At 42.0% G+C, this 52837-nt stretch carries 53 protein-coding genes; 25 read left to right on the forward strand and 28 right to left on the reverse strand.

Annotated elements, in window-relative coordinates:
* Positions 1 to 34 precede the first annotated feature (34 nt).
* Positions 35 to 1069 (forward strand): hypothetical protein, encoded by a 1035-nt coding sequence (locus VHE99_06390; protein ID HVV68642.1) that lies wholly within the window; start codon positions 35 to 37, stop codon positions 1067 to 1069.
* Positions 1070 to 1231: 162 nt separating this feature from the next.
* The gene (locus tag VHE99_06395) at positions 1232 to 4423 is read left to right on the forward strand and encodes a Pls/PosA family non-ribosomal peptide synthetase (protein ID HVV68643.1); all 3192 of its coding nucleotides are present in this window, start codon (positions 1232 to 1234) and stop codon (positions 4421 to 4423) included.
* Between the two features lie 206 nt (positions 4424 to 4629).
* On the opposite strand, the gene VHE99_06400 is transcribed toward VHE99_06395, so the two are convergent.
* Positions 4630 to 4926: a GIY-YIG nuclease family protein gene (locus VHE99_06400; protein ID HVV68644.1), complete on the reverse strand. Its 297-nt coding sequence runs from the start codon at positions 4924 to 4926 to the stop codon at positions 4630 to 4632.
* A 159-nt stretch (positions 4927 to 5085) separates the two neighbouring features.
* Positions 5086 to 6549 (reverse strand): PLP-dependent aminotransferase family protein, encoded by a 1464-nt coding sequence (locus VHE99_06405; GenBank protein HVV68645.1) that lies wholly within the window; start codon positions 6547 to 6549, stop codon positions 5086 to 5088.
* Positions 6550 to 6656: 107 nt separating this feature from the next.
* Here VHE99_06405 and VHE99_06410 point away from each other — a divergent pair, with 107 nt between their 5' ends.
* Positions 6657 to 7304 carry a pyridoxamine 5'-phosphate oxidase family protein gene (locus VHE99_06410; GenBank protein HVV68646.1) on the forward strand — a complete coding sequence of 216 codons (648 nt, stop codon included), beginning with the start codon at positions 6657 to 6659 and terminating at the stop codon, positions 7302 to 7304.
* Positions 7305 to 8068: 764 nt separating this feature from the next.
* Here the strand turns inward: VHE99_06410 and VHE99_06415 are convergent.
* Complete coding sequence (locus tag VHE99_06415; GenBank protein HVV68647.1) at positions 8069 to 8638, reverse strand: BON domain-containing protein; 570 nt, start codon at positions 8636 to 8638, stop codon at positions 8069 to 8071.
* Between the two features lie 56 nt (positions 8639 to 8694).
* Positions 8695 to 9051 (reverse strand): winged helix-turn-helix domain-containing protein, encoded by a 357-nt coding sequence (locus VHE99_06420; protein HVV68648.1) that lies wholly within the window; start codon positions 9049 to 9051, stop codon positions 8695 to 8697.
* A 77-nt stretch (positions 9052 to 9128) separates the two neighbouring features.
* On the opposite strand from VHE99_06420, the gene VHE99_06425 reads away from it, so the two are divergent.
* Positions 9129 to 9494, forward strand: coding sequence for a type II toxin-antitoxin system HicB family antitoxin (locus VHE99_06425; GenBank protein ID HVV68649.1), 366 nt, complete (start codon positions 9129 to 9131; stop codon positions 9492 to 9494).
* A gap of 41 nt (positions 9495 to 9535) precedes the next feature.
* On the opposite strand, the gene VHE99_06430 is transcribed toward VHE99_06425, so the two are convergent.
* Complete coding sequence (locus VHE99_06430; GenBank protein HVV68650.1) at positions 9536 to 10456, reverse strand: leucine-rich repeat domain-containing protein; 921 nt, start codon at positions 10454 to 10456, stop codon at positions 9536 to 9538.
* Between the two features lie 15 nt (positions 10457 to 10471).
* Positions 10472 to 12919 carry a hypothetical protein gene (locus tag VHE99_06435; GenBank protein HVV68651.1) on the reverse strand — a complete coding sequence of 816 codons (2448 nt, stop codon included), beginning with the start codon at positions 12917 to 12919 and terminating at the stop codon, positions 10472 to 10474.
* Positions 12920 to 13030: 111 nt separating this feature from the next.
* Between VHE99_06435 and VHE99_06440 the strand changes: the two genes are divergently transcribed.
* From VHE99_06440 to VHE99_06450, 3 genes are all read left to right on the forward strand, one after another.
* Positions 13031 to 14326 carry an MFS transporter gene (locus tag VHE99_06440; protein ID HVV68652.1) on the forward strand — a complete coding sequence of 432 codons (1296 nt, stop codon included), beginning with the start codon at positions 13031 to 13033 and terminating at the stop codon, positions 14324 to 14326.
* A gap of 12 nt (positions 14327 to 14338) precedes the next feature.
* Positions 14339 to 15409: a PA0069 family radical SAM protein gene (locus tag VHE99_06445; GenBank protein ID HVV68653.1), complete on the forward strand. Its 1071-nt coding sequence runs from the start codon at positions 14339 to 14341 to the stop codon at positions 15407 to 15409.
* Positions 15410 to 15663: 254 nt separating this feature from the next.
* Positions 15664 to 15939 carry a GIY-YIG nuclease family protein gene (locus VHE99_06450; protein ID HVV68654.1) on the forward strand — a complete coding sequence of 92 codons (276 nt, stop codon included), beginning with the start codon at positions 15664 to 15666 and terminating at the stop codon, positions 15937 to 15939.
* On the opposite strand, the gene VHE99_06455 is transcribed toward VHE99_06450, so the two are convergent.
* Both VHE99_06455 and VHE99_06460 read right to left on the reverse strand, forming a co-directional pair.
* Positions 15931 to 16887, reverse strand: coding sequence for a threonine/serine dehydratase (locus tag VHE99_06455; GenBank protein HVV68655.1), 957 nt, complete (start codon positions 16885 to 16887; stop codon positions 15931 to 15933). The two genes, VHE99_06450 and VHE99_06455, sit on opposite strands and share 9 nt — an antisense overlap.
* Before the next feature lie 162 nt (positions 16888 to 17049).
* The gene (locus VHE99_06460; GenBank protein ID HVV68656.1) at positions 17050 to 17481 is read right to left on the reverse strand and encodes a DUF1622 domain-containing protein; all 432 of its coding nucleotides are present in this window, start codon (positions 17479 to 17481) and stop codon (positions 17050 to 17052) included.
* A 91-nt stretch (positions 17482 to 17572) separates the two neighbouring features.
* Between VHE99_06460 and VHE99_06465 the strand changes: the two genes are divergently transcribed.
* The 4 genes from VHE99_06465 (at position 17573) to rpmG (ending at position 20233) form a co-directional block, all read left to right on the forward strand.
* Positions 17573 to 18409 (forward strand): class I SAM-dependent methyltransferase, encoded by an 837-nt coding sequence (locus VHE99_06465; GenBank protein HVV68657.1) that lies wholly within the window; start codon positions 17573 to 17575, stop codon positions 18407 to 18409.
* Between the two features lie 1023 nt (positions 18410 to 19432).
* Positions 19433 to 19591 carry a hypothetical protein gene (locus VHE99_06470; protein HVV68658.1) on the forward strand — a complete coding sequence of 53 codons (159 nt, stop codon included), beginning with the start codon at positions 19433 to 19435 and terminating at the stop codon, positions 19589 to 19591.
* Positions 19592 to 19763: 172 nt separating this feature from the next.
* The gene (rpmB, locus tag VHE99_06475) at positions 19764 to 19994 is read left to right on the forward strand and encodes a 50S ribosomal protein L28 (GenBank protein ID HVV68659.1); all 231 of its coding nucleotides are present in this window, start codon (positions 19764 to 19766) and stop codon (positions 19992 to 19994) included.
* Positions 19995 to 20077: 83 nt separating this feature from the next.
* Positions 20078 to 20233: a 50S ribosomal protein L33 gene (gene rpmG, locus VHE99_06480; GenBank protein ID HVV68660.1), complete on the forward strand. Its 156-nt coding sequence runs from the start codon at positions 20078 to 20080 to the stop codon at positions 20231 to 20233.
* Between the two features lie 208 nt (positions 20234 to 20441).
* Here rpmG and VHE99_06485 read toward each other — a convergent pair whose 3' ends face one another.
* Entirely contained in the window at positions 20442 to 21236 is a 795-nt protein-coding gene (locus VHE99_06485; protein HVV68661.1) for a DsbA family protein, read from the reverse strand.
* 156 nt (positions 21237 to 21392) lie between these two features.
* Here VHE99_06485 and queF point away from each other — a divergent pair, with 156 nt between their 5' ends.
* Positions 21393 to 22217 carry an NADPH-dependent 7-cyano-7-deazaguanine reductase QueF gene (gene queF / locus VHE99_06490; protein ID HVV68662.1) on the forward strand — a complete coding sequence of 275 codons (825 nt, stop codon included), beginning with the start codon at positions 21393 to 21395 and terminating at the stop codon, positions 22215 to 22217.
* 39 nt (positions 22218 to 22256) lie between these two features.
* On the opposite strand, the gene VHE99_06495 is transcribed toward queF, so the two are convergent.
* Together VHE99_06495 and VHE99_06500 are read right to left on the reverse strand one after the other, a co-directional pair.
* Complete coding sequence (locus VHE99_06495; protein ID HVV68663.1) at positions 22257 to 22820, reverse strand: methyltransferase domain-containing protein; 564 nt, start codon at positions 22818 to 22820, stop codon at positions 22257 to 22259.
* A gap of 261 nt (positions 22821 to 23081) precedes the next feature.
* The gene (locus VHE99_06500; GenBank protein HVV68664.1) at positions 23082 to 24890 is read right to left on the reverse strand and encodes an LbtU family siderophore porin; all 1809 of its coding nucleotides are present in this window, start codon (positions 24888 to 24890) and stop codon (positions 23082 to 23084) included.
* A 230-nt stretch (positions 24891 to 25120) separates the two neighbouring features.
* Here VHE99_06500 and pyrC point away from each other — a divergent pair, with 230 nt between their 5' ends.
* Positions 25121 to 26152 carry a dihydroorotase gene (gene pyrC / locus VHE99_06505; GenBank protein ID HVV68665.1) on the forward strand — a complete coding sequence of 344 codons (1032 nt, stop codon included), beginning with the start codon at positions 25121 to 25123 and terminating at the stop codon, positions 26150 to 26152.
* A 42-nt stretch (positions 26153 to 26194) separates the two neighbouring features.
* Here the strand turns inward: pyrC and VHE99_06510 are convergent, their stop codons facing one another.
* Positions 26195 to 26794, reverse strand: a complete 600-nt coding sequence (locus tag VHE99_06510) for a peroxiredoxin (protein ID HVV68666.1) — start codon at positions 26792 to 26794, stop codon at positions 26195 to 26197.
* Positions 26795 to 27103: 309 nt separating this feature from the next.
* On the opposite strand from VHE99_06510, the gene VHE99_06515 reads away from it, so the two are divergent.
* The 5 genes from VHE99_06515 to VHE99_06535 all read left to right on the forward strand — a co-directional run bounded on the left by VHE99_06515 (position 27104) and on the right by VHE99_06535 (position 32894).
* The gene (locus VHE99_06515; GenBank protein HVV68667.1) at positions 27104 to 27685 is read left to right on the forward strand and encodes a Fe-Mn family superoxide dismutase; all 582 of its coding nucleotides are present in this window, start codon (positions 27104 to 27106) and stop codon (positions 27683 to 27685) included.
* Between the two features lie 147 nt (positions 27686 to 27832).
* Complete coding sequence (gene prlC / locus VHE99_06520) at positions 27833 to 29899, forward strand: oligopeptidase A (GenBank protein ID HVV68668.1); 2067 nt, start codon at positions 27833 to 27835, stop codon at positions 29897 to 29899.
* Positions 29900 to 29958: 59 nt separating this feature from the next.
* Positions 29959 to 30621, forward strand: a complete 663-nt coding sequence (gene rpiA / locus VHE99_06525; protein HVV68669.1) for a ribose-5-phosphate isomerase RpiA — start codon at positions 29959 to 29961, stop codon at positions 30619 to 30621.
* A gap of 90 nt (positions 30622 to 30711) precedes the next feature.
* Positions 30712 to 31434 (forward strand): dienelactone hydrolase family protein, encoded by a 723-nt coding sequence (locus VHE99_06530; protein HVV68670.1) that lies wholly within the window; start codon positions 30712 to 30714, stop codon positions 31432 to 31434.
* A gap of 68 nt (positions 31435 to 31502) precedes the next feature.
* Entirely contained in the window at positions 31503 to 32894 is a 1392-nt protein-coding gene (locus VHE99_06535; GenBank protein HVV68671.1) for a phosphomannomutase/phosphoglucomutase, read from the forward strand.
* A 12-nt stretch (positions 32895 to 32906) separates the two neighbouring features.
* Here VHE99_06535 and VHE99_06540 read toward each other — a convergent pair whose 3' ends face one another.
* On the reverse strand, positions 32907 to 33680 hold the full coding sequence (locus VHE99_06540; GenBank protein ID HVV68672.1) for a formyl transferase: 774 nt from the start codon (positions 33678 to 33680) through the stop codon (positions 32907 to 32909).
* Positions 33680 to 34654, reverse strand: a complete 975-nt coding sequence (locus tag VHE99_06545; GenBank protein HVV68673.1) for a polysaccharide deacetylase family protein — start codon at positions 34652 to 34654, stop codon at positions 33680 to 33682. Before VHE99_06545 ends, VHE99_06540 begins: the two co-directional genes overlap by 1 nt.
* 357 nt (positions 34655 to 35011) lie before the next feature.
* On the opposite strand from VHE99_06545, the gene rpoH reads away from it, so the two are divergent.
* Together rpoH and VHE99_06555 are read left to right on the forward strand one after the other, a co-directional pair.
* Positions 35012 to 35863 carry an RNA polymerase sigma factor RpoH gene (rpoH, locus tag VHE99_06550; GenBank protein HVV68674.1) on the forward strand — a complete coding sequence of 284 codons (852 nt, stop codon included), beginning with the start codon at positions 35012 to 35014 and terminating at the stop codon, positions 35861 to 35863.
* A gap of 148 nt (positions 35864 to 36011) precedes the next feature.
* Positions 36012 to 36350: a hypothetical protein gene (locus tag VHE99_06555; protein HVV68675.1), complete on the forward strand. Its 339-nt coding sequence runs from the start codon at positions 36012 to 36014 to the stop codon at positions 36348 to 36350.
* Between the two features lie 142 nt (positions 36351 to 36492).
* Here VHE99_06555 and trmL read toward each other — a convergent pair whose 3' ends face one another.
* On the reverse strand, positions 36493 to 36954 hold the full coding sequence (trmL, locus tag VHE99_06560; GenBank protein ID HVV68676.1) for a tRNA (uridine(34)/cytosine(34)/5-carboxymethylaminomethyluridine(34)-2'-O)-methyltransferase TrmL: 462 nt from the start codon (positions 36952 to 36954) through the stop codon (positions 36493 to 36495).
* Positions 36955 to 36980: 26 nt separating this feature from the next.
* Between trmL and VHE99_06565 the strand changes: the two genes are divergently transcribed.
* Both VHE99_06565 and VHE99_06570 read left to right on the forward strand, forming a co-directional pair.
* Positions 36981 to 37145, forward strand: coding sequence for a YheV family putative zinc ribbon protein (locus VHE99_06565; GenBank protein HVV68677.1), 165 nt, complete (start codon positions 36981 to 36983; stop codon positions 37143 to 37145).
* Between the two features lie 8 nt (positions 37146 to 37153).
* The gene (locus VHE99_06570) at positions 37154 to 37411 is read left to right on the forward strand and encodes a hypothetical protein (GenBank protein ID HVV68678.1); all 258 of its coding nucleotides are present in this window, start codon (positions 37154 to 37156) and stop codon (positions 37409 to 37411) included.
* 21 nt (positions 37412 to 37432) lie between these two features.
* On the opposite strand, the gene VHE99_06575 is transcribed toward VHE99_06570, so the two are convergent.
* From VHE99_06575 to VHE99_06590, 4 genes are all read right to left on the reverse strand, one after another.
* The gene (locus VHE99_06575; protein HVV68679.1) at positions 37433 to 38188 is read right to left on the reverse strand and encodes a 16S rRNA (uracil(1498)-N(3))-methyltransferase; all 756 of its coding nucleotides are present in this window, start codon (positions 38186 to 38188) and stop codon (positions 37433 to 37435) included.
* A gap of 3 nt (positions 38189 to 38191) precedes the next feature.
* Complete coding sequence (locus VHE99_06580; protein HVV68680.1) at positions 38192 to 38836, reverse strand: LysE family transporter; 645 nt, start codon at positions 38834 to 38836, stop codon at positions 38192 to 38194.
* A 204-nt stretch (positions 38837 to 39040) separates the two neighbouring features.
* Positions 39041 to 40084 (reverse strand): glycosyltransferase family 9 protein, encoded by a 1044-nt coding sequence (locus VHE99_06585; GenBank protein HVV68681.1) that lies wholly within the window; start codon positions 40082 to 40084, stop codon positions 39041 to 39043.
* Positions 40085 to 40195: 111 nt separating this feature from the next.
* A complete protein-coding gene (locus tag VHE99_06590) occupies positions 40196 to 40975 on the reverse strand; it encodes a class I SAM-dependent methyltransferase (GenBank protein ID HVV68682.1) in 780 nt (259 codons plus the stop codon).
* Between the two features lie 294 nt (positions 40976 to 41269).
* On the opposite strand from VHE99_06590, the gene VHE99_06595 reads away from it, so the two are divergent.
* A complete protein-coding gene (locus VHE99_06595) occupies positions 41270 to 42283 on the forward strand; it encodes a polyprenyl synthetase family protein (protein HVV68683.1) in 1014 nt (337 codons plus the stop codon).
* Positions 42284 to 42338: 55 nt separating this feature from the next.
* On the opposite strand, the gene VHE99_06600 is transcribed toward VHE99_06595, so the two are convergent.
* Complete coding sequence (locus VHE99_06600) at positions 42339 to 42779, reverse strand: PepSY domain-containing protein (protein HVV68684.1); 441 nt, start codon at positions 42777 to 42779, stop codon at positions 42339 to 42341.
* Positions 42780 to 42919: 140 nt separating this feature from the next.
* Between VHE99_06600 and VHE99_06605 the strand changes: the two genes are divergently transcribed.
* Positions 42920 to 43339 (forward strand): archease, encoded by a 420-nt coding sequence (locus VHE99_06605; GenBank protein HVV68685.1) that lies wholly within the window; start codon positions 42920 to 42922, stop codon positions 43337 to 43339.
* Positions 43340 to 43434: 95 nt separating this feature from the next.
* Complete coding sequence (locus VHE99_06610) at positions 43435 to 44868, forward strand: RtcB family protein (protein HVV68686.1); 1434 nt, start codon at positions 43435 to 43437, stop codon at positions 44866 to 44868.
* A 27-nt stretch (positions 44869 to 44895) separates the two neighbouring features.
* Here the strand turns inward: VHE99_06610 and VHE99_06615 are convergent, their stop codons facing one another.
* The 8 genes from VHE99_06615 to gap all read right to left on the reverse strand — a co-directional run bounded on the left by VHE99_06615 (position 44896) and on the right by gap (position 52611).
* Complete coding sequence (locus tag VHE99_06615) at positions 44896 to 45324, reverse strand: hypothetical protein (protein ID HVV68687.1); 429 nt, start codon at positions 45322 to 45324, stop codon at positions 44896 to 44898.
* Between the two features lie 31 nt (positions 45325 to 45355).
* Entirely contained in the window at positions 45356 to 46384 is a 1029-nt protein-coding gene (gene epmA / locus VHE99_06620; protein ID HVV68688.1) for an elongation factor P--(R)-beta-lysine ligase, read from the reverse strand.
* Between the two features lie 6 nt (positions 46385 to 46390).
* On the reverse strand, positions 46391 to 46891 hold the full coding sequence (locus tag VHE99_06625) for a DUF3106 domain-containing protein (protein ID HVV68689.1): 501 nt from the start codon (positions 46889 to 46891) through the stop codon (positions 46391 to 46393).
* 221 nt (positions 46892 to 47112) lie between these two features.
* Positions 47113 to 47679, reverse strand: coding sequence for an elongation factor P (efp, locus tag VHE99_06630; protein HVV68690.1), 567 nt, complete (start codon positions 47677 to 47679; stop codon positions 47113 to 47115).
* Positions 47680 to 47722: 43 nt separating this feature from the next.
* The gene (locus tag VHE99_06635; protein HVV68691.1) at positions 47723 to 48511 is read right to left on the reverse strand and encodes a cell division protein FtsQ/DivIB; all 789 of its coding nucleotides are present in this window, start codon (positions 48509 to 48511) and stop codon (positions 47723 to 47725) included.
* 200 nt (positions 48512 to 48711) lie between these two features.
* Entirely contained in the window at positions 48712 to 50139 is a 1428-nt protein-coding gene (gene pyk, locus VHE99_06640; GenBank protein ID HVV68692.1) for a pyruvate kinase, read from the reverse strand.
* A 90-nt stretch (positions 50140 to 50229) separates the two neighbouring features.
* Positions 50230 to 51432: a phosphoglycerate kinase gene (locus VHE99_06645; protein HVV68693.1), complete on the reverse strand. Its 1203-nt coding sequence runs from the start codon at positions 51430 to 51432 to the stop codon at positions 50230 to 50232.
* Positions 51433 to 51600: 168 nt separating this feature from the next.
* Entirely contained in the window at positions 51601 to 52611 is a 1011-nt protein-coding gene (gap, locus tag VHE99_06650; protein ID HVV68694.1) for a type I glyceraldehyde-3-phosphate dehydrogenase, read from the reverse strand.
* Between the last annotated feature and the right edge of the window lie 226 nt (positions 52612 to 52837).

The following is a 52837-nucleotide window of genomic DNA, read 5'->3' on the forward strand; positions in this document are numbered from 1 at the left end:
ATATTTTTTGAAACAAATTTAATTGGAGTTGATTATGAAAGGTTTAAAAGAAAGTATAAAAACGCCACAAAAAGTTTCAATAACACCAAAAGAATTGCTGGCAGAGCAGAACTATCGAGGTGAAGCACTGGTTGCTTCTAGTAAACTTTTTGAGAAAATGGCAGCAGAGATGACTGATACGATAAAAAAATCACCGGAGGTCAATATTCTGGTTTTGGCAGCGGGCAGTTTTCCAAGTTACCAACCTTTTTTAGCTAAAATTCTTCAAACGCTTCCCCAGGTCAAAAAAATTAATTTTACGCTAGTTGATCCTATGAAAGCTGCGACAGATTTGTTTATGGAAGAATTTTATCTGCAGGAGACAAAAGCTTTATTCTCAGAGACTAAAAAATTTAAACCAAAGATTTCCATAGTGCATGCGCAGCAAACCATAGGTGATTTTTTAAAAGAAAAAGTTAAAGATAAATTTCATATCATTTATTTGGAGCACCCTGAAGTCAGCGCTGCGATTACTTTGTTTTCAGCGTTGGGGTTTTTTAAGCATCAGGGCGATTGGGCATCTGAATTGCCGCGACTATCCTCTGTATTGCATGCGGATGCTATTGTGGTTGCGGCGGTGAAAACCTTTGAAGAGCAAATGCAAATAGAAAGAATATTGAGATTTAGTTTCGAAAGCAAACCTAAAGCCCTGTTGGATTATAAGCAATTGGTAGGTGCTCCTCATAGATTACTTATACCTAAGGATTTTTATTCAGGGGTTATTTGCAGGGTGTTAAATCCGATCTCAGATCCTCAGAAAATTGATAATAAAGTGGACCTAGCAAACTTCTCTAAACTGCAATTATTAATGGTAATGGGTATGGCGTGCATAGCTTATGTGGGTACGTTTTCAAGCTTTAAGGAGAATACGGCATGTGCGTTGTTAGGTACTATGCAGTTATTAACCTATGATCCTGATGCTAGTAAATTAAGCAATTTAGGCACTAAAGTACTTATCGGGTTATTACAGGCAGGGTTATGTTTTAAGGTGGCGATGGATGATTTATCGGTAGGGCACAATCGGCCCTAGAATTTTAATGACAGGTAACTTTAGTTTTGCAAGTTATTTCATTATACTACTGTTTTTTATGGAATTGAGCGGGATCTATGGATAGATTACAGCAATTTTTTGAGTATCAGGTGGAACATCATCCTGATAATATCGCTTTAATTTGCAATGATATTGCACTTTTTGCGCTTATTAATTCTGGGAGGTGAGGTCTGTCCTTATGATTTGGTGGAGCGCTGGAGTCGTCCGCATTTAACCATTATTAATACTTATGGTCCGACAGAAACCACAGTAGTTGCCACTTACGCTTTGTGCGAGAAGGGTAAAACGCCAACTATCGGTCGTCCGCTTGCCGATTGTGAATTGATGATTTTAGATGAAAATCAGCAACCCCTTTCTGCCGGTGAAGTCGGTGAATTGTATATTGGTGGAACTTGCGTGGCTTTAGGTTATCGCAATAAACCGGAATTGACGCAGAAAAAATTTATTTTCCATCCTGAACACCAGGGTAGGCGTTTGTATCGAACTGGTGATCTGGTGTGTTTGACTCCCGAAGGAGAATTACAGTTTGAAGGTCGTGCCGACGATCAAATTAAATTACGTGGCTTTCGGGTGGAATTGGCGGAAATTGAATCAGTATTGATGGAACAGCCGGAAATACGCGCAGCTGTGGTTGCTTTGCAGGAATTGGAATCAGGTATGCAGACGTTGGTTGCTTATCTAATACTCAATGATGGAGCGCAAATTAATCAAGAAAAAATTCTCACGGCATTACATGCTAAATTACCCAATTACATGGTGCCAGGGATATTAGAACAGCTAAAGGAATTTCCCTTATTACAAAGCGGCAAAATTGACCGCAAGCAATTACCCAAGCCGTCAGTACATCAGGTGGCATTACAAAATAATTCTGTGTTAGCACAGACTGCCACAGAAAAAAAAATCGCTTTGGTCTGGGAAGAATTATTCAAATGTTCGCCCATATCAATTAAAGCGGATTTTTTTCATGAATTAGGTGGACATTCCTTGGCAGCAGCAAAAATGATTTCGTTGTTGAGAAAAGAGCGTGGTTTGCAACATATTTCCATGCTGGATGTTTATGAAAATCCCACCATTGAACAATTAGCGCGTAGGGTAGATGAAACAGTAGAGCAAGAGGCATTGCATGCGCTGCAAAATATCAGTGCACAGATTGGAGAACCGCTGCGAGAGAGTCAGTTGCGCTATTACTTTTGTGGGGTGTTGCAGATATTTGGCTGTTATTTGCGTTTTGCTTTGTCGTCGTGGCAGTTTTTATTTGTGTTTTTAATCTTGATAGCGGCTATGGGTAAGGCCAGTATCTTGTCATCGCAGTTTTTATGGCCGTTAGGGTTGATTGTGGTGGGTATACAGCCGGCATTATTTATGATTGCGATTTTAGCAAAGTGGTTGTTTTTAGGGCGTATTAAACCTGGAAATTATCGCTTGTGGGGATTTTATTATTGTCGTTGGTGGTTGGTGCAGCAGTTGCAAAATTTGACGACCATCGAATACATGGTGGGTTCGCCATTTATTAATTTTTATTTACGCTTAATGGGTGCAAAAATTGGTAAGGATTGTTATATCGGCACTAGCATGATAAATGCTTTTGATTTGCTGCATATTGATGAGGGCAGCAGTGTGGGTGCCGATACTAATTTATCGGGTTACATTGTCGAAAACGGTTGGTTAAAAATTGGCTCTATTAATATAGGCAAACGTTGCTTTGTCGGAGCAAGCTCAGTTTTAGAAATCAATACCCGCATGGGTGATGATGCGCGGCTGGGAGATTTGTCTATGCTCTCTGTGGGTCGGATGATTCCTGAAAAACAGCATTTCACCGGTTCTCCTGCTGCACCTGGTGCAGTAGAAATTCCAGAGAATTTGCTTATAGCTGCCGATCATCGCACACCTGCTTCGAGATTAAATAAAATCAAATTAATTTTTTTACACAGTCTGGGCTTAACATTTTTATTATTGCTTTACACCATTGCGCTGATACCCGGTATCGCTTTGATAGATTACTTTTTTTTACACGGTCGTTGGTTAATGTGTGTTTTGGTGTCGCCGCTGTCTGCGCTGATATTTATTGTTTTGTTTTGCACGCTGATTTTTGTAGCCAAACGTTTGTTATTAGGTACGGTGCAACCTGGTATCTACGCAACGGATAGTTTTTATTATGTGCGTAAATGGACGATCGATCGTATGATGGATTTAAGTCTTAATACAGTGCAAGCGCTGTATGCGACCTTGTATTTACCACAATGGTTGCGGATGTTGGGAGCGAAGGTGGGTAAGCATACGGAGATTTCTACTACAGCGCATACTTCGCCGGATTTGCTGTCCATAGAGGATGAGAGTTTTATTGCTGATGGCGTTTTTTTAGGTGCGCCTTGTGTGTTTCGCCAATTTATGGTGGTAGCGAGAATAGCGATTGGTAAGCGGACTTTTATTGGGAATAGTGCGTTGATACCTGCGGGTGTGACGTTGGGCGATGGTTGTTTGGTGGGTTGTTTGTCGGTGCCGCCAGTGCACGAGGAAGCAGCTAAATCGGATACTTCTTGGTTTGGTTCTCCCGCCGTGTTTTTGCCACGCCGGGAAATTTTTACTGGTTTTTCTGAGGCGGAAACTTATATTCCTTCGAAAAAATTGTATTGTACGCGTTTGGCCATTGATTTTTTAAAAGTGATTTTACCGGGCGCGTTTATCTTTTTAATGCTGTCTTTGCAATTTATCACGGCGGGTTTTTTGCTGCGTCATATGAATGTGTTGGCAGTGATTTTTGCTTTTCCTTTGTTTGACTTTGTCATTTTAACGGGTATTTCAGGCATGATTATTGTGCTTAAATGGCTATTGCTGGGACGCTTTCATCCTGGGATTAGGCCGGCGTGGAGTGTGTTCGTGTGGCTGAATGAGTTGATTACCGGACTTTATGATGCGTTTATGGCGCCGATATTGTTGGAGGGTTTGCAGGGTACGCCGTTTATGGGGTTTTTCTTGCGGTTATTGGGTGCGAAGATTGGTAAGCGGGTATTTTTAGATACGACATTTTTTACTGAATATGATTTGGTTGAGATTGGCGATGATGTGGTTTTGAATGCTTATACGACGATTCAAACGCATTTGTTTGAAGATCGGATTTTGAAAATGGCGCGATTAAAAATTGAGAAAAATTGTTATGTGGGGAGTTTGGCGGTAGTGCTTTATGATACGGTGATGGAGCAGGGTGCTTCGTTAGCTAGCTTATCTTTGTTGATGAAAGGAGAGACTTTGCCAGCGAATAGTCATTGGGGGGGCATTCCCGCACAGCATCAGCGCAGGCGGTTGTATGTGGCGGGGAGTTTGTTGAAGGTTTAATTTAGTCTACTTTTGCAACATTGATGCGTTGAGCAGCAAATTGTTGGTTGTTGGTTCTATGAAGAATTGAGTGGGTAAATGCCAATTGGCTCTAGGTTGATAAAAAGGGCTGTCATTCCCGCGAAGGCGGGAACCCATCCACGCATGGCAAGGAGTTTGGAAAAACCTCAACTCCATTCATTGCTCTACCAAAAAGTATTTTTGCACTACCGCAATAATCCATTAGCCAAATTCAACCATTGAGGATTATCTTGTTCAATAAGATTGATTTTCCACTGCCTGTTCCATTTTTTGATTTGTTTCTCCCGAGTTATTGCCTCATAAATATCCAAAAGTACTTCGTAATAAACCAATTGATGGACATTATATTGTTTTGTAAATCCTTGCGCCAATCCTTTCTTATGTTCATAAATCCGTTTCGCAAGATCACTAGTCACTCCTGTATACAAGGTGCCATATTTTTTATTGGCTAATAGGTAAACGTAATATTGTTTTTCTTCCATAGTTGCTGCCAAGTTAGGGGATGGATTCCCGCCTTCGCGGGAATGACAGTGTTTTTATGGGGGTGAGTTATAGATATTTATAACTATTCATTGTGTTTTGATTATATCATTGACCCTAATGGACTAAGCACTACAGTAATTTTAGCTTCACAAACAAGATTATGTTTTAATAATCTGACACAATATTTTGCCTGCTCGCAGAATTTCTTCCACGTCAGCATCGCCGAATCCTAAAATAAGCGCAGGGGAGTGTTGAGTATCCGAATGGATATAAAAACGTGATATAGCATGGGTCATAATGCCTTTTTCAACAGCTTGTTCGGCAATTCGTTGATCGCTCCGATCGTCAGGCAAATGTAAGCATAAATGTAATCCGGTATCTAAACCACTTAAACGCACGCTTCCACCTAATTCGTTCTGCAATAAATCCACTAAAGTATCGCGTCGTAATTGGTATTCACGACGCATTTTTCGAATATGGGCGCTGACATGCCCGTCGCGCATGAAATCCGCTAACGCTTTTTGTATCACATAAGGCGGTTCGCGATGATGGCGGACTTGTGTTGTGCGAAAGGCTTCTATCAGTGGCTCTGGTAATACCATATAGCCTATTTGCAGTGCAGGAAAAAAAGTTTTGCTGAAGGTGCCGAGATAAATCACTTGTTGTGGGGCGAGTGCGTGTAAAGCGGCGAGTGGGTTGCCTTCATAACGGAATTCGCTGTCATAATCATCCTCTATTACAAAGGTTTGATGCTGTGAGGCTAAGGCTAATAAATTGCGGCGGCGGGTGGCGCTCATGACCGTGCCGGTTGGGAATTGATGTGAGGGTGTGGTGTAAATGAGTTTGGGAGGGTGTTGCCAGGCATTAAGTGGTGGGGATAAACCTTCTTGGTCTATAGGCTGGCCTACGATATTTAATCCGGCAGCTAAAAAAGCTGATTTTGCGCCAGAGTATCCAGGGTCTTCTACCCAGACGGTATCTGCAGGGTCGGCGAGTAAATTAGCGACTAGTTGCAGGCTGCGTTGTGTGCCGTGGGTTATTAGTATTTGTGAGGAATTGCAACGGATACTGCGGGTGATGCGTAAATTGTCTGCGAGTATTTGGCGTAACTCGGTGTCACCGCCTTGATGGGGATTGGCTTGCCAATCTAATTTGGGGTTGCGGGCGTGGCGGGCGACGTAACGTTGCCATAATTCAAAGGGAAATTGTTTTAAATCAGGGATGCCGGAGGCAAAAGCGCCACGCATGGGGGCAAATTTTGCGTGTGCAGCGATGGTTTGGCCGCGGGAGGATAAATTAAGGCTCACTTTGGGTTGAATGGTATTGTTGGTATCAAAGTGGGTTGGGGCGGTAGCCAGTATGTATATACCCGATTTGGGACGAGTGATGGCGTAACCTTCGGCGCAGAGTTGTTCGATAGCGGTTATGACGGTATTGCGGGCTATGCCGAGTGTTTTGGCGATAACGCGTGAGGAGGGCAGGCGGGAGCCGGGCGATAGTAATCCATCTAGGATGAGTTGGCGCAAGGCTTCGTAAAGTTGTTTGTAACGTGGTAAGGGGGAGGGTTCGGCTTTTGTTAGCCAGGTATGTAAGTGGAGAGTTAGTTCTGGTGGAAGCGGCATCTGGCTCTATTCTTTATGGGAAACTGGATCTATACATTAAGCAATAATGTACATAAGATCAAGGCCAGTTGTGTGCGTATAAACGCTGTTATCAGAGGATAAATCCTATGCATCAAAAACAACCCCCCTCCGAAAGAACACGCATCAAGCGTGTGAGTGAGCGTGCTAATTATGATTTGGCGGCGATACATGCGGTGTTGGATGAAGCTTTCTTTGGCACGATTGCTTTTAATGATGGCGTGAGTGTGCATGCTATTCCAACGGCTATTTGGCGCGAAGGTGAGTATTTATATATTCATGGTTCCAATGGTAGCCGCTTGTTGAAATGTTTACAGACTGGGGCAGAGGTTTGTGTTGCAGTGACGCACATTCATGGTTTGGTATTGGCGCGTTCTGCGTTTCATCATTCAATGAATTACAGTTCAGTGTGTATTTATGGTGTGTTTGAGAAGGTTGCTGATGCTGAGAAAATGCAGCATATGCAACGTTTTCTAGAGCATTGGATGCCGGGGCGTTGGCAGCATACGCGTTTGCCGGATAAAAATGAGTTGGCGGCGACGACGATTATGCGTGTGTCGATTGTTGAGGCTGCGGCAAAATCGCGTCAGGGGTCGCCTAAAGATGATGGAATCGATATGGAGCAAGCTGTATGGGCAGGGGTTGTGCCATTGCGTTTACAGTGGCAAGCACCAGAGCAGGAGGCGATACAACAAGGGGCTGATTTACCAGGCTTGTCAGTGCGGGCTTTGGCATAGTTGGAAGTCTTCAATTTTTAACTTTTTTCCTCTTATAGCCATGGCTTTTTTCCTTCTCCCACAAGGGGAGAAGGAAAAAAGCCATGGCTATATGAGAAAAAAATTATTCAGCTTTCCATATTTCATATAAATTTTTTAATGCTTGAGTAATAGGCAGCACAGTCACATTATCTTCATGAAATTCATCATCCCACCATAAAGTAGAAACAATTTAGCCGTGGGATAATCTTTAGCGAAGGATTTTAGAGCTTTAAGATCCTGGAAACTGTAATTGCGTTTGCGCTTAATTTCGAAAGCGAATAAGCCTATTTCCTCGTATAAAATAAAGTCAACCTTAACAGTTACGGCTTCTTGTGGGGAGTCTAGTGGACCCATTGTTCGATGAGTCTATGGACTTCATTAAGTAAGGCCGGTACTTTTTGCACTTCGTCAATAACTACCCATTGTGTTGGATGAGGGGGAAGTATGGTTTCTAGGCAGCTGGGGTTAGAAAGGAGCCGGATGAAAGTGTCAGTACGGAGTAGATCAATGAAGGTAGCTTGCAGAAGGTGCTGTTTGAGCCAAAAAGTTTTGCCGGTGCCACGCGGGCCGAATAGAAAAGCGCTTTGCGAGGAATTCAGATCAATTTTAAGTAATCTGGGATACATTTGGCCAAATTTTCATGTAATTTGGCCAAATGTATCCCAAAATGCATAGAAGAGTAATGCTTTAGCTGTTATCGAACAAATGGTGTGTCATCCTTGCCCCAAGCTGACAGCTGTTTTTCATTGACTAAAAGTAATAGTCGATTTGACATCCTTAATCCCACTGACTGATTCAGCCAAATCCTCTGCCTCATTGGCTTGATGGGAATTGACGGCAGTGCCGGATAAATAAACCACGCCGTTCATGGTCTTCACTTTAATGTGGTTGGATGAGCCTGGATTACCAGATAGTTCTTCGCGCAGTAAAAGCCCTTTGACTTTGGCTGTTATCATCTGATCGGGTAGTGGATTGGTCACACCTCTGATGGTGAGTTCTGAAGTATCTATGCCGTGCACACCTCTGACGGATTCAGCCATTTTAACTAATTGATTGGCATCGCTGGGGCTATTCACGCTGCCGCTTAATTCTACAATGCCTTGTTGGCTTGAAACTTTAATCTGATTAAATGTAGGGTGAACCACTTGTTTGACATCACTGGTAATTTGCGTGTCATCTATGACTATGTTGCCGTCGGCAACGCTAGGGTTGTAATTATTGGTGTCATAAACATCTTCATTTTGTGCCAATACGGAGAGGCTATAAAAGCATAAAAACCCTATAATTAAACAAAAAAAATCCTTGGATCTCATAAAAACTCCATTAATTCTACGAATTTAATTATCTCAATAATTAACTATAGTAGATTTTAAGGAGTTTGCTGGGTGTTCCAGCTAGTAGATATGAATATATAGCCTTTTGAGCGAATGGTTTTAATACGGTAGGGATCGGTAATATTATCTTGAAATTTTTTGCGTAAATACGAGATGCGTAAATCTATGCTTCTATCAACCCCATCGTAGCTGGTGCCGCGTAAAGCTTGAGTAATCATTTCGCGGTTGACTACATGGTCGGCATTTTTAGCTAGAAATGCTAAAAGCTCAAATTCCTGGGGTTTAAGTGAGAGGGGGCTGCCTGATAAAGTCGCTCTGCGTTTGACTAAATCTAAATGTAGACAGCCAAATGTCAGTTCGCGTAGCGCCATCGGTGAGCGATTGTTTTGCATAAACCACACCCTAAACCAATTTTGAAGGAGTATCAGTTAAAAGATATCATTAATTTTCTGCACCAGGAGGGTTTTTTATGAGAGATATAATGCAATATCGTGGTTATTTTGGTTCAGTGCATTTCGACAATAAAGGATTATTCTTTTTTGGGAAGGTAGAATTTATACGTGCGCTTATTAGTTATGAAGCCACTGATGCCAAAGGAATTAAGAAAGCTTTTGAAGATGCTGTTGATGATTATTTAGAAATGTGCGAAGAACGAAAGATAGAACCTGAATTACCATTTAAAGGTAGTTTAAATATTAGATTAGGCTCAGATTTACACCGAAAAGTTGCAATAGCTGCTGAGTTAAATCATTTAACGATTAATAAGTTTATTGTACAAACTTTAGATCGTGCTATTTCTCAAATGAGAGAGCATTCGCCTAGCAAGCATTTATGATAATTGATGAAACAGACCATCGTATTACTCTTTCAAATATGTTAATAAAACACCGTACATCCTCGTAGTTCAAGTGCCTGAAACCATTGGGGGATTGCTAAGCCCTTATTCAGCCGCACGTCCAATTTTTCCAGCTGCGTTAGATTCATTATTTCATCAGGTAATTGCGTTAGTTTATTATCTCTTAAATCGAGAAATCGCAGTGATTTTAATTGGCCGATAGTATCAGGAATTGATCGTAGATAATTAGTGCGTAGGTCAAGTTCAGTTAGGTTTTGCAAGTTGCCAATGTTGGTGGGTAATGTTTGTAATTTATTATTTTGCAAAATGAGTTTTCTCAGGCTAGTCAAATGGCTGATTGTGGTAGGTAAGGTCACGATATGATTATGCATAGCATGTAATTCTCTTAATGCACTGATATTGCCAATAAATTCAGGAATGGAGTCAATGGCATTATTGTAAATCCGCAATTCTAGAAGTGCGGTTAAATCTTTAATGCATTCAGGTATTTTCGTAAATTTATTATAGGTAATATTCAGATAATTAAGTGATTTGAGCTGACTAAGCGCAGAAGGTAAAGAGGTAAAATGATTATTGGCAAGATATAAGAAACGTAGATGACTGAGGGAGCCAATGGTTTCAGGGATAGTTATTAATTCATTATGCTGCAAATCCAGCACTTGTAATTTCTTCAAATTACCAATAGTTTCTGGAATAAAAGAAAGTTTATTTGCGCTGACATTGAATCTTTCTAAGTTCTGCAAATTAAAAATAGAAGCTGGCAATTGAGTTAATTGATTTTTATAAATACTTAATCTTTTAAGTTGGGCGAGATGTTTAATGTCTTCGGGTATTTGTTGTAGTTGATTATCATCTAGCCATAATTCTTCTAGCGTATCATGCAAAACAATAGTTTTTTGGGAGCGTGAAATTTTATCAGTGAGATCTAGTGAAGTGGTCATAGAATGGTGCCTGTTTCATTTTTTTGGGGAAGAAGATATTGGATCGCTGGTGCTCATCACAGAGATTGAGGCGGATGATGACATCGCAGCAGAAACGGAAGTGTCTGGGCTAGAGGTTGATTGAGAATTGGAAAATAGACGAAATGGCTCGTTAAAATCGGTCGGAAGAACAGTGCCTGCTTTTGCAAAATAATCTTGGGCCATGCGCAGGTGGGTGGTATCTAGTGGTATTTTTCCCTCTTTTGCTTCGACTGCTTTGCTCTGATGATACTCGCCTAATATATGGAAATCAGCCGGCAAGCGGACATCAGATATTTCTGTCATTTCTGTAAAAGCGGAACCGGCTTCTTTTGATTTTGGTGTTGATTTATTTCTCTTGATTTCATCAGGTTTTGATGTGGGGTAATTTTTCTTAGTTTGTTCTTCTTCTAGGTCTTTCCACCAATTACCTAAATCGAAATTGGCGAAATTCTGTCGATCGCTTGTAATTATGTTTAGCGGTAGTTTTTTGGTATCAGCGCTAGTGGTAATCGGTGCTGATTGTGATGAGGTTGTGATGGTGATGCCAGCTGGGGAAGAAATGCTCATTGGCAATAGGGTTTTTATTCTTTCTCTGACAATTGCCGTTCCTAAATTCTTTAACTGAAGTAAATTACTAGCCAGCTTTTTATCTAAGTTTACACCCAAACCAATTTCATAACACTCAGCGAGCGCTTTTATACTGTCCATATGTCCTTGTTGTGCAGATAAAGTAAACCAGCGTAGCGCTTCTGATAGGTTTTTATGAGTACGATTTGTCCCATGCCAAAAAAGAAGCCCATATTGATACTGACCAATAGGACAATGACATTCAGCAGATTGTTTAAAATATTTTTCAGCCATTAGGGTATTACGTTTAACTCCAACACCGTTTAAATAACAAAAGCCCAGTGCATTTTTTGATTTTATATCCGAATGCATGCGGTCAGCTTGTTGATATTGTTGAAATGCTGCTGTTAAATTTACATCGTGCTTTAAAACAGTTTGGCCGCTTTTCAATTTTTCGGCCTTAGTTTTCTTGTCTAGTTCAATAAACAAGTCACCAATTTTCAAATGGATGGTTGCTAGCCATTTTGTGCTAACTAGAGGAGGATATAAATAGAGTTGATAATGGTTAATTGCGCTCCCATATTTGCCTAATTTTTCATAACAATTGCCTAAATGATAATGTAATCGTTGTTGATCGGTGGGGAGATTTAACTCCTTAAAAATAGCTTGGGCTTGTTCATAATGCTTTAAGGCTTGTTTTTCTTCGCAGCATTTTCCTAATTTGGACAAAATATTGGCTTTTAATATTTGATTATCATGATGAGTATCTTGAGTTTTTAGCATATCATAGGCGGCGACAAGTAATTGTTCGGCAGCCTTAGCATCCTTAATTCCTTCCTCATACAAATAGCAGTGTGCTAGACGATATTGAATGATTGGCGTTATTTCTCCGCGAGCGATTGCCAGTTGATAGAAATGAGCTGCTTTTTTTAAATCTTTTTTCACCCTCCATTCAGCACTACCTGTAAAATAACACTCTGCTATAACTGAGGCGGAATATTCTGAGTTGGTTTGCAGCTCTGTAGCTAAAGCATAATAGTCCAAGGATAAAGCTTTATTTTTCTGTACTCCGTAACCGCCATAGTAGTAATAACATCCTAAAGCTTCACATGCGAGGGGATTTTTTTGCCGAGCAGCGGTTTTGCATAACTCAATAAAATTGCGATCTCTATCTTCAGTAAGCACAAACTTTTTCTTAAGAAAGCCATTGACTAGGGCATGGATAGCAGGAGCATGTTTTTTATCGGCAAGCTCCCAATATATATCTACCGCCTCTTTTGCATCTCCTTGGCTTTGATGTTGATCTGCAGCTAGCATTTGTTCTTGATAGCAAGAATTTAAAAAACGTTGAGCGCGCGTATTGCCTTGATCTGCAGATAGTTCAAATAACGCAGCTGCGGCATTTAAATCGCGATCGTGGAATTCGCCAAAGAAATGCCATAACCCCAAAGCGAGTTGTGCGCGAGCATGGCCTCGATCATATGCAGCTATTTGATAGGCGCAGAAAGCTTTATCCGAGTGAGCTTGTCTTTGTAGCGGATCTGATGTTTTTCTCGCATTTCTAGTGTGTTGCAAAGCAGATAAGTATATTTCAGTGGCATCTTTTTTAGAAAAATCTTCTAGTGTGATTTTTTTCTTTTCTTTGGGTCGTACATGCGGTTGACTGGCGGGTATGCTTGAGGGAGGTGGGGGTAGTTCTTTAGAAGTTAAGACCTCTATGCGTGGTGGGGCTGCCGGCAAATGGGTGGGGGAAGAAAGTATTTGCGAGGTTGTTTTTTCATCGGTAGTAGTTGAATCTTTAGGTAGTTGTAATTCCTTTTTATCACTTATGCTAACTAGATTAAGCTCTATTTCTTTTACTTTTGCTTCTATCATTTCAAATTTTTCTCTCTACTGTACAATAGTGTTACTCTTAAGGCGACTACTCACCCCCTTTGACGAAGGGGGTGAGCCGTGACTTGCCAGTTTAACAAATAAGGAGAAAACGTGTTAGACCAACGACAACAAATATTTCCGCAAGCCTTTAGAAAAAAAATCATCCTCTCTGCTTCAGTCGGTAACATGTTAGAGATATATGATTTTGCGTTATATGGCTATTTTGCACCGATTATTGCCCAGTTGTTTTTTCCGCGCACCGATAAATTCATGTCGCTTTTGGCAACTTTTGGTGTATTTGCCCTTGGGTTTCTAATGCGACCGTTGGGGGCAATGCTATTTGGCTATTTTGGTGATCGCATCGGTCGCAAAAAAACCTTATCCGCTTCGATTATTTTGATGGCGGTGCCGACGACTTTGATAGGATTGCTGCCTACTTATGCGCAAATTGGCGTATGGGCGGGGGTTTTATTATTAATTTGCCGCCTGCTGCAGGGTTTAGCTACCGGTGGGGAATTTACTGGTTCCATCATTTATATAACTGAACATGCGCCGAGTACTCGCCGCGGTCTTTATGGTAGCTGGGCTATGTCTAGTACGTTCACGGGTTTTTTGATTGGCTCGGGTGTCAGTGCGCTTTTCAGTAGTTTGCTTTCAGCAGAGTCTTTGAGTCTTTGGGGTTGGCGTGTGCCGTTTGTATTGGGTTTTGTTCTGGGTATTGTTGGCCTTTATTTGCGGTTGCGAATGCCGGAAACGCCTTATTTTTTGGCAATACAAGCGGAAAATAAATTGGTTAAAAACCCCTTATTCAGTGCCTTTAAGGAAGGGTATAAAACGATGTTAATTGTTGCTGCCCTCAATTTTTTACCTGCAGCCAGTTATTATTTATCCTTTGTTTATTTATCTTCTTATTTCGCTATTTATCTAAAACTGCCTTTGCATACGGCTTTAACCATCAATACAATCAGTATGTTTGTACTAACCCTTGTCACGCCATTCATGGGTTTTTTATCTGATAAAATTGGGCGCAAACCCATGTTGGTTACCGGTGCTTTAGGTTTTATTGTTTTCGCTTATCCCTTATTTTTATTGATGCAGCTTAAAACCTTTACGGCAGTTTTTTTGGCGCAATTGGGGTTTACTTTGTTAGTGGGTTGTCTATTTTCGGTTATCCCAGCAACCCTGGTTGAATTGGTTAAGACTAATATCCGTTATACGGCCATTTCATTTCCATATAATCTTTCAAGCGCGATTTTTGGCGGTATTATGCCGTTAGTGGCGACTTTTCTGATTGAGAAAACCGGAAATCTTGTGGCGCCGAGCTTTTATTTAATTTGTGGTGGTATTGTCATGATTGTCACGGTATTTTTCTTTGAAGAAAGTTTTCGAAAACAGTCGTTAAATTAATTTTGGTGCAAAATGCAGATCAAACATCGTGGTGCGATCACTAATCCAGAAGGGAGATTTGAAAAGGAAAAACGTGAAAATATTGATGATGGTTGGGATATTTCTGAACCGGAAATTTTACCAACGTTAGAGACCTTATTGTTACAAGACAAAGCCAAAACAATTATTACACGTAATGATTCGCCAGATATTGGCTTTGAACAGTCTATTAATCCTTACCGTGGCTGCGAGCATGGCTGTATTTATTGTTATGCTCGCCCTAGCCATGCGTATATGAATCTGTCGCCCGGTTTAGATTTTGAGAGCAAAATTTTTTATAAGGTGGATGCCAGCAAGATTCTAGAACAACAACTCGCCAAACCGAATTATATTTGTCAACCGATTATGTTGGGCGCGAATACAGATCCTTATCAGCCGGTAGAAGGTAAGCTTAAAGTCACGCGTAGTATTCTTGAAGTATTGCATCGTTATAAGCACCCGGTAGCTGTGATTACGAAAAGCACATTAATTGAGCGTGATTTAGATCTTTTAACAGATATGGCGAAGCAGCGGTTAACGAAAGTCGCCGTGACGATTACGACGCTTAGCAATTCGCTGAAACAAATACTTGAGCCTCGTGCTGCCGCACCTAGTGCCAGATTGCGCATTATTCGAAATTTTGCTGCCGCTGGCATTCCGGTGCGCATTATGGCGGCACCTATGATTCCCATGATTAATGACATGGAGTTGGAGGCAATTTTACAAAAGGCCAGTGAAGCAGGAGCCATGTATGCGGGTTATACCTTTATTAGGTTGCCGTTTGAGGTAAAAGATCTGTTTAAAGAATGGCTGTTAAAACATTTTCCTGAGCGTAAAGAACATGTGATGAGCTTAATACGTCAAAGTCGCGGAGGTAAAGAATATGATGCAGCGTTTGACCAGCGTATGCATGGACAGGGTGAGTTTGCTAATTTGTTGGCTATGCGTTTTAAGTTGGCTTGTAAACGTTTTAATTTAAATGTTACGGCTAATGCTGAATTGAAAACACAACTTTTTCGGCCGCCTAGGAAATTTTCGGCACAATTGGATTTGTTTGTTGATTAGTGTATCTGAGGCTTTTAAGTTCACCCCCGTTTTCAAGGGGTGAGCGGATATCTTTTAGGAGTGAAGACATGGAGTGGATGGTGGTCACAATGCCAGAGGCAGCAGTTTTGCCTAGAAGTCATTTCAAAACCACAGTCTTGAACGTTGATGCTGCGTTGCAAAGTGCTCTGCGCTGCTCGATCACTTTGCGCCTTGCCTGAACGTTCAAGACTGTGATTTTGAAATGACTTCTAATTAAGCAGATGGTTAAAAAAATGCGCCCAAAGCAAAAGCCCTGGTATTTGTATATGATTGAATGCCAGGATAATAGTATTTACACCGGTATCACTGTCGATGTGGCTGCTCGCTATGCTTTGCATGTCAGCGGTAAAGGTGCGCGTTATACTCGCTCCCATCCGCCAAAAAAACTTCTGCTGGTTGTGGAATATCCTGATCGTTCGTCAGCGTTAAAAGCAGAGTGTTTTGTTAAAAAGTTAGATCCTAAAGATAAGCGTAAATTGGTTGCAGAACCAGGTTTAATTTCATGTTAATACATTTTTTAATGTGTCCAAACTGATATTGGCCCCGCTCAATACAATGACTACATTTTTGTTACGAAACTTATGGGAATTTTTTAACAGAGCGGAAAGCGCGACACCGGCTGCGCCTTCAACTAAAATATGTTGCGTTTTAATGAGTGCGATGATGGCTGCTTTGATTTCTTGTTCAGACGCTACGATGTAATCATCTACCAGTTGTTTGCAGATATCAAAAGTGATGGCGCCGGATTCTATGCCGCCGGCCGTTGCATCTGAAAGTGTCGGATAGGTTGGCATGTCTAAAATTTTACCGGCTTTTACTGATTCAGCCATGACCGGCGAATTTTCTGGTAGGCAGCCTATCACTTGGGTGTTGGGTGATACGGCTTTGATATATCCAGCAATGCCGGAAATGAGTCCACCGCCGCCAATAGGCACTAAAATTGCATCGACTTTATCTAGTTGCGCTGCAATTTCGAGGGCAATGGTGCCTTGTCCGGCCAACACTTGTAAATCATTGTAGGGTGAAACATAAAGCATTTTTCGTTGTTTAGCATAAGCGCGTGCATAATTTTCAGTTTGCATGCAATCGGTGGCGTAAAATTCTAGTGGAATATCGTAATTACGAATATTATCAATTTTGGTGGGGGAAGCATTTTCAGGCACAAAAATTATGCCAGGGATTTTTAAAGTGTGTAAGGCAAAGGCCATTGCTGCGCCGTGATTGCCGGAAGATGCTGCGACGATGCCTTGCTTAAGTTGTTCTGGTGTTAAGGAAAGTAATTTATTAAATGCGCCTCGTGCTTTGAAAGCGCCGGTGTATTGAAGATTTTCGCATTTTAAGTAGACGTTGGCGTTGGTGATTTTGCTCAAGGGTAATGAAAAGTCTAAAGGTGTTTGGCGTATGTAGGGGCGTATGCGATTTTCGGCGATAAGCACTTCGTTTTTGATGTCAGACATTCTGTTCCCCGCCCAGGTTGTATGATTTCGCTAGGTCTTATTATAGTCTAACATAGACTTTTTTGTCAACTTCAGAATATTATCCATTCAATATACTCAGCATTTATTTTCCAAAGTAATTTTAGATATACTGTATCATCGCGTCCGAAAAATGAATCTAAATCAATTCACAGTTTGAATTTCTTCAGGATTATCTTTTATAGATTTCATTTCACGAGTCAAAGAATAACTAAGCAAAGTTCTTATAGTCACAATAATTGCAAGAATGCCCACTGAATAGTAATCCGGTGCGGTTGTAGTTCCAATCAGATCTGCAGCCACAATAAATTCTAAGCCCAGTAATAAAACCTGACCTAAATTTAATCTAACTTTATTAATTTTGGCGCCTTTATTCAATAATTGTATGGTGAATGAATAATATAAATACTGAATTAACGCAAATAAAATCCCAGAAAAGATGATTAAAACGCCAATACAGGAAATGGCATGTTGAATGTCTGAGAGTATCTTTTGCACGGTGACCCATTCCATAGTTAATTCTCCGTTTAAATCGACCAGCGCCACCACGGGCATGGGGCTTAGTATGAAGTTCATGATATTATTATGATGGTGTTTGAAGTAGTAATCAAACGCTTCAAGTATATCGCACGAAAATGACAGAATGAGATAACATGGAGGATAAATAATGACAGTTGCTAAAGAAACAAACGCATTTGCGGCATTTGAAAAGCATAATTGGGAATTGTCGGCTCAGCCTTATCATCAGATGTTAGGCGCTTTGACTTGTCAAGCAGCAGATATTCTTTGGGATGCGGTCAATCAGAATCAGGGTGTGAATTCCCTTTTGGATTTGGCGACAGGGCCAGGTTATTTTGCGAGATATGCTGCAGAGCAGGGTTGTAAAAAAGTATTAGGAATAGATTTTTCGGAGAATATGATAGCGTTGGCTAGAACATTATCGCCAAATTTCGGCAATTTGAATTTTAAACTAGGAGATGCAGAGCAATTGCAGGAAGAAGATGCGGCTTTTGATGCAGTTACCATGAATTTTGGTTTATTGCATTTGGCGCGACCACATCAAGCACTGTATGAAGCTTATCGGGTGTTAAAGCCAGGGGGTAAATTCGCATTTAGTGTTTGGTCTAAGCCGGAACGCGCGGTGGGCTTGGGTATTGTGCTTGCGGCGATTACCACTTTTTCTGACAGCGCATTAGCTATTCCCGATGGCCCACCATTTTTTTATTTTAGCGATGAAAGTAATAGTTTGAATGGGCTTAAAAATGCCGGTTTTATCCAAGTTAGTTTTCAGGAAATTTCATTGCCGTGGGTGGTTGCATCGGGTGAGGATATTTTCACAGCTTTTTTGAAGGGAACAGCTCGAACTGGCGGTTTACTCAGATTGCAGTCACAAGCTACGCTAGATTTGATCCGCAATAAAATATACGCTGACAGTGAATCTTACCGAAAGGGCGATTTATTGCATATTCCAATGGGCATTGTGTTGGCGGTTGGAACCAAATAAAGGGCACTTTTATGACAAGGAGACAATAGGTAACAAAGGTACAATATTGGTATTAATGGGACTTATCGTGGCAAATGGTACATAAACCTATTTTTATAAATGATAACGTCTATAGAATTCTTTCCCTGCTCTCCCAAGATCAGAATATGCAATAACTATTCTGAAACAAGTTAACTGTCCAGAAGTACAAGAAGCCTTAGAAAAAGCGAATAGCCCTTATTTGCATTGGGAGCAGCTGAGATACAAGAGTTGGATTCCAAACAAAATATTTCCTGAAAAAGAGATGTTTTGGTTTTTGCTAACAAATTTGAGAAAAATTTTGTCGACGCCAACGCCTATTAGAAATGCAAAGGACAATCATTTTAGGATGTCTATTAACCATTATAATAAGTTTTTGCATGTCATTGATAAAGAAATGGGTGGAAACTTTATGGGTATTGCAGAAATGAATATTGGGCATTTGCTTATTTATCGTTGTCAGAAAAAATAAAAAAATCTCCAACCCAGTATGCAATGGCTTATATATAGTGAGCAAGACGATAATGATTTAACTTATTTTATTAATTACAACATAAATAGATTGGAGGCGGCAAGAAAAGATTTTCAAATATATATCACCAAGAAATTAAATGAAAATCGTTCTACAGTCTTTATTGCTCAGAAGCAATTAAATCTAAATGAACGTCAGATAAAGCTTTTGCGATATCTGCATCAGGATGCAGAATTCTATACTAATATTGTGGCGTATCAGAAAATTTATTCTGTGAAAAAAACACAGCTATTAATGATTTAAAAATGCTTTGTGAGGAAGGTTTTCTTAGCAAAAAAAAGCGGGGTAGGAATGTATATTATTATCCTACTGAAAAAATTAAAAGTATCTTTAAGGGCTAGAGTCGATATGGGGTTTTCCGCCTATGGACTACATCTTTGGTTTTTGGCTCATGCTTTAATTTTTAATACTAGTTTCTAACCATAAACCTTCCTCCCCTAATGAGAGAAGGCAAGAGTACTTAACGGAGCTTTGTGAGTCAGGATATGTTTGTTAATTTACCCCAAGCTGTACAAGAACAGGTTCTTTACTATCTGAGTGCTGATAACTTCAGAGCAGCAAAAGAGCTTTATGATCTGCATTTATCTACTATTAAGCTTTCGGAAAATAATGAAAGCAGTGACGAATTATAAAGCCTATATTATTTTTTAGCACATATTTTATGTTTTGCGCTTCTTTTTATTCTATTTTTCTCTAGCTACTAAATCAATTTTTGTCTCAAACTGAGATTTTCTAAAGCATGGCTGTTGCTATATGTGGCTAATTTTGATATATAGTAACCCTTTTGTTTAGAGGGAAAGAGTTATGGCTAAAGTGTGTATAGTGACATCAAAAGGTCCCAGAGTCGGGCATAATGTGTCACACGCTAATAATAAGACTAAACGTCGTTTTCTGCCTAATTTGCAGACGCATCGTTTTTGGGTAGAAAGCCTTGGCCGCTTTGTGAAGCTGCGTGTTTCTACTAAAGGTATGCGAACTATTGATAAATTGGGGATTGAGCACGTCATTAAAGAAATTTTGGAACAGGCTGAATAGGCTTGCTGCATAGTTTCAGAGTTTTTAATATTGAAGGTTCCACAGTTATTGTGGGTGTTTTTAAGTCATTGGGAAACTAACTCGTGCGTGACATTATTAAATTGGTTTCTGAAGCCAAAACCGGTGCTTTTTATACCACCACCAAGAACAAGAAAAATTCCACAGAGAAGCTGGTGCTTAAAAAATACGATTGGGTTATTAGAAAACACGTTTTGTTTAGAGAAGAGAAAATTAAGTAGTCTGGAGCTGGAGCTTAGTGGTTTTTTCAGATGTATATCTGATTGTCTTTTTTCAGTTGTTGTCTTTTATCTCTTTATTCCGTTGTCATCCTTCGCTGCGTTCCACTAGTGTCCGGTAAAACTCTAAATCCCTTCTCCCCTTGTGGGAGAAGGGATTTGCCGGACACTAGTGCACTGTGCTTAAGATGACAAACGGGACAAAAGGATTTTATTGCTTACGAGCTTGTGCTATCAGATCTTTTAAGTTCTGTTCAGTTACTACGCCAGGTACGAAAGCTGAGTTTGTAACCGAGTTTTTATTAGCACCAACCTGCCATTTGCTGATAACAAAGGTGGGTGTGCCCATCAGTCCTAAGTTTTGCGCGAGCTTAAAGTTATCATCAATCTGTTTTTGCAGTGCATCGCTCTTCATGTCTTTAGCCAATTGGTCTACATTAAGACCGGCAGTTTTAGCCAATGCCAGGATTTTATCCTTATTTAAGGGATTGGGCGCCAACAATAAGGCATTGTGGAATTTGACATAGAGCGCTGGGTTTTGCTTGTTGGCAGCTAAGGCTGCAAGCGCAGCGTCACGAGAGCTGCTGCCAAAGATAGGTAATTCTTTGTAAACGATGCGTAAATTGGGATCGGCAGCGCGCACTTTATCCACTACGGCTTCCATATCTTTGCAATGCGGGCATTGGTAGTCAAAAAATTCAACTACAGTCACATCGCCTTTAGGATTTCCACCGACTGGGCTTGCGGCGTCTTGAAAAATGGTTTGCGCATTGTCAGAAATGGCAGATTGGGCTTTTTGTTCCACTTTTTGCATTTCTTGTTTTTGCAATGCTTGGGAAGCCTCTACTAAAACTTGAGGGTTGCCTACCAGGTAGTCGTGAATGACTTGCTTTATTTGAGTGACTTGGTCTGGGGAAAATGTACCATTGTTATCTGCAAGGGCGGCACTGCTGCTGAATAAAGCGGCGGATAAGGCGATTACGGGTAGAATTTGGGGTAGTTTCACGTTAAGATCCTTAATGGGTCGATAGGGTGTGATAAGCACAACCGATAAGCACAGTTCTGCTTGGCCTATTGAATAGGCTAGCATGTTAGTTGTTTAAGTCAAGTTGCTTTATTTCACGAGAAATAGATTAGTTTACAATCACAGCGAGGACAGGCAATGCAGGTTAGTTCTACGGAATCACCTCTGGGTAAAAATGTTCCTTATATTACAACTTATTCTCCCGCTTTTTTGTTTCCAATTGCTAGGAATGTTAAGCGCGCAGAAATGGGTGTTACCAATCCGTTGCCTTTTGAGGGCGTGGATATTTGGAATGCTTATGAGTTATCTTGGTTGGAGCAAACGACACGCAAGCCGAGGGTGGCTATGGCGGAGTTTTATGTCCCTTGTCAGTCCGAGTCTTTAATCGAGTCCAAATCCTTTAAACTTTATTTAAACTCCTTGAATCAATCGACATTTAAGAGTGAGACGGAGTTAAAAAACATTCTGCAGCAAGATATTTCCAAGGCAGTGGGGATGCCGGTGCGGGTCAATTTTATTTTACCGCCGTTTAAACCGGTGCAGGCATTACAGGAATTTTCTGGTGTTTATCTTGATGATTTACCAGTTGAAATTACTACTTTTTTCCCGGATCCTTTATTGCTGAAAGTTGAATCAGGGCTAGTGACGGAAACATTATATTCTAATTTATTGAAATCGAATTGTTTAGTCACAGGCCAGCCGGATTGGGCTAGTCTATTTATCCAGTACCATGGTCATAAAATTAATCATGCAGGACTATTAAAATATATTGTCTCTTATCGCGAGCATTCAGATTTACACGAACAGTGTGTGGAACAAATATTTATGGATATTCTGCGGCAATGTGCACCGGAAAAATTGACGGTTTATGCGCGTTATACGCGGCGCGGGGGATTGGATATCAATCCGTTTCGTAGTAATTTTCAAAGTATGCCGGCTAATATTCGTAATTTTAGGCAGTGAATTGAGTGTCATCCCCTTTTCCTAAGGGGGTGACATGCCCTAAGCCTCCCAAACATCCACCCGTGCCGGTGGTAAATTCCGCCAAATTATTTTCGAAAAAATGCGACGATAATGCATTAATGCAGGATACTGGCTGCTTTTAAGGCTATAAGTGAATTGAATATATCTGCCACCTGGCGCCAAGGCATGAACCACTTGTTGCAAAATGGCTTCAGTTTTTAATTTTGGCAATGTGCGCAGGGGTAGGCTGGAAATGATCGAGTGAATAGGGTGAGGTAGATCTCTTAATAATGTAGTTAAATTGGCTGCATCACCCTCAATAATGCGCACATGGGGCAAGTGTGCACGTAGTTGGGTAGCAAAAGTGTGAGAGTATTCAATCACAATCAGATCTTCCGGTCTGACTCCAGCAGCAAGCAAAGCTTCTGTAATCACCCCAGTTCCAGCACCTAGTTCAACGATCGCTGCGCCTGGTTGGTAATAAATATGGGCGGCCATTTCTTCTCCCAAAAAGTGGGAGCTGGGGGTGATGGCGCCAATCGCTGCAGGGTCTTTGACTAAAGCTTTAAGAAAAGAAAATCTTGGGTTGTGTCCGTTCGTCATTTGTAGAATTACCTTTTAAGCATGTAGAAATTTCCTTGCCTCTTACAGCCTCATTAATTCCTTAATTACAGATGGCAGAGACATCAGGTTAAGCACTTGTATCCCCTTAGTCCCCTTCTTCAACGGAGACTCTTCGGATGCAAAGTATTCAACTTTAATTAAATTTAGCTTAAAAACAGTATAGCATATGAATTTTTAAGATTTTTCAAAGTCAGGAAGGATGACGGCTCAAGGTGTTGCCTAGAGCCGTCATAGAAAGTTTTAGAAGTAAACGCCGATTTGCGCGATGACTTGATTTTGTTTTGCGCCTAAGACTGGAACGGGGCAAACTGTTGGCTCATCCAAGTTGTCTGGGTTGCAGATACCGCTAGCAGTGTCTGAGGAGGGATAATTTGTATCATGACGGAACTCAATAGCTTCAATGGTGTTTTTCCAGATAGAAGTACTTAAACCTCCGATATAGCTATTTTGAGGAATGTTTAAAGCCAAAGATTGCCAGCTGCGATCATAAGCTAAGAATATTGCCAGATTTTTTTCCGTATCGAAGATATTCTTGATGGTATAGTCACCTTCAATATGTAGGGCACTGGGTTCTGCACCTGATCCGTTAAAACTTAAATCTTGTTTGGCAAATTCTTTAGTTGCGGTGACAAATTCATTTTCTAAGCTTAGATTGCCGATGTTAGCATTGAAATGCGCATCGAATCCAGGTACAGGATGTTGTAAAAATTCTGTGCTCGAGTTTTCTGAAAATCCCTGGAAAAAGCCGCTGCCTAGGCCATTTAGCTGATAACCTTGGGCTTCGGCGATATTGTTGATATAGCTAGTGCCAATGTCGGCGCTGTAGAATCCATTGCTGGATTTGAATTTATAACCGGCATTAGCGCCCCATTCATAAACATGATTGGTATCAAAACCTGTTTCAGTGTTTGCGGCGCCGTTCAGTGCATAGGTCGATAAATATAACCCATCATGATAGAAGCCTAGCAGTGCAGCTCTGGCATTGACGCGGCCTTCTGACAGTGTGTCAGGGTTAGACAAGAGGTATGAAGAATAATTGCCGAATGGCACATACTGCTGTCCCATGGTGAAATAGAACGGTGATTTATCCAGATTACCAATGGTGACAAAACCGCGCTTCAAGAATACGCGCGAGTTATTGATAGCATTGCCTGAACCTAGTGTGCTCGGATTGCGCAGCGGATTGCTTTCAAAGTTGAAAGATATAAAACCATAAGCCCAGGGGCTGGCTTCAGCCAGTGTATCCAATTCGATAGAACCTATGTCAATAGAGGTAGATGCCGGTCCGCCAAATGGATCGAAATAAATAAACTGTGGTTCGACTTTACCACTTAAGAAGATTTCTGGACGTCTTTGTGAGGGAAGATTTTCTGCGCCAACTAATGCTTCTAAAGTTTGACGTTGTTGCAAAAAGCGTAAGTCTTCATTCATGGTTGATTGATTGACGACTAAGTCAGAAGCATCATAGACAGAGTTAATGTTAAGAATAGGGGAAGATAAGATGGTCGATCCCATGAGATATTTGATATCTGCGGTTCTTTCCTGGCTGTCTTGTTGTTCTTTGGTAAGAATAGGCTGGCCGATTTTATTTACGGCTACTGTAGAGGGGATAATATCTCCGGGTTGATACCCAGAGACTAGTCCACTCGGTGTGTGGGTAATATTGGGGCCTGCAATAAAGGTGCCGGCGCCAAATCCAGTTTCAAGTGATGATGGAAATGCGGTTGACGGCGCTGTTTGAGTTGTTTCTGGTGCGTAGGTATAACGGGAAACCGGCGGTTGTTGCACTGTTTGTCTAACTAGCATGGATTGTTGTTTGGTACGTATATGCCTAGCTGGAACTGGCTCTGTTTTAGATCGCTGTTCCTCTTGAGATAGTTCTGTCTTAAGCGTCGTCACTTCCTGTTGTAATGCTTCAGTTTGTGCGGTGAGTTTTTGTAATGCATTTGCTAGATCTGCTTCAGATGGATTGGACGTGACAGCTGCTAGGGCTGGCGCAGATTCAAATAGGCAAAGACTTATGGCGATGGCTAATATTTTATTATGCATCCGCAGGCTCCTTAAGTAGGACTGTTATCTTGGAAGCCATCCATTTGCTATTTTTTTATAATTTCTTAGTCCATAAGAACCCAGCATCATAGGGGGGAAAATTATTTTACGCAATAAAAATTTTTCATTTTATGCGAAATTTTTTATTTAGCGGTGGAAATAGATGGCGGGAACCGCAGTCAGATAGTAGATTATAGACCTTTCTTTTCATTCATGAGCATGAGTAATCTATGCAAAAAATTACCTTGATTAAACCTGATGATGCCCATTTGCATTTGCGTGATGGCACTTATTTGCAGACTACAGTGCCGCATGCTGCCAAGCAATTTGCTAGGGCGGTTATCATGCCGAATTTAAAGCCGCCGGTAGTGACCATGTCGCAAGTTTTGGCATACCGCGAAAGGATAATTGCGGCAATTCCTCGAGGACTAAGCTTTCAGCCCTTAATGACACTGTATCTGACAGATGCAATGACGCCGCAAATCGTGGCAGAGGCTAAAGCTTCAGGGATTGTCATTGGGGTAAAACTTTATCCAGCCGGCGTGACCACTCACTCAGAAGCTGGGGTTAATCGTCTGGAGCAAGTCTATCCGGCATTAGAGGCCATGCAGGAGCAAGACTTGCCGCTTTTGATTCATGGCGAATCCAATGACGCGCAAGTAGATATCTTTGATCGAGAAAAGTATTTTTTAGAGCAATTACAGCAATTGATTGAGCGATTTCCTGGATTGCGTGTGGTTTTGGAACATATTACGACTGAAGAAGCGGTGAGGTTTGTCACTATGGCTTCTACATCAAAGCTTGCTGCGACCATTACCGCCCATCATTTACTGTTGAACCGGAATGATTTGCTTTCAGGAGGGATTAAGCCCCATTATTATTGTTTGCCAGTGTTAAAGCGTCAAAGGCATCAATTGGCTTTGATCGCTGCGGCGACTAGTGGTAATCCCAGATTCTTTTTGGGGACAGACAGTGCGCCACACGCTAAAAGTACTAAGGAAAATGCTTGTGGTTGTGCGGGTATTTATTCTGCGCACGCGGCATTGGAGTTTTATGCGCAGGTATTTGAGCGGGCTGGGGTATTAGATAGGCTGCAAGGATTTGCTAGTCATTTTGCAGCAGATTTTTATGGGTTATCTCATAATAGTGAGACGGTAACACTGATTAAAAAGCCTTGGCGGGTGCCAAATACATTGCCTTTTGGTGAGGATGTTTTGGTGCCATTAGGGGCGGGGGAAATGGTGCAGTGGCAAGTGGTGTGAACTGTCATCCTGCGCTTACGCTCAGGATGACAATTAGCTAAATTACAACTCCTCAGCATTTTCCGTCAAATAAGCAGCAACGCCTTCAGCAGAAGCTTTCAAGGCTTTTCTGCCTTTTTCCCATCCTGCAGGGCAAACTTCGCCATGGGTTTCATGAAATTGTACAGCATCAATTAAACGGATGATTTCATCGATGCTACGGCCAATGGGTGCGTCATTGACGATTTGGCTGCGCACAATCCCTTGCTTATCAATCAAGAAAGTGCCGCGTAAGGATAGACCAGCTTCAGGATGTTCAACGCCATAAGCCTGAGAAATTTCATGTTTCAAATCGGCGACTAAGGTGTATTTGACTGGGCCAATGCCGCCTTTATTGATTGGGGTATTGCGCCAGGCTTGGTGGGTATAGGCTGAGTCAACGGATACGGCGATGACTTCGACGTTGCGGTTTTTAAATTCTTCAATGCGGTTATCTAAAGCGATCAATTCGGTTGGGCATACGAAGGTGAAATCCAGAGGATAAAAGAAAACTAAACCGTATTTGCCACGAATTTCGTCACTTAAGCGGTATTGATCGTTAATGGAACCGTTTGCTAAAACTGCATGAGCCTTAAAATCAGGGGCTTTTCTGCATACTAACATGAAATAATCTCCGGGAAGGTTTATGAAAAAGCAGGTGATTCTTGTAAGAGTTAATCCCTCAATAGTAAAAAGAATTATATCATTAATTTGCAGGTAAGTATAGGGTAAAGTTGTGAGGCAAATGAAGTAACGTGTTGATTTAAATCACAAAATTAACTGGCAAGTCTCTTAAAAAGCTTTTTTAGTCGCCGGAAACCATTGCGGCCAAAGTAAGCATTTTTGGAGAAAAATGCTGAAGTGGTGCTGACTTGACTTTATTGAGCTATGACCACTAGACTCCTAGCACAGAAAACATAAGGAGAAAACCGAATGGCCTTTGAATTACCCAAATTACCTTACGCGTTAGATGCGCTGGCGCCGTATATCTCGAAAGAAACACTCGAATACCATTATGGCAAGCATCACCAAGCCTATGTCAATAAACTCAATACTTTGATTGTAGATACACCTTTTGCAAATCAATCACTAGAAGAAATTATCACCAAATCCTCAGGTGGTATTTTTAACAATGCAGCACAAATTTGGAATCACACTTTTTATTGGCATTGCATGAAACCTAATGGTGGTGGAGAACCCAAAGGCGATTTAGCTGATGCCATTAAAGAGGCATTTGGTTCATTTTCCGCTTTTAAAGAAAAAATGACGGCTGCCTCTGTTAACCAATTTGGTTCTGGTTGGGGTTGGTTGGCAAAAAATACCGATGGTTCATTGGAGGTTTTCAGTACCTCAAATGCGGATACACCTATGATAAAAGATAAGGTCGCATTGTTAACTTGTGACGTTTGGGAGCATGCTTATTACATTGATACCCGCAACGACCGTCCCAAATATGTGGATAATTTTTGGCATTTAGTCAACTGGGATTTTGTGGAGAAGAATTTTAAGTCGTGAGCAACGCCAAGGATCTCTATAGGGTAGGTACGAAAAAAGACTGTCATTCCCGCCTACGCGGGAATGACAGTCTTTTTTTGTACCCACAGAGAGAAATGACAGTGAATGTTCAAAATGACAGCAAGAAAAAAACCGGAGTAATTCCTCATGCTACAAAATCCACTGAATACCGAAAACACTACTTTTTCTGATAAATCACAGTTTCCGGCATTTAGCCAGATACAACCCGAAACAATTGAACCAACACTCCAACAAATGTTAGCCAAACACCGCCAACAATTGGCAGAATTGCTTTCGCAGTCTCAAGCCTACACGTGGGATAATTTGCTTGCTCCGCTGGAAGATATGGGAGATGAATTACATCTGTTCTGGTCGCCTATTAAACACCTGCATTCCGTAGCTAATTCTGAAGCCTTGCGCAAAGTTTATAAAGCCTGCCTGCCGCATTTGTCCGAATATAGCATGGAGATTCTTCAAAATACCGACCTTTACAAGGCAGTACAGACTATTGCTGATAGTGAACAATACACAAATTTAGATCAAGCGCAAAAAAAAGTCATAGAACATATGCTGCGTGATTTTCGCCTGTCGGGTGTGCATCTGGATGCTGAGCCCAAAGCACGTTTTGCTGAGTTGGATAAGCAGTTGTCGCAATTGACCACGCAGTTTGAAGAACACATATTGGATGCAACCCAGGGCTGGAGCAAAATAGTCACAGATGTGGCGCAATTATCGGGTATTCCAGCCCATGCAATAGCGGCAGCCAAGCAAGCAGCGGAGCGTAAGCAACAAGCAGGTTGGCTATTTACATTAGATATGCCTTCTTATTTGCCGGTGATGGAACATGCTGATTCTCGGGAATTGCGTCATGAGATGTATATTGCTTATGTCACGCGCGCATCGGATCAGGGACCGAATAAAGGTCAATGGGATAATAGCACGCTAATGCCAGAAATTTTGACCACACGATTAGAAATGGCGAAGTTAGTCGGATTTGCGAATGCTGCTGAGTATTCATTAGCGACAAAGATGGCTAAAACACCGGATGAGGTGATTGATTTTTTACAGCAATTAGCGAAAGCCAGCTTGAAGCAAGCGCAAAAGGAATTCGCAGACTTATCACATTTTGCGCAAAAAGAGCATGGCATTGATGAATTAAAAGCGTGGGATGTTGCTTACTATAGTGAAAAATTACGTCAAAAAGAATATGCTGTCGCCAAAGAAGACTTCCGTCCCTATTTTCCTGAAGATCGCGTGTTAAATGGCTTGTTTGCGATTGTTGAACGTATCTATGGCATGCAGGTTGCTGAAATAAAAAACCCTGACACATGGAATTCAGCCGTGCGGTTATTTTCCATTAGCGATGAAAACGGCTTGCGTGGACATTTTTATGTGGATCTTTATGCGCGCCCGGATAAACGTGGTGGCGCATGGATGGATGATTGCCGCATTCGACGCAAGCTGAAAAGCGGCGCAATCCAAACGCCGATTGCCTTTGTGACCTGTAATTTTAATGCGCCGGTCGGTGATGATCCGGCATTATTTACGCATGATGATGTCAATACTTTGTTTCATGAGTTTGGTCACGCATTGCAGCATCTGTTGACCACCGTTGATTATAGCGATGTTTCTGGTATTAACGGTATTGCTTGGGATGCGGTTGAAATTGCTAGCCAGTTTATGGAGAGTTGGTGTTGGGAAAAACCGGGTGTAGATTTAATTGCCCAGCATTATCAAACACAAAAGCCGTTGCCGGATGAATTATTTAATAAATTAATTAAGGCTAAAAATTTTCAATCCGCGATGCAAATGATTCGGCAGTTGCAATTTGCATTATTTGATTTTCGTTTGCATTTGGAATTTGATCTCAACCAAAAAAATCAGATACAACGCATTTTAGATGAAGTGCGGCAGCAGTTGTTTGTTTATCCAGTTCCTGAATTTAATCGCTTTCAACATAGCTTTTCGCATATTTTTGCCGGTGGGTATGCTGCAGGTTATTACAGCTATAAATGGGCAGAAGTTTTGGCTTGCGATGCGTTTTCTAAGTTTGAAGAAAATGGTATTTTTGACAGAAAAACCGGCGAAGAGTTTTTACATACATTGCTGGAAAGTGGCGGTGCTGCTGAGCCTATGGATTTGTTTATCGCATTTCGCGGGCGGCCGCCAAAAATTGATGCATTGCTGAAATATAATGGCATTGCTGTTGCTTAAAATCTTAAATGCTTTGTCCTTCGTCTTACTCAGGATGAAAGTCAAGAGGAAACATTACATTGAATCAAGATGCATTGAAACAAGCTGCAGCCCAGGCTGCATTAAAATACATTCAGCAAGGTGAGGTGGTGGGTGTAGGTACGGGCTCAACAGTTAAGTTTTTCATTGAAGCATTAGCTGCAATTAAAGGACGCCTGGAAGGCACTGTCGCAAGTTCAGTGGCAACGGAACAGTTACTCAAAGCCAAGCATATCCCTGTCTATGATCTTAATGCTGTAAATACTGTGGATATTTATATTGATGGTGCGGATGAAGCGAATGCGCACTGTTATTTAATAAAAGGTTTAGGGGGTGCATTGACGCGGGAAAAAATTCTTGCTGTCAGTGCAAAGAAATTTATTTGTATAGTCGATGAAAGTAAAAAAGTAGATGTCCTGGGTGCCAAAGGGGCTGTGCCGGTTGAAGTGATTCCCATGGCACGTGGGTTTGTAGCAAGAGAAATCGTGCGTTTGGGTGGTGATCCGGTTTATCGTGAGGGTTATAAAACGGATAATGGCAATATTATATTGGATGTTTATAATTTAAAAATTCTGGATCCTTTGCAGATGGAACAGACCTTGAAAAATATTACTGGTGTTGTGGAAAATGGCTTGTTTGCTAAACGTCCGGCAGATGTGGTGTTGGTTGCGACGGAGCGGGGGGTTGAGACGTATGAGAGGTGATCTTTTTCCCTATATTAGCGTTTACACTTTTTTCCTTCTCCCACAAGGGGAGAAGGAAAAAAGTGTAAACACCATTATTAGGAGAAAATAATGCAGCAAAAAACGATAGAATATGCGCATGGCAAAGAAAAGTTAATTGGAGAATTATTTTTTAATGAAGAAATATCAGGAAAACAACCGGCAGTTATTTTGTTTCATGCGTTTGAAGGCCGTGCAGAGTTTACTCTGGACTATGCAAAAAAACTCAGAGCGCAGGGTTTTGTAGTATTGGTAGCTGATATGTATGGAGAAGCAAAAGTCGCGCATAGCATTGATGAGTGTTTTAAATTAGTCACCCCATTCTTACAAGATCGTCAGTTAGTTAGAACTAGGGCATTGCTAGCCTATGAAACCATCAGACAACAGCCGCAAATAGATAACAGCCGTATCAGCGCTATTGGCTTTTGTTTTGGGGGTATGTGTGTTTTAGAGTTGGCAAGAAGTGGGGCAGATTTATGGGCGGGTGTTAGCATGCATGGTGTGTTAGCTAAATCGGATTTACCCACTCGCGCAATTAAAAGCAAACTCCTGATACTGCATGGTTATAAAGATCCGCAAGTGCCGCCTATTGAATTGGGACACTTTGCTGAGGAGATGGAAGCAGCCGGTACAAAAGATTGGATATTTACTTTTTTTGGTCATGCGAGACACTCGTTTACTGACCCAAAAACGGGTACTTTTGACCCGGAAAAAGAACAAGCCATGGGTAGGCAGTATCATCAATTAGCCGCAGAGCGTTCATTTAAATATGCGGTGGGTTTTTTGCAAGAATAGATAGTTTTTACAGTGCTACAATGTGAGAAGGAAAGAAGTCAAGGTTGATAAAAAATGTGAGCATTCTCATGAAATACACCATTCCTAAACAAATCCCCCAGGATATCTTTCGCGCTTACGACATTCGTGGCATTGTCGATGAAAGTCTAACTCCTGACACAGTCTATGCTATCGGGTTAGCCATTGGTGCAGAGGCTGAGGCATGTGGTCAGAAACAGCTGGTCGTAGCACGAGATGGCAGGTTATCTGGCCCCACTTTAGTTGCAGCACTCATTCAAGGGTTGCGTGACAGCGGCCGACATCTCATTGATATTGGCGTGGTGCCTACGCCAGTTCTGTATTTTGCAACCCATTGGTTAAAGACACATTCTGGCGTCATGCTGACCGGCAGTCATAATCCTGTCAATTATAACGGTCTGAAAATCGTTTTAAATAATGAGACCTTGTCTGAAGATAAAATACAACAACTCTACCAACGGGTAGTTCAAGGTGATTTTATCTGGGGGGACGGTACGGTTGAACATAAAAACATCGTGTCTGATTATATTGAACGTATAGCCAGTGATGTCCACCTTTCGCGTCCCATGAAAATTGTGATAGATGCCGGCAATGGTGTCGCAGGAGGTATTGCACCCTTATTGTTCAAACGTTTGGGCTGTGAGGTGATTGAATTATTCTGTGATGTGAATGGGCATTTTCCAAACCACCATCCAGACCCCAGTGTCATCGAGAATTTACAGGACATTCAGCAGGCTGTGTTGGCACATAAAGCGGATGTGGGTTTAGCATTTGATGGTGATGGTGACCGTTTAGGTGTGGTGACGGATCAAGGTAAAGTCATTTGGCCTGATCGGCAGATGATGCTATTTGCACAAGATGTGTTGTCACGACATAAAGGCGCAGAAATTATTTTTGATGTGAAATCCACGCAGCATTTGCCTAAAGTAATAGAAAAAGCAGGTGGTAAACCTTTGATGTGGAAAACGGGACATTCTCTTTTGAAAGCCAAAATGCATGAACGTGGTGCCCCCTTAGCCGGCGAGATGAGTGGTCATATTTTTTTCAAAGAACGTTGGTACGGATTTGACGATGGCTTGTATGTAGGCGCCAGATTATTGGAAATTTTAAGCCGCAATACAGAGTCCAGCAGCGTTGTATTCAATGCCTTACCAGATAGTGTCAATACACCTGAATTGAAGCTGTTTTTAAAAGAAGCGGAAAAAGCGCCTTTCATGCAAAAATTTATTGAGACTGCACATTTTGAAAATGGCACTATCAATACGCTCGATGGACTAAGAGTTGATTTTACCGATGGCTGGGGTTTGGTCAGGCTTTCTAATACTACACCTTGTTTGACGTTAAGATTTGAAGGTGTAAACGAAGACAGTTTGAGGCGTATTGAAGCGTTATTTCGGGAAAAATTATTGGCGGTGGATAATCAGCTGCAGTTGCCTTTTTGATGACGCCCTAGCTCATTTAACCCCAAACCGTAACCGATAATAAACATACTGCCAAAGTGTAGGGTGAGAGCGTAATTTGGAATCAAGATTGGTTTTAGCCGGCTGAATCGCTATTTGATTGTTCTGTACATCTTTCACTGCTTGAATGAGCAGAGGAATGCCAGCCGCCAGTTGTAATAATGGATAAGTGATAAAATTATCTGAAGGGGTAGGTGCAATGACAGATTGATAAAGAATGTTACCGGTATCAATGCCCTCATCTACCAAATGCACCGTGACGCCACAATGGTTTGCATCGTGATTCGCTAGCGCCCAATAGCCGCCGTGTACCCCTCGATAAGCAGGAGTGATGCCTGCATGCATATTAATGAATACAGCATCAGTACTGGCTAATAATTCTTTGGAGAGCAGACGAGTTCCATTGATAACGACAATATCAGGCTGCAATTGTTGTAGCAGTTGGATAGTCTCACGATCATTTGCTGAATTTACGCGAATGGTGATATCTTCTGGGAGATTGGATAAGTCTAAATTAAAATGCTGCTTTATCTCATTAATACGTTGTTCTGAGCATCTACGCAAGCATTTTGCATAGCCCATAAATGCTATTTGTCCGAATACAGTTAACCAACCCAAACGTTTAGCTCTTTTTTTTATTAAAAGCCACGCGTTTTGTTTTTTTTCAGTGATGGCTTTCTCTATAGGAAATACAGCTTTTAATTGGTTGAAAACCATACGGCTTGAGGCATTGTTTGATGCTAAAAAGACAATTTTTTTCTCTGACATTATGCTACCCGATTGAGGTTGGCAGCTTCCAGCATAGTTGTTGATTGCATATTATATTGACGGTTGAGAAAAGTATAATGATCTAAAATCGCGGTCAAAAATGCTAAATTTTCTTGCATATTGACGCCAAAATTATGTGGATGCCACCAAAGATGATAGTTTAACCTATGCTGTGCAGCAAAGGTCATGCTATTTTTAATTCTTCCTAAACGTAATGGTTCTAAATTTTTTAATTTTTTTGAATAAGGTCGTAGAAAACGACTCGAAGGAACATCGACTAATTCTGCCTTTGGTGAAAATAAGTTATGACAGTGATGTCCGCTAATATTGAGATAGGTGTCGCATAATCTTCCACCGCGCCGTAGCAATGATTGCTCCTTAAGACTGCTAGGGTCGTAAAACCAAGATTTTTCATTTCCGCGGAAAGCAAGGAAGCCTAATTCTTGGCAAACGGTTAAGTATTCTGCGTTGAGTTGATTGCGTGGAAAAACCAGGCTGCGTAAATGAATATTTAGGCGTTCCGCTGCGCGTTTTGCGGCGAGTAGATCGGCTGTAAATTGTGCTTTGGTTTGACCATGTTCTAGACAATAATAATGCGAAAAAGTATGGCTGCCTATTTCCTGGTGAGGATAACGCATCACTTTCTCAATAAGAGACTGGCCATAATGAAAAGGATCTTCTGCTTCATTGTCGCCGATATCGGCAATGGCGGAATAAGGATTCAATCTGGTGTCATTGTAGCTGGGCAGTACTTCTGGCAAATATGCCATTAATTCTTTTTTGTCGCAGAAGAATAAAAATCCAACAAAAGCCCAAGTGGCATGGATTTGATAAGTAGAAAATAAGTTTAATAAATAATCAGTAACCTGGCGGTCTCCTAATAGGTTTTCTCGGTAGCTATTTAAGTCCCGGCGATCCCTAACGCCCCAATATAATTCACAATCTAAAGAGATTGTGAAGGTAGCATTTGTCATAGTTTTAGATTCCAGAGAGTTTTGTTTTTAGCTTGATGTATAGGATGCTTTTGGGCATCATATTATAAAGATGAATAAAATCAAAGTAATAAACCGGAGCAGCTTTATTCTCGATTATCAAAGTCTTTAAATAGTCGTTGGCGCGAAACTCAAAAAATGCACGTCGTCCCGGCATGGATGCCGGGATCCAGCTGACAGGGAAGTTAAAGTTTCGCGGGACGACGTGCACTTTTTGAATTTCGCGCAAGCGACTAAATAGGTTCAACATTTTTTGCCTTAACATCCTAAATCAGCTAAAATATACTTAAGTTTTTCCCTAAATTTTCCTTAAAATCTCATAAATAGGTGCATTTTTAAATGAGCCAAAGCATGAAAATGATGAATCTCGCCCCGATAGGCAGCCTAGAAGCTTATATTGCCCAAGTGAATCAAATACCTATGCTGACTTATGAACAAGAGCATGAACTAGCAACACGCTTTTCTCGTGAGCAGGATTTGGATGCGGCCAAGCAGCTGGTTATGTCGCATTTGCGTTTTGTGGTGCGTGTGGCGCGTGGATATATGGGTTACGGTTTGGCGCTAGCAGATTTAATTCAGGAAGGGAATATTGGCCTGATGAAGGCTGTCAAACGGTTTGACCCAGAAGTGGGTGTGCGATTGGTTTCCTTTGCCGTGCACTGGATTAAGGCGGAAATTCATGAATTCATTTTACGTAACTGGCGTATTGTGAAGATAGCGACAACTAAAGCGCAGCGTAAGCTATTTTTTAATCTACGTAAGGCCACCAAGCGCTTAGCCTGGTTTAATGAAGAAGAAATCAAAACCGTAGCCCATGAGCTCAATGTTTCCCCGGAAGAAGTCCGGTTAATGGAAACCCGTTTAAACGCCAGTTATGAGTCATTTGATGGGCTGCAAGGTGAAGATGATGGCAATTATTCTTTTGCGCCAGAACACTATCTTGAGGATCAGCGCTATAATCCTGCTGTACAGCTAGAAGCCAAAGATTGGGCTGAAAACCGCGAACAGGGATTGCATGAAGCATTATCTTCGCTAGATGAACGTAGTCAGGATATTTTACGCTGCCGCTGGCTGGCTGAGGATAAAGCAACTTTGCATGATTTGGCTGCCAAGTATAGTATTTCAGCAGAGCGTATACGCCAAATTGAAAAGATCGCCATGGAAAAACTCAAGAAAGCATTGGATGATTAATACCTGCATTCTTGTCTCTTTATAAAAACCTTAAAAAAAGCAGTGAATCCTCTTCCAATGATGTATTTTTTTGGCTATCATTGCGCACCCTTGGTTAAGGGAATGATGCATCATTCAAGTTAATAATTTATAAATTAGGAGATTAAACATGAGTTTAGCTAAAAAATTAGTTGTTTTAGCGGCTGCCGGCGTTCTTTCCTCTGCAGTGTTTGCGCAAGACACCAGCGCTACCAGCACCAGCACTGCTCCAACAGATCAGAGCACAACCAGCACCACTACCACCAGCCCAGCTGACAATTCTGGCGCTGCTGCTACTACCTCTACAGAAAGCACTGCTACAAGCTCTGCTCCTGCAACTGAGTCAACAACTGCTCCAAAAAACCACCACAAAAAACACCACCATGGTCATAAAAAAGCTGAAGAAGCATCCAGCACAGAAGGTGGTAACGCTTCCACTGACGGCACTGCTGCCCCCAGCGCAAGCTAATCAAGTTTTGTTGGCTTACCTCTAAAAAAGCGCATCGCGATGATGCGCTTTTTTTTTGGGGGGGGGTGCCGTGGCCTCTATTAGCCTTCGCATAAGCGAAGGACACCTTTTTCCTTCTCCCACAAGGGGAGAAAGGGAAAAGCTAGGGCTGTAAAAAGGAAAGTTGTCGCCAAGCTTCATAAAGTATAACAGCAGCAGCATTAGATAAATTCAAACTGCGGTTACCGGGGGACATGGGAATATATAACACCCTATCCTCAGTGAAGGTGTTGAGCAGTGTAGTTGGCAGCCCTCGCGTTTCAGGTCCAAATAAAAAAATGTCTCCTGGCTGATAAACTACTTGGTCGTAGCGCGTTTTTCCCTTGGTGGAACAGGCAAACAGCCGGCAGTCTTGCCGTGTCGCAACAAAGCTAGGAAAATCAAGATGTTGTGCGATAGTCACCCACTCATGATAATCAAGGCCGGCCCGTCGTAATTGTTTATCTTCTAGCGTGAAACCTAAGGGATGTATCAGATGTAATTGGCTGCCTGTATTGGCACATAGGCGGATGATATTCCCAGTATTGGGAGGAATTTCTGGTTGAAATAGGGCAATTTCGAACATGATATGAATATACTCAAAATAAACTTATGAAAGAAAAGGTCAAAAAACATTTTATTGCAGGGGCAATATGCCCGCAATGCAAAAAATTCGATACGATACAATGGATTTATCAAGCAGAAGAGCATATCGAATGTGTTGCATGTGGATATTCAGAGAAAAAACCTGAATTAAATCAAAATCAACAGAAGTAGCGGGGCTTATGGCGGAAATCAGCAATATTATCGGCATCTTGGGCGTTTTTTTAGTAGTACTCGCTTATTTTTTATTGCAATATGAAAAATTGTCTGCGCATGGATTTGCCTACCCCGTGTTAAATCTGTTGGGCGCTTTGATGATTTTATTTTCTCTGATTTATGCGTGGAACTTACCTTCAGTTATCATAGAAACTGCTTGGGCGGTAGTCAGTATATTCGGAATTGCTCGGAAATGGCGGCATAGGAAGAGCAATTCTTGCTGAGCAAGGAACAAAGGCGTCAACTTAAGACTCTCCATTTTTTTCATGGGGTGCAAAATCTCCCCAAAGATACTGCATTAATGCAATAGCCGCAGGCGCAGCGGTTTCAGTACGTAATATCCTCGGACCTAAACTCAAAGTATGAAACCCTGCTTGTTTAGCCGATAACGATTCTTCCACACTAAACCCTCCTTCAGGTCCAACCACTAAAGCAACATTGGCAGCAATTGCTGAGAATTCATGTAATTGTCGATCTCCGTCAGGTTGTAGCATCAATTTTAGAGATTCTGTTCTTTGAGACAGCCACTTGGCTAAAGTCATTGGGATTTCAATAGTGGGCAATATATTCCGCCCAGATTGTTCACAGGCATTTATAATCACCGCCTGCCAGTGCGCCAGACGTTTTTCTATGCGTGCCTCTGTTAGGCTAACACCGCTATACTGTGTAAATAAAGGCGTTATTTTGCTTACACCCAATTCTACGGCTTTTTGAATGGTATAATCCATTTTTTCACCACGTGAAATTCCCTGTCCTAAATGAATATTTAATGGTGATTCGGGATTGCTAAGCCAAGGATCAGCCAAGGTCACCACGGCCAGATTTTTTTGGCTACCACTTAATGCAGCATGAAACTCATGCCCACAGCCATCAAAGACACGTAAGCTTTCCCCAGTTTTAAGTCGTAACACCCGCAATAAATGCATGCTGGCATGCGTATCTAGAACTATTTCCCGACCACTTTTTAATTCTTGAGGCGTGTAAATGCGAGGTACGTGCATAGGTTAAATATTTTTAAAAGAAAATAAAGCCAAATCCAAACCAAAAAATACCAATAAGACTCCCATCACCTTGGTCACAATGGGTTGTATACGTAGAATTCTAGACCTTACATGTGGATTGGCAATGAGTAGGCTAATAAAAGTAAACCAGAGAAAAGTAACTCCGACCATCCAAGCACCATAAAAAATACGCATCCAGGCGGGAGTTGTGGGTTTAATGGCCAAAGTAAATAATCCCAGAAAAAATAATGTGGCTTTAGGATTCAGTAGATTGCACAAAAAACCTTGTTTTAAAGCTTGCCAGCCCGATATTGGGGAGGTCACAGTCGTATGCTGTGCGGTAGAATTTGTCGAGCCATCTTTAGCTAGGCAGGCTTTTATACCAATATAAATTAAATAACAAGCGCCTAACAGTTTAATAATCGTAAATAACACGATGGATTTGGCAATAATCACAGCGAAACCTAAGATGCAATAAGTCACGTGAATCACGATTCCCAGAGAAATACCCAGAGCTGTCAGTATGGCTTGACGTTTAGGATAGAGTAACGCATTTTTAGTGGCCAAAATAAAATCCGGCCCTGGGGAAGTGACTGCCAGAAAATGTAAGCTGGCAATGCCGAGGAAGGTCAGTAAAAAGTCTTGCATAAACATCTCCATAGGATGCTAAGTCAGCTAGTTAGTCGCTGGCGCGAAACTCAAAAAATGCACGTCGTCCCGGCATGGATGCCGGGATCCAGCTGACAGGGAAGTTAAAGTTTCGCTTTCCTGCGACCTTTCTCCCGGCTTCCTGCCGGGACGACGTGCATTTTTTGAATTTCGCGCCAGCGACTAGTTAGAATAATATTGGCACTAATTGATTGACGCCCAACGTTCCAGCACAGACCTGACTTCTGCAACAGAAATGGCATCCATGCAAGGACAGCTTCTGGTTCCGGGGTGTAGGCATCTTTTGAAGCAGGATGAGGGTTTAACGAGAAATTCAGCCTGTGGTCCAAGCGGCCCCCAGCGTACTGGATCTATATCCATGGGGGGTGGGTAAAGACCGAGGGCTTTTATACCAATGGCGGCTGCCATATGCAATGGCCCTGTGCCAGAGGCAAGCAAACCATCGCATTGTTGAATCAGGGTAAGAAATTGCGCCAGATCTAGTTTGCCGCAGATGACATGGGCTTTCTGACATTGAGAGATAAGAGGGGTTAAAGCGGACACTTCTTGGGTTGAACCCGTTACAAAAACATTAAACCGGTTGGGGGGTAATGAATTAATCAATTGTATGTAATAAGCTAGTGGCCATTCTTTGCCATTATTGTTAGAAAGAGGGTGGACAATCAAGTTAAACCGGTTTTTGTCCAATAGCTGAGCGATATCTAAAGGCAAGGGGGTGGCAGGTGGCGTCAACTTGACCCGGGGGATCAACTGCTCCAAAGTAGGTTTTTCCTTGATTCCGAAGGGCGTAAGCAATTGCAGATTCAGTTGCGCTTCATGCAGATTGGTGCGATTACGCCTTAAAGGCACCCAGCGGTTACAATTAAAGTAGTGATAAGTGCGGCGAATGGTGCCCACCCGATAGGGAATTTTGGCTTTTGCTGCCAGTTTAGCGATCACTTCTTTAGGATAGACATGCACAAACAAATCAAGATTAAGCTGTTTTAAGCGCTTAGCAGCTTGTTCGGGGGTGGCAGATTCCAGCTCATTCCAGCTTAGAAATTCATCTACCATAGGGTATGAACGTATGATATCACGTACATAATCTCGTGCCATAAATACGATATGGCAATCAGGGTAATGTTGTTTCAGTACACTGGCCATGGGTAGGGTCAATATGACGTCGCCGATATTGTCAACGCGGCTTAATAGAATTCTGGGGGGGTGTGACTTAAAAAATTTTTTCATATAGAGAGTTGGAAATCGGGGAATTGAATGAGTACGAAAGAGTAATTATAGCATGGATAATAATTTGGGGGTAATTACTCACCCCCCTTTTTCAAAGGGGGGTGAGACCAATCATTTAACTACTGATAAAGAATAAGCCTGCTGGATTCCAAATCCGCCGCCCGAAAAGTCTTTTTCAATTTCATAGAATAATTTATTGATAGGATTAGAATAACCCTCATAGTCAGCGGGATTGGTTAATAATTCTCTTAAAAATCTAGAACCAAGATAATAAACCGATGAATAATCATGGTTTTGAAAATGGATACGCTGTTCTTTTAAAAAGGCTTCTAATTTATTCTTTTTTAAGTAACGATTGAAGTCATGCTCAACAAGCGGTTGTAAATCTTTTAAAGCGCGCAGTGAATTAAGCAATACAAGGGGTTCCCAAAAGCCCTCTAATAAAATTAACTTGCCACCCGGTTTAACTACTCGCCAAAGCTCAGAAATGGCTTGTTGTTGTTGTGTCCAGTTTGATAAATTGATTAATACCCTAGTGGTATAGGCAATATCAAAATGATTATCTGGAAAATCTAATTCTAAAATATTTTGTACTTTAAAATCGATGGGGCAATTTTTATAATTGCTTTGTTGAACTGCTTTGGCATGTTGTATCATGTTTTGAGAGTAATCGATGCCAACAATATTGATGGAATCATTTTTCTCATATTGTTTGAAGGCAGAAAACCCATTCGCACAACCGGCATCCAAAACGCGGTTATTGGGTTGGATCATTTTGGAAATAAAATCTATTTCCAAGTCCATCATATAATGATCTCCCCACGAAGCCCAATGTGAATCCTGATATTTTTCACCTTGTCTTTCCCAAAATTCCTTAACAAAATCAGTCATTGATTTTTCTCCTTTTAAATTAAAACAACTCCTGTCGTTACTATAACTGTTTTTTTGGAAGTTAGTTAGTTTTATTTAAAACCAGAGATAGAATATAAAAAGGGCAGAATCATGAGCAAAGTAAAAGTGATTAAATGGTTTATGCTTAAGTTTGCTCGAATGTGCAGCGAGAACATTGCAAGTAAAACATTCGCCGTGAACTGCTGGACATTTCTGTTAAACTTATGCAATATCCGCTCGATTCACAAAAAAAATTTGTCTTCTACTCCTTAAGGTTCTTCAATACAGGCAATCATGTCAATTTCAGAAAACTCTACACAACAAGTATCGTCGGTCATTGTTTCATTGGAAGATATCCGACACTTAGTTCAAAATGATTTTGAGCGTGTAAATGGACTCATACTTGAGAGTTTGCACTCTGATGTGGAATTAATCAGACAGGTCAGTCAATACATCATTGAAGGTGGAGGTAAGCGGTTACGGCCTCTCTTGACTTTGCTGGCGGCTAGGGCATTTGGCTATCAAGGGGAGTCCCATATTAAGCTTGCGGCAATTGTTGAATTTTTACACACCGCCACATTATTACACGATGATGTAGTGGATAATTCTGATTTAAGGCGGGGACGGCCAACTGCGAATACGATTTGGGGTAATCAAGCGAGTATACTCGTTGGAGATTTTATTTATTCTCGCACCTTTCAGATCATGATTAGCCTGCAAAATCTATCTATTATGAGTATTTTAGCCAATGCTACCAACACGATTGCCCAAGGAGAGGTGCTGCAGCTGATGAATCGTAATAATCCAGATATTTCTGAGACGCATTACCTAGATGTAATACGGTGTAAAACGGCTGTGCTGTTTGCTGCTGCAGCTGAAGTGGGGGCGCATGCTGCAGAATGTACTTCGCAACAACAGCAAGCAATTGCTACTTATGGCCTATATTTAGGTATGGCCTTTCAAATGATTGATGATTGGCTGGATTATGCCGTAGCACCGGAAGAAACAGGGAAAAACCTTGGGGATGATTTAGCTGAAGGTAAACTGACATTACCATTGATCTACGCTATGCAGCATGGGACAGAAGCGGAGTCAGCATTAATCCGTAGTGCGATTAAACAAGGTGGATTGGCAGATTTCAGCGCAATACGCCAGATTATTGAATCAACTCAAGCATTTGTTTATGTGAAAGCTCTAGCTGAGCAGCAGGCGGAACTAGCAAAAGCAGCATTAGTTATATTGCCAGATAATGTATTTAAGCAGGCTTTATTGGTGTTAGCACAACTCGCGGTAGATAGAACGTCGTGAGCACAAGCAAAGGGCGGCATCACAATGCATGATGCACAACTCCTACAAAAATCGATTAACTAATCACATGCTGTATCACTTTGCCAGTGACTTTATCAACTTCTACATCAGCTGCGCGGTTTTGGGAGTCATAAACTGTGGCGCGGTAATGATCCCCTTTGTTTTCCAGTTCAGTGACGGCATAACCTTGTTGTTCAAGAATTTTGGCTGCTTCCAACCAATCAATGCGTATGGGTGGTAATGTTTTTATAAAAGTGACTTCGCCGGTATTACCATTAACGCTAACACTAGCGCGCTGATTTGAAGGATCAAATACAATTGCGACATAATTAGTTCCTACCAGCTTAATTTGGTCTTCTGCTGTGTAGCCTGAATTGCTTAAACGTTGTAAGGCATCCGACATATCGACTCTGAGTGCTGCTTGTGCAGAGATAGCGCTAAGGCCTAATACGACTACCGATAAAATTCCTTGTGCTATCTTTTTATATGACTTCATTGTTTCACCTCGTTAGTTGTCCGGCAATGGTTTTACTTTTGCCGCTTGCATGGATACTATCTATTGTATGGGGGGTGGTACTTTATAGTCAATGTGCTTTCCAATAGGAATTCGAATAAAGTTTATATGGAAAAAATCAAATGGAAACTGCAACAGATGTAGATTATTTTTCTCATGAGGCGGATATTGGCATTATAGGACGGGGGAAGACGGTCGCCTTAGCGTTTGTCGCGGCCGCGCGCGCCATGTTTGCCATTATGGCAGATTTAAGCCAGCTACATATGCTGCAAACTATTACCATTGAATTTGAAGAAACAGATTTGGAACTGGCTTTGGTCACCTGGTTGAATCTTTTGCTAGCAAAATCCTATAGTCAGGGTTTGATTTTGGGAGAATTTAAATTAATTCAAAATAACTCCCATTGGATTGGGCAGGCTATGGGTGAGCCTTGGCGTGAGGATTTGGTGCGTGGCACGGAAGTGAAGGGAGCCACACTGACCATGCTATCCGTGTGCAAGCGGCAGGAGCAATGGGAAGCCAAGTGTGTGGTGGATGTTTAATTTTTATCCTTACATTCACCTCTCCCATCCCACAAGGGGATTCCCTTCGGTCACAGACGGGAGAGGTGAATTACTAGTAAAAATGGAAAGGTTCTATGGACTTAAATCAACTCATCAAAATTACAGATTATTGCTGGACGCTGAAGCCCAGAAGTAGTCAATCTACATTACCCGTTAGGTTTTACGCGAATGAAGAATTACTCGCTACCATGGATGAAAAAGTTTTAGAGCAGATCACTAATGTAGCGCGTTTGCCGGGATTGGTGGGTTCGGCTATGACCATGCCTGATGCGCATTGGGGTTATGGTTTTCCTATTGGCGGTGTGGCTGCATTTGATGCGGATGCAGGCGGTATTATTTCGGCAGGTGGTGTTGGTTTTGATATTTCTTGTGGCATTCGCTGCTTACGAACAGATTTGCGCTGGGATGAATTGTATCCTTGGCGTGAAAAATTGGCCGATATTTTATATGCGAATATTCCTGCCGGAGTAGGAGTGGAGGGAAAAATTCGTTTGTCCCGAAAAGAAATGGACGCCATGTTACAAGGCGGTGCGCGTTGGGCATTAGCAAAGGGTTATGGTGAGGCTGCCGATTTGTTGCATGTAGAAGAAAAAGGGCAGATGTCTGGTGCTGTCCCTGATAATGTGTCCGATTTGGCCAAAGAACGGCAGCGGGGTGAAGTAGGTACGCTAGGATCAGGTAACCATTATCTTGAGGTGCAGGTAGTGGATGAAATTCTTGATAGCCAAGCGGCCGAGGCGTTTGGAATTTACCAAGGACAAGTACTGATTTCCATCCATTGTGGCTCACGGGGTCTTGGGCATCAGATTGGTTCAGATTATTTGGTGATGCTGGCCAAAGCGGCGCAACGTTTGGGAATGGTGCTGCCCGAACGTGAATTAGCCTCAGCACCCATACTTTCTCCTGAAGGACAAAAGTATATTGGTGCGATGCATGCGGGTATCAATTGTGCTTTGGCTAACCGGCAAATCCTCACCCATTTAACCCGCGAATGTTTCGCTCGAGTTATTCCTGATTGTAAAATCGAGACGCTTTATGATGTTTCGCATAACACTTGCAAAGAGGAACGCCATGAGGTGGATGGCAAATGGCGCAAACTATATATCCACCGTAAAGGTGCGACTCGCGCATTTGGACCAGGGCATCCTGATTTACCTCCAGAGTTCACCTCAGTTGGGCAGCCGGTGATTATAGGCGGCAGTATGGGCACAGCTTCTTATATTCTTGCCGGCAACCGAGAAACTGAGAATCAGGCTTTTGCCTCTGCCAGCCACGGCGCTGGTCGAAATATGAGCCGCCATCAGGCGTTAAAACAGTGGCGAGGCGATCAATTGATTCACAACCTGGCAACTGAAGGGATAATAATTCGCACCCGCTCTTTGCGTGGCGCTGCGGAAGAAGCGCCATTAGCCTATAAAGATGTGGATATCGTAGCGCAATGCACTGAAAAGGCAGGGTTGGCGCGTCGAGTGGCTTTGCTGCGCCCGAAGATTTGTGTGAAAGGTTGATTATCTTTGTCGAGTAGCTATTCAAACCTATCTTTCTAGATAATGAGTAACATACTTATGTAGTATGCTAGAAATTAAAGTTTGATAAGGTAATCCTTCTCGTGTAGCAATGCGCTTCAAACCTTCTATATCATGCTGAGTTAATCGAATGTTAATTTTAGCTCCTTTTCTAAGATAATTAGCAGCTGCTTGTTTAGCAAATGCCAATTCTTCGGCTTGATTAGCTGAGAAAGGTAGCTGTTCCCAGGTGTCAGGTAAATTATCCTCTATTTCTTGTTCTTCTAAATCAAGTTTTACATCTGTATTTTTTTTACGGATATTCAGATTAGGATGGTCAATGACGGCTAAACATCCTTTAGTATCTAAAATTGTAATAATATCTTCGAAACTTATTCCTCGCGTCTCTAAGAGCTTGAGATTTTTCTCGTCACTGTATGTGTAAATAGGTAATTTCATGTTTTTAATAATAGACTATGTCTATCTATTGTCAACCTAAGTCAACAGCAAAGGGAGAAGAAGAAAAGCTGATAACTTTATCTATCGTATCTAGATGGGCAGCCAACATCACTAATCGATCTATACCTAGTGCAACTCCCGCACAATCGGGCATGCCTTTGGACAAAGCGGCTAATAATTGCTGGTCTTCGGGTATTTCCGGTAGATTTAATTGACGGCGCTTTTTATTATCGGCTTTAAAGCGACGTTCCTGTTCTTTTGCATCAGTGAGTTCATGATAACCATTGGCTAGTTCTATGCCTTTCCAATAAAGTTCGAAGCGTTCAGCTACGGGTGGATTGCTAGGGCGAATTTTTGCTAACGCGGCTTGTTGAGCAGGAAAATCGAGAATGAATACTGGACGTTTACCACCTAAATGTGGCTCGATGCAATGTGATAACAACAAATATAACCAAAAATCTTTATTCTCTGGGTCAGGATTTTCTATGTGTTCTATTCCATTTTGTTGGGCGCAGTTTTGTAATTCATGCGTGGTGCTGATATGTGGATCGATGCTTAAAAAGTTTTGGAAAATTTCGGCATAGGTAAGACGATCTGCGCTTTCCGTATCGGCAACAGTTTGTAATAACAGATCAATCTCATCCATCAGCTGATGGTGATCGAAGCCAATGCGGTACCATTCCAACATAGTGAATTCAGAATGATGATAACGACCATGTTCTTCAAGTCTAAACGCTTTACAAATCTGATAAATAGAACCGCTGCCGGAAGCTAGCAGCCGTTTCATGGCGAATTCAGGAGAGGTTTGCAGGTATTGGTATGGAAAATCAGCAGTATGTTTGGATGCGAATGCATCTGAGATTGGAGCGCTTGATTGCTCAAGAACCCTAAAACTGGCAATGTGCGGATCGGTGGCGGTAGTTTTGCAGAGCAGGGGAGTCTCAACTTCTAGTACTCCCCTGTCAGCAAAAAAGTTACGAATAGCAGCAATAATACGACTGCGTAACCGCAAATTAGCTAGACTGGCTGATGGTTTCCAAGATGATCGGGTATCAGCCATAATGGATTACTGTGCGGATTGTCCTTCCATCATCTGCACATGTTCCATTAGACGGGTCTGCTGTTCAGGAGTTAATTTGTTCCAACGTTCTTGGGCTTTGTTGACCAATTCTTGTTTCTTTTCAGGAGACAGGGCTTCCCACTCTTTGTGCATGCGCTCCATCATTTGCTTGCGTTGTTCTGGAGTCATATTTTGCATGCGCTGACGCATTTGTTCGCGTAATTGTTCTTTTTGTTCTGGGGTCATTTTTTCCCAGGCTTCTTTAGCTTTAGCCCGCATTTGCTCTTTTTCGGCAGGGGTCATGTTTTGCCATTTTTTCTGCATTTCTTGCATTTGTTCGGGTGTTGCAGTTTGCATACCACCAGCCATTGGAGCTGTTTGAGCAGCTGGTGCATTAGTGGTTGTTGAAGTATCTGTGGTTTGGGCATGAATGCTTTGAGCATAACAAAAAGCAGCGGCACCTAAAAAGATAAATCCCTTTTTTAGGGTAATGCGAGTGGTTTTCATAACAAAATCTCCTTTATCGAAATGAAATGGTTTGCGAGGTTTACTTCTCGCTGGAGAAATTCCAGCGTTAGTCCTGATTATGACTCCTAAACCATTTGAAGAAATGATTTGCAAATTCTTAATCAGGTGTTTAGTCAAAACAGTAATGAATATTATAGCTTTCATTATTATTTTGACAAATCCTAGGTGAGTAGGAATTTTTTGTTAATCCTAAACTCGCCTTATTTAGCTCGGGAGACATAAGCACCCGTGCGGGTATCAACTTTTAGCACATCGCCTACATTAACAAACAGTGGAACACGGATAGTCGCGCCAGTTTCCAGTGTTGCGGGTTTTGTTGCGCCACTGACGGTATCGCCTTTAATGCCAGGTTCGGTTTCAGTGACTTCTAGGGTAACAAAGTTGGGAGGGGTGACTGATAAGGGCTGTCCATTCCACAACATTACTACACAGATATCCTGAGCCTTGAGCCATTGGGCTGTTTCTGCAAGCAGATTAGCGGGGATGGCATGTTGTTCAAATGTGTCTGAAACCATAAAATGCCATAGCTCACCATCATTATACAGGTATTCCATTTCAATTTCGACTATGTCGGCGCCAGGTAAGCTATCACCGGATTTAAAGGTTTTTTCTAGGATGCGGCCGGTTTTTAGGTTGCGTAGTTTAACGCGGTTAAATGCTTGGCCTTTGCCGGGTTTTACATATTCATTTTCTAAAATGCTGCAAGGATCACCGTCCAACATGACCTTGAGGCCGGCTTTGAATTCATTGGTGCTGTAATATGCCATGGTTGCTCACTTGTTAAGACTGACAGCTATACACTACCAGCCTTTATTGAGCAATGCCAGTAGTTGCTGGTGTCTTGGCGTCGTTATTTGTTTTCCATTTAACCGAAATCCCATTGTCATAACGCAAATCGACACTTTCAGCAGGTGTATCATCTGTGGCAAATATCTCGTGATAAACTCTGACAAAACGTTGCAGACGCGGTAAGGGGTCAGTGCGGCCAAGGAAAATTTTAGTGCCATTATTTAAGGTCAGATTGAGCGCCTGGCGGTCATTGGCGTCTAGTTCAGTAATCGTTAATTTTAAGGGAGCTAGGATGGCGCTCATATCATGGTAGTACTGTAATAGTGTCGTGAGTTGGTTGTCAGCGCCATTTAATATGGGTAATTTCGCAGGGAAAGTGTTAGCTGGGGGGGTGAAAAGTTTACCGGCAGCATTCACCAATGCTTGTTTACCCCATTGTGCAACGGCTTGCTGTTCAGTGATTTTAATGATGACAGTGTCCGGCCATACTCGATGAATATCGACATCGGCTACCCAAGGGGATTGTTGTAATACCCGTGTCAATTCTCGAGGATTTAGGTTGAAGAAACCTCGATCGACAAAGGGCAGGACTTGTTGAGCAATTGCATCATGGTCTAAATGCTGATAGTCCGCTTGGATTTTTACGACTTTTATAGGGAATTGATCTGGGTCTCTTATCAGATGCCAGCCCCAACCAAGGCTGACTAGCACAGCAATAGCAACCAGTAATTGAAATATACGATAGAGTCGAAACCCTAAACGATAAAGCGCTCCAGGGCTGGAAGTGGGGGATGGTGAGGGTGATTCCATAAAAAGTTTTTATCCAGAGCGTAACATAAACACCAAGAACGCAATAAATGCAATCAATAATAATGCCAGAATCGCTAAAGTACCAAAGCTTTTCCCCAGGTTTTCACGGGAAAACGCCAGGGGATTACTTTTAACCTGTCGATATAAAATAAAGGCGACTAAGATTGCGCCTAAAAGTAGCAGTATCTCTGACCATTGCACTAAGACACCTCATTAACTTGAATAATTTTCATGGTGTTTGTGCCGCCGTGAACGCCCATATGGTCACCTTTAGTAAAAATAATACGCTCTCCCGTGGCAATTAATCCCAAATCTTTTAAAGTTGCAATGGCGGTAGCGGTGACTTTTTCCGCTTCAGATTGTGTAGAATCGAAAAGAATAGGGAACACATCACGATACAATGTCATTTTACCTAATGTCGCCGCGTTACGGGTTAACGCATAAATGGGGATGTTGGTGCGCAGGCGTGACATCATCAAGGGGGTTGAGCCGGATTCGGTCAGTGTCAGTATCGCCTTAATATCTAAGTGATTAGCGGTATAAAGTGTGGCCATGGCGATGGCTTCGTCCGTGCGTTTGAATTGTAATTCCATGCGATGCCCAGAAACTTGAGTTTCAGGTTGCTTTTCCGCCGCAATACAAATCCGCGCCATGGTTTCGACGACTTTATCAGGATGATCGCCTACAGCAGTTTCAGCAGAGAGCATGACTGCATCCGATTGATCCAAAACGGCATTAGCGACGTCAGAGACTTCAGCGCGTGTGGGGACGGAGCTGTGAATCATGCTTTCCATCATTTGGGTAGCAGTAATCACTGGACGATCTAAAGCCCGGGCGCGGCGTATCATATGCTTTTGTGCCCCGGGGACTTCGGCATCACCAATTTCAACGGCGAGATCACCGCGTGCCACCATAATTGCATCAGATGCGCTAATGATTTCATCAATATTCACTACAGCTTCGGCGCGTTCAATTTTGGCGATAATGCCGGCATCACTGCCGGCGGCAGTGAGTAAATCACGAGCGATTTGGATATCGTTGGCATCGCGGGGAAAAGACACTGCAATGTAGTCGACATTAGCGGCCACGGCAACTAATAAATCTTCTTTATCTTTTTCGGTTAGCGCGGCGGCAGTTAAACCACCCCCCAGACGGTTGATGCCTTTATTGTTGGAGAGCTCACCGCCGACTTTAACGATGCAGATCACCCGTGGACCTTCGATTTTTTTGACCGTCAATACAATGCGACCATCATCTAGCAATAGCGTATCTTCAGGAGCTACATCTTCAGGTAGTTGTTTATAATCAATACCGACGCTGACATCTGTACCGGCTGTGACTGGAAGACTGGCATCTAAAATGAATTGCGCGCCTTTTTCTAATAGTACTTTACCTTTTTGAAAGCGGGAAATGCGGATTTTGGGACCTTGCAAGTCACCCATAATGCCCACGGTAACGCCTATTTTTTTAGCACACTCGCGTACGGCAGCAATGCGTGTTTGTGCCATGTCTGCGCCATGAGAAAAATTAATACGTACCATGTTGGTGCCCGCTTTTAGCAAACGTTCCATTACAGCAGGGTTATCGGTAGCAGGGCCTAAAGTAGCGACAATTTTTGTTCTTCTAATCGACATGCAGATTCCTCTAATAATAAAAAAATACATTATACCTTCTCCCCTTGTGGGAGAAGGGAAAAAGTCACGGCTGTAATAGCTCAATCACCCCCCAATTTCTTTCATCCATCTCCAAGCAGCAAGTTCCAGCGCAGCGATAGCAGGTAATTTTTTTCCTTCCAAAAATTCAAGAAACGCCCCGCCTCCCGTGGAAATATAAGACAATTTATCAGCAATATCATATTTTTCTATAGCAGCAATGGTATCTCCACCGCCTGCTAATGAAAAAGCATGGCTTTGCGCAATCGCTAAAGCGGTGGCTTTGGTGCCTTCGGCGAATGCATCCCATTCGAATACACCAACGGGGCCATTCCAGATAATAGATCCTGCTGCATTGATATGTTGCACGTAAAGCTTGGTGGTTTCTGGACCGATATCGAGTATACGTTCATCTTGAGCAACATCCGCAACTTTTCTTAAAATGGGGAGCGCATCTTTGGCAAAAGTTTTTGCAACGATCACATCAGAAGGAATAGGAATAGTGGCGTTGCGGGATTGTGCTTGTTGCATCAGGCGTTGTGCTTCCGGTACCAAGTCTGGTTCATAAAGAGATTGCCCTACGTTAAATCCTGCAGCAGCGATGAAAGTATTGGCAATACCACCGCCGACGATTAACTGGTCTACTTTATCTATTAAAGATTCTAATACCGAGAGTTTAGAAGAAACTTTAGAGCCGCCAACGATCGCCATCAATGGGCGTTTGGGATCGGCTAAAGCTTGATCGAGTGCTTCTAACTCTTTGACCAATAGTGGACCGGCACAGGCAATTGGGGCGAATTCAGCAACGCCACAGGTTGAGGCTTCAGCGCGGTGGGCAGTGGCAAAAGCATCCATGACAAACACATCGCACAAAGAGGCGATTTTCTTGGCTAATTGGGGATCATTATTTTTTTCGCCAGTATTAAATCGCACGTTTTCTAACATGAGTACTTCACCGGCAGCGACTTTAACTTCAGTATTCAGCCAATCACGCTGGAAGCGCACCGACTGTCCTAATAAATGTCCTAAATGTTCAGCGACTTTAGCAAGTGAGTATTTTTCTTCAAATACGCCTTCGGTTGGACGTCCCAGATGCGACATGACTATAACGTGACCATTTTTACGTAAGCAGTATTCGATAGTTGGCAGGGCGGCGAGAATGCGTAAATCACTGGTGATTTCACCATTTTCCATGGGGACATTTAAGTCCTCTCGAATCAAGACGCGTTTGTTTTCTATATCGACTTCATTTAGTTTAAGGATGGACATGTTTTATGGCTCGTTAAATAGGAAAGCTTTTTTTGTTGGGTAATTAGTAAAAACTGTTATTCCTGGGAAGGCGCACTAGTGTCTGGTAAAACTCTATATCCCCTCTCCCCTTGTGGGAGAGGGGTACAGAGTTTTACCGGACACTAATGCACGAATGACAATCCTTATTCACTTAGCATTCATCAACGCCAACGTCGTATCCAACATACGATTAGAGAAACCCCATTCATTATCATACCAGCCCAGAACTTTAACCGTGTTACCGATGACCTTAGTCAAAGTTGCATCAAAAGTACAAGAAATCGGATTGTGATTAAAATCTACAGAAACTAATTGTTCATCACAGTAATCCATTATGCCTTTGAGTTCAGTTTCAGAAGCTTTCTTCATGATAGCGTTGATTTCTTCCACACTGCTTTGACGCTTAGATTGGAAAGTTAAATCAATCAAAGACACGTTAATCGTCGGGACACGGACTGCAAATCCATCCAAGCGGCCGGCTAGCTCCGGGATAACTAGACCAACAGCAGCTGCGGCGCCGGTTTTAGTAGGAATCATAGAATGCGTCGCAGAGCGGGCGCGGCGCACATCAGGATGATAGACGTCGATCAGTTTCTGGTCATTGGTGTAAGAATGTACGGTAGTCATTAACCCTTCGACAATACCCACAGTTGCATGTAGTGCATGAGCCATAGGCGCAATACAGTTAGTGGTACAGGAAGCATTGGAAATCACGGTATCGCTAGCCTTAAGCGTATTGTGATTCACACCATAGACGATGGTGGCGTCGACATCAGAACCGGCGGGAGCGGAAATTACGACTTTTTTAGCGCCGGAGGTTAAGTGTGGCATAGCCTGTTTTTTGCTGGTGAATAAACCGGTACATTCCATCACGACATCTACACCTAGATCTCCCCAGGGCAGTTTGGCCGGATCACGCTCAGCTACGACCCGGATCAGGTCATTGTGGATTTTCAAGTTGTCGCCATCGACTTTGACATCACCATGGAATTTTCCATGTACCGTATCGTATTGCGTTAAATAAGCATTGATTTTAGCGTCGCCTAAATCGTTAATAGCGACAATTTCCACTTTATCACGGTAGCCGGACTCATATACAGCACGTAAAATATTGCGGCCAATGCGGCCATAACCATTGATGGCTATTTTTATTGTCATTCAATTCTCCCCGGAGAGTTAATTATTAGAATTTGCAGCTTCCTCTTTCAGCCATAGCTTCTTGCCTTCTCCCGTCTGTGACCGAAGAGAATCCCCTTGTGGGATGGGAGAAGGTGCCCGATAGGGCGGATGAGGGGTAAGCTTTCAGTAGCTGTCAACTTAAAGTCAACCACAAATTTTAGATAAAAAAATATAAATTCCTTTTACAAACTTGTTCTTTTTACCT

It is taken from the genome of Gammaproteobacteria bacterium (genome assembly GCA_035546635.1).
Taxonomy (GTDB): Bacteria; Pseudomonadota; Gammaproteobacteria; order JAURND01; family JAURND01; genus DASZWJ01.

What these genes read in the sequence shown, in the direction of transcription:
- VHE99_06645 (HVV68693.1), bottom strand. Translation starts at nt 51,432, where the DNA reads ATGTCCATCCTTAAACTAAATGAAGTCGATATAGAAAACAAACGCGTC.
- VHE99_06595 (HVV68683.1), top strand. Translation starts at nt 41,270, where the DNA reads ATGTCAATTTCAGAAAACTCTACACAACAAGTATCGTCGGTCATTGTT.
- gap (HVV68694.1), bottom strand. Translation starts at nt 52,611, where the DNA reads ATGACAATAAAAATAGCCATCAATGGTTATGGCCGCATTGGCCGCAAT.
- VHE99_06570 (HVV68678.1), top strand. Translation starts at nt 37,154, where the DNA reads ATGGCGGAAATCAGCAATATTATCGGCATCTTGGGCGTTTTTTTAGTA.
- VHE99_06615 (HVV68687.1), bottom strand. Translation starts at nt 45,324, where the DNA reads ATGAAATTACCTATTTACACATACAGTGACGAGAAAAATCTCAAGCTC.
- VHE99_06605 (HVV68685.1), top strand. Translation starts at nt 42,920, where the DNA reads ATGGAAACTGCAACAGATGTAGATTATTTTTCTCATGAGGCGGATATT.
- VHE99_06465 (HVV68657.1), top strand. Translation starts at nt 17,573, where the DNA reads ATGACAGTTGCTAAAGAAACAAACGCATTTGCGGCATTTGAAAAGCAT.
- VHE99_06460 (HVV68656.1), bottom strand. Translation starts at nt 17,481, where the DNA reads ATGAACTTCATACTAAGCCCCATGCCCGTGGTGGCGCTGGTCGATTTA.
- VHE99_06545 (HVV68673.1), bottom strand. Translation starts at nt 34,654, where the DNA reads ATGACAAATGCTACCTTCACAATCTCTTTAGATTGTGAATTATATTGG.
- VHE99_06500 (HVV68664.1), bottom strand. Translation starts at nt 24,890, where the DNA reads ATGCATAATAAAATATTAGCCATCGCCATAAGTCTTTGCCTATTTGAA.
- VHE99_06565 (HVV68677.1), top strand. Translation starts at nt 36,981, where the DNA reads ATGAAAGAAAAGGTCAAAAAACATTTTATTGCAGGGGCAATATGCCCG.
- VHE99_06405 (HVV68645.1), bottom strand. Translation starts at nt 6,549, where the DNA reads ATGCCGCTTCCACCAGAACTAACTCTCCACTTACATACCTGGCTAACA.
- VHE99_06455 (HVV68655.1), bottom strand. Translation starts at nt 16,887, where the DNA reads ATGTCTGACATCAAAAACGAAGTGCTTATCGCCGAAAATCGCATACGC.
- rpoH (HVV68674.1), top strand. Translation starts at nt 35,012, where the DNA reads ATGAGCCAAAGCATGAAAATGATGAATCTCGCCCCGATAGGCAGCCTA.
- VHE99_06425 (HVV68649.1), top strand. Translation starts at nt 9,129, where the DNA reads ATGAGAGATATAATGCAATATCGTGGTTATTTTGGTTCAGTGCATTTC.
- VHE99_06635 (HVV68691.1), bottom strand. Translation starts at nt 48,511, where the DNA reads ATGGAATCACCCTCACCATCCCCCACTTCCAGCCCTGGAGCGCTTTAT.
- VHE99_06445 (HVV68653.1), top strand. Translation starts at nt 14,339, where the DNA reads ATGCAGATCAAACATCGTGGTGCGATCACTAATCCAGAAGGGAGATTT.
- VHE99_06555 (HVV68675.1), top strand. Translation starts at nt 36,012, where the DNA reads ATGAGTTTAGCTAAAAAATTAGTTGTTTTAGCGGCTGCCGGCGTTCTT.
- VHE99_06610 (HVV68686.1), top strand. Translation starts at nt 43,435, where the DNA reads ATGGACTTAAATCAACTCATCAAAATTACAGATTATTGCTGGACGCTG.
- VHE99_06585 (HVV68681.1), bottom strand. Translation starts at nt 40,084, where the DNA reads ATGAAAAAATTTTTTAAGTCACACCCCCCCAGAATTCTATTAAGCCGC.
- VHE99_06535 (HVV68671.1), top strand. Translation starts at nt 31,503, where the DNA reads ATGAAATACACCATTCCTAAACAAATCCCCCAGGATATCTTTCGCGCT.
- efp (HVV68690.1), bottom strand. Translation starts at nt 47,679, where the DNA reads ATGGCATATTACAGCACCAATGAATTCAAAGCCGGCCTCAAGGTCATG.
- VHE99_06510 (HVV68666.1), bottom strand. Translation starts at nt 26,794, where the DNA reads ATGTTAGTATGCAGAAAAGCCCCTGATTTTAAGGCTCATGCAGTTTTA.
- VHE99_06390 (HVV68642.1), top strand. Translation starts at nt 35, where the DNA reads ATGAAAGGTTTAAAAGAAAGTATAAAAACGCCACAAAAAGTTTCAATA.
- VHE99_06515 (HVV68667.1), top strand. Translation starts at nt 27,104, where the DNA reads ATGGCCTTTGAATTACCCAAATTACCTTACGCGTTAGATGCGCTGGCG.
- VHE99_06495 (HVV68663.1), bottom strand. Translation starts at nt 22,820, where the DNA reads ATGACGAACGGACACAACCCAAGATTTTCTTTTCTTAAAGCTTTAGTC.
- VHE99_06400 (HVV68644.1), bottom strand. Translation starts at nt 4,926, where the DNA reads ATGGAAGAAAAACAATATTACGTTTACCTATTAGCCAATAAAAAATAT.
- prlC (HVV68668.1), top strand. Translation starts at nt 27,833, where the DNA reads ATGCTACAAAATCCACTGAATACCGAAAACACTACTTTTTCTGATAAA.
- VHE99_06450 (HVV68654.1), top strand. Translation starts at nt 15,664, where the DNA reads ATGCGCCCAAAGCAAAAGCCCTGGTATTTGTATATGATTGAATGCCAG.
- VHE99_06580 (HVV68680.1), bottom strand. Translation starts at nt 38,836, where the DNA reads ATGCAAGACTTTTTACTGACCTTCCTCGGCATTGCCAGCTTACATTTT.
- VHE99_06625 (HVV68689.1), bottom strand. Translation starts at nt 46,891, where the DNA reads ATGAAAACCACTCGCATTACCCTAAAAAAGGGATTTATCTTTTTAGGT.
- trmL (HVV68676.1), bottom strand. Translation starts at nt 36,954, where the DNA reads ATGTTCGAAATTGCCCTATTTCAACCAGAAATTCCTCCCAATACTGGG.
- VHE99_06410 (HVV68646.1), top strand. Translation starts at nt 6,657, where the DNA reads ATGCATCAAAAACAACCCCCCTCCGAAAGAACACGCATCAAGCGTGTG.
- VHE99_06575 (HVV68679.1), bottom strand. Translation starts at nt 38,188, where the DNA reads ATGCACGTACCTCGCATTTACACGCCTCAAGAATTAAAAAGTGGTCGG.
- VHE99_06435 (HVV68651.1), bottom strand. Translation starts at nt 12,919, where the DNA reads ATGATAGAAGCAAAAGTAAAAGAAATAGAGCTTAATCTAGTTAGCATA.
- epmA (HVV68688.1), bottom strand. Translation starts at nt 46,384, where the DNA reads ATGGCTGATACCCGATCATCTTGGAAACCATCAGCCAGTCTAGCTAAT.
- VHE99_06530 (HVV68670.1), top strand. Translation starts at nt 30,712, where the DNA reads ATGCAGCAAAAAACGATAGAATATGCGCATGGCAAAGAAAAGTTAATT.
- VHE99_06415 (HVV68647.1), bottom strand. Translation starts at nt 8,638, where the DNA reads ATGAGATCCAAGGATTTTTTTTGTTTAATTATAGGGTTTTTATGCTTT.
- rpmB (HVV68659.1), top strand. Translation starts at nt 19,764, where the DNA reads ATGGCTAAAGTGTGTATAGTGACATCAAAAGGTCCCAGAGTCGGGCAT.
- VHE99_06600 (HVV68684.1), bottom strand. Translation starts at nt 42,779, where the DNA reads ATGAAGTCATATAAAAAGATAGCACAAGGAATTTTATCGGTAGTCGTA.
- VHE99_06590 (HVV68682.1), bottom strand. Translation starts at nt 40,975, where the DNA reads ATGACTGATTTTGTTAAGGAATTTTGGGAAAGACAAGGTGAAAAATAT.
- VHE99_06420 (HVV68648.1), bottom strand. Translation starts at nt 9,051, where the DNA reads ATGCAAAACAATCGCTCACCGATGGCGCTACGCGAACTGACATTTGGC.
- queF (HVV68662.1), top strand. Translation starts at nt 21,393, where the DNA reads ATGCAGGTTAGTTCTACGGAATCACCTCTGGGTAAAAATGTTCCTTAT.
- pyrC (HVV68665.1), top strand. Translation starts at nt 25,121, where the DNA reads ATGCAAAAAATTACCTTGATTAAACCTGATGATGCCCATTTGCATTTG.
- VHE99_06540 (HVV68672.1), bottom strand. Translation starts at nt 33,680, where the DNA reads ATGTCAGAGAAAAAAATTGTCTTTTTAGCATCAAACAATGCCTCAAGC.
- VHE99_06430 (HVV68650.1), bottom strand. Translation starts at nt 10,456, where the DNA reads ATGACCACTTCACTAGATCTCACTGATAAAATTTCACGCTCCCAAAAA.